This window comes from Streptomyces sp. CB02400 (assembly GCF_001905725.1).
Classification (GTDB): Bacteria; Actinomycetota; Actinomycetes; order Streptomycetales; family Streptomycetaceae; genus Streptomyces; species Streptomyces atrovirens.
The window spans coordinates 109,607-164,246 of sequence record NZ_LIWB01000002.1 but is presented as its reverse complement, the minus strand read 5'-3'; the positions used below and the strand labels follow the sequence as shown (position 1 = coordinate 164,246).

The 54,640-nt window shown below is 70.7% G+C and carries 58 protein-coding genes, 1 tRNA gene, 2 pseudogenes and 1 riboswitch (1 of these 62 only partly in view); of the genes and pseudogenes, 18 read left to right on the top strand and 43 right to left on the bottom strand.

The features are described from left to right. The 7 genes from AMK33_RS05840 to AMK33_RS05810 all read right to left on the bottom strand — a co-directional run. Positions 1-308 carry the 5' portion of a L,D-transpeptidase family protein gene (locus AMK33_RS05840; protein ID WP_073931656.1) on the bottom strand. 271 nt of this gene lie to the left of the window's left edge, so 308 of the gene's 579 nt are visible here — the first part of the coding sequence; the start codon lies at positions 306-308; the stop codon falls past the left edge of the window. A 143-nt stretch (positions 309-451) separates the two neighbouring features. Then, positions 452-802 carry a hypothetical protein gene (locus tag AMK33_RS05835; protein ID WP_073931655.1) on the bottom strand — a complete coding sequence of 117 codons (351 nt, stop codon included), beginning with the start codon at positions 800-802 and terminating at the stop codon, positions 452-454. A 332-nt stretch (positions 803-1,134) separates the two neighbouring features. Beyond that, the gene (locus AMK33_RS05830) at positions 1,135-2,148 is read right to left on the bottom strand and encodes a peptidoglycan-binding protein (RefSeq protein ID WP_073931654.1); all 1,014 of its coding nucleotides are present in this window, start codon (positions 2,146-2,148) and stop codon (positions 1,135-1,137) included. 486 nt (positions 2,149-2,634) lie between these two features. Then, positions 2,635-3,477, bottom strand: a complete 843-nt coding sequence (locus AMK33_RS05825) for a phosphotransferase (RefSeq protein WP_073931653.1) — start codon at positions 3,475-3,477, stop codon at positions 2,635-2,637. 188 nt (positions 3,478-3,665) lie between these two features. Then, on the bottom strand, positions 3,666-4,079 hold the full coding sequence (locus AMK33_RS05820; RefSeq protein WP_073931652.1) for a VOC family protein: 414 nt from the start codon (positions 4,077-4,079) through the stop codon (positions 3,666-3,668). After that, entirely contained in the window at positions 4,076-4,675 is a 600-nt protein-coding gene (locus AMK33_RS05815; protein ID WP_073931651.1) for a dihydrofolate reductase family protein, read from the bottom strand. The genes AMK33_RS05820 and AMK33_RS05815 overlap by 4 nt, the downstream gene beginning before the upstream one ends. 284 nt (positions 4,676-4,959) lie before the next feature. After that, a complete protein-coding gene (locus AMK33_RS05810; RefSeq protein WP_073931650.1) occupies positions 4,960-5,526 on the bottom strand; it encodes a CGNR zinc finger domain-containing protein in 567 nt (188 codons plus the stop codon). A gap of 85 nt (positions 5,527-5,611) precedes the next feature. On the opposite strand from AMK33_RS05810, the gene AMK33_RS05805 reads away from it, so the two are divergent. Next, the gene (locus AMK33_RS05805; protein ID WP_073931649.1) at positions 5,612-6,529 is read left to right on the top strand and encodes an alpha/beta fold hydrolase; all 918 of its coding nucleotides are present in this window, start codon (positions 5,612-5,614) and stop codon (positions 6,527-6,529) included. Between the two features lie 74 nt (positions 6,530-6,603). Continuing rightward, positions 6,604-6,980, top strand: a pseudogene (locus tag AMK33_RS05800) (VOC family protein). 338 nt (positions 6,981-7,318) lie between these two features. Here the strand turns inward: AMK33_RS05800 and AMK33_RS05790 are convergent. The 7 genes and pseudogenes from AMK33_RS05790 to AMK33_RS05760 all read right to left on the bottom strand — a co-directional run. Continuing rightward, a pseudogene (locus AMK33_RS05790) lies at positions 7,319-7,663 on the bottom strand (pyridoxamine 5'-phosphate oxidase family protein); the annotation flags it as partial. Positions 7,664-7,825: 162 nt separating this feature from the next. Then, complete coding sequence (locus AMK33_RS05785) at positions 7,826-8,443, bottom strand: GNAT family N-acetyltransferase (RefSeq protein ID WP_073931648.1); 618 nt, start codon at positions 8,441-8,443, stop codon at positions 7,826-7,828. Positions 8,444-8,549: 106 nt separating this feature from the next. Then, positions 8,550-9,095, bottom strand: a complete 546-nt coding sequence (locus AMK33_RS05780; protein ID WP_073931647.1) for a TetR/AcrR family transcriptional regulator — start codon at positions 9,093-9,095, stop codon at positions 8,550-8,552. A 14-nt stretch (positions 9,096-9,109) separates the two neighbouring features. Next, on the bottom strand, positions 9,110-9,694 hold the full coding sequence (locus AMK33_RS05775; protein WP_073931646.1) for a sugar O-acetyltransferase: 585 nt from the start codon (positions 9,692-9,694) through the stop codon (positions 9,110-9,112). A 53-nt stretch (positions 9,695-9,747) separates the two neighbouring features. Then, on the bottom strand, positions 9,748-10,122 hold the full coding sequence (locus tag AMK33_RS05770) for a VOC family protein (protein ID WP_073931645.1): 375 nt from the start codon (positions 10,120-10,122) through the stop codon (positions 9,748-9,750). A gap of 182 nt (positions 10,123-10,304) precedes the next feature. Continuing rightward, entirely contained in the window at positions 10,305-10,781 is a 477-nt protein-coding gene (locus AMK33_RS05765; RefSeq protein ID WP_073931644.1) for a DUF2267 domain-containing protein, read from the bottom strand. A gap of 169 nt (positions 10,782-10,950) precedes the next feature. Beyond that, positions 10,951-11,379: an Hsp20/alpha crystallin family protein gene (locus AMK33_RS05760; RefSeq protein ID WP_201262966.1), complete on the bottom strand. Its 429-nt coding sequence runs from the start codon at positions 11,377-11,379 to the stop codon at positions 10,951-10,953. Between the two features lie 217 nt (positions 11,380-11,596). Between AMK33_RS05760 and AMK33_RS05755 the strand changes: the two genes are divergently transcribed. Continuing rightward, positions 11,597-11,899 (top strand): hypothetical protein, encoded by a 303-nt coding sequence (locus tag AMK33_RS05755; protein WP_073931643.1) that lies wholly within the window; start codon positions 11,597-11,599, stop codon positions 11,897-11,899. Positions 11,900-12,006: 107 nt separating this feature from the next. Here the strand turns inward: AMK33_RS05755 and AMK33_RS44675 are convergent, their stop codons facing one another. The 3 genes from AMK33_RS44675 to AMK33_RS05740 form a co-directional block, all read right to left on the bottom strand. Next, on the bottom strand, positions 12,007-12,447 hold the full coding sequence (locus AMK33_RS44675; RefSeq protein ID WP_073931642.1) for a DUF5980 family protein: 441 nt from the start codon (positions 12,445-12,447) through the stop codon (positions 12,007-12,009). 208 nt (positions 12,448-12,655) lie between these two features. Next, positions 12,656-14,131 (bottom strand): MFS transporter, encoded by a 1,476-nt coding sequence (locus AMK33_RS05745; RefSeq protein ID WP_073931641.1) that lies wholly within the window; start codon positions 14,129-14,131, stop codon positions 12,656-12,658. A 325-nt stretch (positions 14,132-14,456) separates the two neighbouring features. After that, the gene (locus AMK33_RS05740; RefSeq protein WP_073932049.1) at positions 14,457-15,830 is read right to left on the bottom strand and encodes a DUF445 domain-containing protein; all 1,374 of its coding nucleotides are present in this window, start codon (positions 15,828-15,830) and stop codon (positions 14,457-14,459) included. Between the two features lie 220 nt (positions 15,831-16,050). Here AMK33_RS05740 and AMK33_RS05735 point away from each other — a divergent pair, with 220 nt between their 5' ends. Then, positions 16,051-17,424, top strand: a complete 1,374-nt coding sequence (locus tag AMK33_RS05735; protein ID WP_073931640.1) for an SGNH/GDSL hydrolase family protein — start codon at positions 16,051-16,053, stop codon at positions 17,422-17,424. A 96-nt stretch (positions 17,425-17,520) separates the two neighbouring features. On the opposite strand, the gene AMK33_RS05730 is transcribed toward AMK33_RS05735, so the two are convergent. Genes AMK33_RS05730 through AMK33_RS05715 form a run of 4 tightly spaced genes read right to left on the bottom strand, consistent with a single transcriptional unit; the run spans position 17,521 to position 20,935 of the window. Then, positions 17,521-18,303 carry a DUF1707 SHOCT-like domain-containing protein gene (locus AMK33_RS05730; RefSeq protein ID WP_073931639.1) on the bottom strand — a complete coding sequence of 261 codons (783 nt, stop codon included), beginning with the start codon at positions 18,301-18,303 and terminating at the stop codon, positions 17,521-17,523. A 33-nt stretch (positions 18,304-18,336) separates the two neighbouring features. Further along, positions 18,337-19,314, bottom strand: coding sequence for an ABC transporter ATP-binding protein (locus AMK33_RS05725; RefSeq protein WP_073931638.1), 978 nt, complete (start codon positions 19,312-19,314; stop codon positions 18,337-18,339). Positions 19,315-19,320: 6 nt separating this feature from the next. Beyond that, complete coding sequence (locus tag AMK33_RS05720) at positions 19,321-20,142, bottom strand: ABC transporter permease (RefSeq protein ID WP_073931637.1); 822 nt, start codon at positions 20,140-20,142, stop codon at positions 19,321-19,323. After that, on the bottom strand, positions 20,135-20,935 hold the full coding sequence (locus AMK33_RS05715) for an ABC transporter permease (RefSeq protein WP_073931636.1): 801 nt from the start codon (positions 20,933-20,935) through the stop codon (positions 20,135-20,137). The genes AMK33_RS05720 and AMK33_RS05715 overlap by 8 nt, the downstream gene beginning before the upstream one ends. 223 nt (positions 20,936-21,158) lie before the next feature. Here AMK33_RS05715 and AMK33_RS05710 point away from each other — a divergent pair, with 223 nt between their 5' ends. Next, the gene (locus AMK33_RS05710; protein ID WP_073932048.1) at positions 21,159-23,507 is read left to right on the top strand and encodes a transglycosylase domain-containing protein; all 2,349 of its coding nucleotides are present in this window, start codon (positions 21,159-21,161) and stop codon (positions 23,505-23,507) included. Positions 23,508-23,523: 16 nt separating this feature from the next. Here the strand turns inward: AMK33_RS05710 and AMK33_RS05705 are convergent, their stop codons facing one another. The 3 genes from AMK33_RS05705 to AMK33_RS05695 form a co-directional block, all read right to left on the bottom strand. Further along, entirely contained in the window at positions 23,524-23,844 is a 321-nt protein-coding gene (locus tag AMK33_RS05705) for a DMT family transporter (protein ID WP_030825380.1), read from the bottom strand. Positions 23,845-23,877: 33 nt separating this feature from the next. Next, a riboswitch (guanidine-III (ykkC-III) riboswitch) is annotated at positions 23,878-23,939 on the bottom strand. A 66-nt stretch (positions 23,940-24,005) separates the two neighbouring features. After that, positions 24,006-24,362: a GroES family chaperonin gene (locus tag AMK33_RS05700; protein ID WP_004930971.1), complete on the bottom strand. Its 357-nt coding sequence runs from the start codon at positions 24,360-24,362 to the stop codon at positions 24,006-24,008. A 52-nt stretch (positions 24,363-24,414) separates the two neighbouring features. Then, on the bottom strand, positions 24,415-24,744 hold the full coding sequence (locus AMK33_RS05695; protein WP_073932047.1) for a DUF3618 domain-containing protein: 330 nt from the start codon (positions 24,742-24,744) through the stop codon (positions 24,415-24,417). A gap of 147 nt (positions 24,745-24,891) precedes the next feature. Here AMK33_RS05695 and bcp point away from each other — a divergent pair, with 147 nt between their 5' ends. Together bcp and AMK33_RS05685 are read left to right on the top strand one after the other, a co-directional pair. Then, positions 24,892-25,359, top strand: coding sequence for a thioredoxin-dependent thiol peroxidase (gene bcp, locus AMK33_RS05690; RefSeq protein WP_073931635.1), 468 nt, complete (start codon positions 24,892-24,894; stop codon positions 25,357-25,359). Positions 25,360-25,398: 39 nt separating this feature from the next. After that, positions 25,399-25,485: transfer RNA gene (locus AMK33_RS05685), tRNA-Leu, on the top strand. A 4-nt stretch (positions 25,486-25,489) separates the two neighbouring features. Here the strand turns inward: AMK33_RS05685 and rdgB are convergent. The 4 genes from rdgB to AMK33_RS05665 form a co-directional block, all read right to left on the bottom strand. Further along, a complete protein-coding gene (gene rdgB, locus AMK33_RS05680) occupies positions 25,490-26,092 on the bottom strand; it encodes an RdgB/HAM1 family non-canonical purine NTP pyrophosphatase (RefSeq protein WP_073931634.1) in 603 nt (200 codons plus the stop codon). A 33-nt stretch (positions 26,093-26,125) separates the two neighbouring features. Next, positions 26,126-26,524, bottom strand: a complete 399-nt coding sequence (locus tag AMK33_RS05675) for a hypothetical protein (RefSeq protein ID WP_073931633.1) — start codon at positions 26,522-26,524, stop codon at positions 26,126-26,128. Positions 26,525-26,668: 144 nt separating this feature from the next. Then, complete coding sequence (rph, locus tag AMK33_RS05670; RefSeq protein ID WP_073931632.1) at positions 26,669-27,406, bottom strand: ribonuclease PH; 738 nt, start codon at positions 27,404-27,406, stop codon at positions 26,669-26,671. Between the two features lie 75 nt (positions 27,407-27,481). After that, positions 27,482-27,715 (bottom strand): glucose PTS transporter subunit EIIB, encoded by a 234-nt coding sequence (locus tag AMK33_RS05665; protein ID WP_030868674.1) that lies wholly within the window; start codon positions 27,713-27,715, stop codon positions 27,482-27,484. A 185-nt stretch (positions 27,716-27,900) separates the two neighbouring features. On the opposite strand from AMK33_RS05665, the gene AMK33_RS05660 reads away from it, so the two are divergent. Together AMK33_RS05660 and AMK33_RS05655 are read left to right on the top strand one after the other, a co-directional pair. Beyond that, positions 27,901-29,214, top strand: coding sequence for a PTS transporter subunit EIIC (locus tag AMK33_RS05660; protein ID WP_073931631.1), 1,314 nt, complete (start codon positions 27,901-27,903; stop codon positions 29,212-29,214). A 211-nt stretch (positions 29,215-29,425) separates the two neighbouring features. Then, positions 29,426-30,676 (top strand): PTS transporter subunit EIIC, encoded by a 1,251-nt coding sequence (locus tag AMK33_RS05655; RefSeq protein ID WP_073931630.1) that lies wholly within the window; start codon positions 29,426-29,428, stop codon positions 30,674-30,676. Between the two features lie 73 nt (positions 30,677-30,749). Here AMK33_RS05655 and AMK33_RS05650 read toward each other — a convergent pair whose 3' ends face one another. From AMK33_RS05650 to clpS, 8 genes are all read right to left on the bottom strand, one after another. Then, a complete protein-coding gene (locus tag AMK33_RS05650; protein ID WP_073931629.1) occupies positions 30,750-31,502 on the bottom strand; it encodes an MBL fold metallo-hydrolase in 753 nt (250 codons plus the stop codon). Positions 31,503-31,913: 411 nt separating this feature from the next. Beyond that, positions 31,914-32,864 (bottom strand): PLP-dependent cysteine synthase family protein, encoded by a 951-nt coding sequence (locus AMK33_RS05640; RefSeq protein ID WP_073931627.1) that lies wholly within the window; start codon positions 32,862-32,864, stop codon positions 31,914-31,916. A 6-nt stretch (positions 32,865-32,870) separates the two neighbouring features. Continuing rightward, entirely contained in the window at positions 32,871-33,149 is a 279-nt protein-coding gene (locus AMK33_RS05635) for a MoaD/ThiS family protein (protein ID WP_073931626.1), read from the bottom strand. Between the two features lie 102 nt (positions 33,150-33,251). Next, on the bottom strand, positions 33,252-33,347 hold the full coding sequence (locus AMK33_RS44870) for a putative leader peptide (RefSeq protein WP_327378561.1): 96 nt from the start codon (positions 33,345-33,347) through the stop codon (positions 33,252-33,254). A 113-nt stretch (positions 33,348-33,460) separates the two neighbouring features. After that, complete coding sequence (locus tag AMK33_RS05630; protein ID WP_073931625.1) at positions 33,461-33,883, bottom strand: Mov34/MPN/PAD-1 family protein; 423 nt, start codon at positions 33,881-33,883, stop codon at positions 33,461-33,463. A gap of 155 nt (positions 33,884-34,038) precedes the next feature. Next, positions 34,039-35,580, bottom strand: coding sequence for an alanine/glycine:cation symporter family protein (locus tag AMK33_RS05625; RefSeq protein ID WP_073931624.1), 1,542 nt, complete (start codon positions 35,578-35,580; stop codon positions 34,039-34,041). Positions 35,581-35,943: 363 nt separating this feature from the next. Beyond that, the gene (locus AMK33_RS05620; RefSeq protein ID WP_073932046.1) at positions 35,944-36,546 is read right to left on the bottom strand and encodes a DUF2017 domain-containing protein; all 603 of its coding nucleotides are present in this window, start codon (positions 36,544-36,546) and stop codon (positions 35,944-35,946) included. Positions 36,547-36,617: 71 nt separating this feature from the next. Further along, positions 36,618-36,935, bottom strand: a complete 318-nt coding sequence (gene clpS, locus AMK33_RS05615; RefSeq protein ID WP_073931623.1) for an ATP-dependent Clp protease adapter ClpS — start codon at positions 36,933-36,935, stop codon at positions 36,618-36,620. 109 nt (positions 36,936-37,044) lie between these two features. Here clpS and AMK33_RS05610 point away from each other — a divergent pair, with 109 nt between their 5' ends. Further along, positions 37,045-38,391 carry a nicotinate phosphoribosyltransferase gene (locus AMK33_RS05610; RefSeq protein ID WP_073931622.1) on the top strand — a complete coding sequence of 449 codons (1,347 nt, stop codon included), beginning with the start codon at positions 37,045-37,047 and terminating at the stop codon, positions 38,389-38,391. A 171-nt stretch (positions 38,392-38,562) separates the two neighbouring features. After that, positions 38,563-39,156 (top strand): nicotinamidase, encoded by a 594-nt coding sequence (locus tag AMK33_RS05605; RefSeq protein WP_073931621.1) that lies wholly within the window; start codon positions 38,563-38,565, stop codon positions 39,154-39,156. Between the two features lie 143 nt (positions 39,157-39,299). Here AMK33_RS05605 and AMK33_RS05595 read toward each other — a convergent pair whose 3' ends face one another. Both AMK33_RS05595 and AMK33_RS05590 read right to left on the bottom strand, forming a co-directional pair. After that, positions 39,300-39,629 (bottom strand): hypothetical protein, encoded by a 330-nt coding sequence (locus AMK33_RS05595; protein WP_073931619.1) that lies wholly within the window; start codon positions 39,627-39,629, stop codon positions 39,300-39,302. Positions 39,630-39,751: 122 nt separating this feature from the next. Further along, on the bottom strand, positions 39,752-42,109 hold the full coding sequence (locus tag AMK33_RS05590) for an immune inhibitor A domain-containing protein (protein WP_073931618.1): 2,358 nt from the start codon (positions 42,107-42,109) through the stop codon (positions 39,752-39,754). A gap of 389 nt (positions 42,110-42,498) precedes the next feature. Between AMK33_RS05590 and AMK33_RS05585 the strand changes: the two genes are divergently transcribed. Beyond that, positions 42,499-42,825 (top strand): hypothetical protein, encoded by a 327-nt coding sequence (locus AMK33_RS05585; RefSeq protein WP_073931617.1) that lies wholly within the window; start codon positions 42,499-42,501, stop codon positions 42,823-42,825. 3 nt (positions 42,826-42,828) lie between these two features. Here the strand turns inward: AMK33_RS05585 and AMK33_RS05580 are convergent, their stop codons facing one another. From AMK33_RS05580 to AMK33_RS05570, 3 genes are all read right to left on the bottom strand, one after another. Further along, entirely contained in the window at positions 42,829-43,512 is a 684-nt protein-coding gene (locus tag AMK33_RS05580) for an RDD family protein (protein ID WP_073931616.1), read from the bottom strand. Positions 43,513-43,612: 100 nt separating this feature from the next. Continuing rightward, positions 43,613-45,061 (bottom strand): RDD family protein, encoded by a 1,449-nt coding sequence (locus tag AMK33_RS05575; protein ID WP_073931615.1) that lies wholly within the window; start codon positions 45,059-45,061, stop codon positions 43,613-43,615. 115 nt (positions 45,062-45,176) lie between these two features. Continuing rightward, positions 45,177-46,592 (bottom strand): FAD-binding oxidoreductase, encoded by a 1,416-nt coding sequence (locus tag AMK33_RS05570; RefSeq protein ID WP_073931614.1) that lies wholly within the window; start codon positions 46,590-46,592, stop codon positions 45,177-45,179. 103 nt (positions 46,593-46,695) lie between these two features. Here AMK33_RS05570 and AMK33_RS05565 point away from each other — a divergent pair, with 103 nt between their 5' ends. Then, the gene (locus tag AMK33_RS05565; RefSeq protein ID WP_073931613.1) at positions 46,696-48,108 is read left to right on the top strand and encodes a tetratricopeptide repeat protein; all 1,413 of its coding nucleotides are present in this window, start codon (positions 46,696-46,698) and stop codon (positions 48,106-48,108) included. Positions 48,109-48,221: 113 nt separating this feature from the next. On the opposite strand, the gene hppD is transcribed toward AMK33_RS05565, so the two are convergent. Further along, positions 48,222-49,370, bottom strand: coding sequence for a 4-hydroxyphenylpyruvate dioxygenase (hppD, locus tag AMK33_RS05560; protein WP_073931612.1), 1,149 nt, complete (start codon positions 49,368-49,370; stop codon positions 48,222-48,224). A gap of 122 nt (positions 49,371-49,492) precedes the next feature. Between hppD and AMK33_RS05555 the strand changes: the two genes are divergently transcribed. From AMK33_RS05555 to AMK33_RS05535, 5 genes are read left to right on the top strand one after another with little or no spacing between them, the layout of a single operon-like run. Then, positions 49,493-49,963: an Lrp/AsnC family transcriptional regulator gene (locus AMK33_RS05555; RefSeq protein ID WP_073931611.1), complete on the top strand. Its 471-nt coding sequence runs from the start codon at positions 49,493-49,495 to the stop codon at positions 49,961-49,963. Between the two features lie 30 nt (positions 49,964-49,993). Further along, positions 49,994-50,641, top strand: coding sequence for an ABC transporter permease (locus AMK33_RS05550; RefSeq protein ID WP_073931610.1), 648 nt, complete (start codon positions 49,994-49,996; stop codon positions 50,639-50,641). 19 nt (positions 50,642-50,660) lie between these two features. Next, complete coding sequence (locus tag AMK33_RS05545; protein WP_073932045.1) at positions 50,661-51,920, top strand: ABC transporter ATP-binding protein; 1,260 nt, start codon at positions 50,661-50,663, stop codon at positions 51,918-51,920. Next, entirely contained in the window at positions 51,917-52,792 is an 876-nt protein-coding gene (locus tag AMK33_RS05540) for an ABC transporter permease (protein ID WP_073931609.1), read from the top strand. Before AMK33_RS05545 ends, AMK33_RS05540 begins: the two co-directional genes overlap by 4 nt. Further along, a complete protein-coding gene (locus AMK33_RS05535; protein WP_073931608.1) occupies positions 52,789-53,766 on the top strand; it encodes a glycine betaine ABC transporter substrate-binding protein in 978 nt (325 codons plus the stop codon). Before AMK33_RS05540 ends, AMK33_RS05535 begins: the two co-directional genes overlap by 4 nt. A gap of 8 nt (positions 53,767-53,774) precedes the next feature. Here the strand turns inward: AMK33_RS05535 and AMK33_RS05530 are convergent, their stop codons facing one another. Further along, a complete protein-coding gene (locus tag AMK33_RS05530) occupies positions 53,775-54,554 on the bottom strand; it encodes a YlbL family protein (protein WP_073931607.1) in 780 nt (259 codons plus the stop codon). Between the last annotated feature and the right edge of the window lie 86 nt (positions 54,555-54,640).

Here is a 54,640-nt window from a genome sequence, read left to right as displayed (position 1 = left end):
GTGCCGGCGCGGATCCGCCAGTCGCCGTCCGGGATCCAGCCCTTGGCGCGGGCGCAGTCGTCCTGGACACCGAGGCCCGATCCGGCCCGGTAGGCGGCCCGGAGTCTGCCGCCCCGGTGGACCGAGAGCGTCGAGTCGGTGGGGTCGTCGGGGTTCTTGTCGAAGACCAGGGTGGTCGCCGACGCCTCCGCTCCGGCCTCGGCTCCGGCGGGATCGGCGCCGGTGAGGGCGGCCGGGGTGAGGGCCAGGGCGGTCATCACCGCCCATGCCGTCAGGAGGTCGCGCGGGGAACTCCTCTTCGCGTTCACGTGCCTTCCTCGTTCCTCGTTCTCCTCGGGACCTCCGCCGCCGGTCGTAGCGGCACGGTGCGCACCCGCACGGGCTCCCCGTCGGGCGGGTGCGCACCCCGGATGTTCCGGGGCGGGCGTCACGGCCCGCCCCGGAACGGGGTTCAGGCGATGGCCAGGCGTACCTGGGCCTCGTTCGTCCCGGCGAAGGTGAAGTCGAACTGCTCGCGGACCCCGGAGCCGCAGGCCTGCTTCGTGCGGTACTCGCCGTTGCCGCCGACGATGCGGACCATGGCGCACTTGCCGTCCATACGGGTGTCCTCGAGCCAGCCGGACACCCGCACGGAGCCGCCCGAGCAGCTCAGGGACCAACTGGCGATCGCGCCGTCGATCTTCGGGGACGCCGTGGACGGGCAGGTGGCGGCGCTCGCCGTGCCGGCGGCGCCGAAGGCCAGCCCTCCGGCGAGAACGATCGTCGAGAGCGCGGACATGACGGACTTGCGGACAGCGGACATGGAGGTACCCCTTCGGATGGAGAGTTGTCAGGAAGCGCACCGGCGCCACGCCCCGGGCACGCCGTCCGCCGACGAGGGCGGGTCGGGGTGGCCGGGGAGCGCCGGGCACTGCATCCAGACTGACCGTGGGAGCGGGGTGCGGGAAGACATTCCGGGGGGTCTGCACAGGCGCATCCATGCAGGCTCCGTGCGGCCTGTGGGGAGGGGTCCTGGCCTGCGGTTATGCCTGCCGGAAGAGCAAGTCGCGCATCATGCGGCACGGGAGCGGGCGGTGTGCATGTGGGCCGCCCACCCCGTACGGACGTCTCACGCGGGCGGGCGGCCCGGCCCGCTCACGTCGATGTGGACGGCGGCGGGCTCGTGGGCCTCCGGTACGTGGGGGCGCCGACCGGCGGACGCTGGAACACCAGCAGGGCCAGCCAGGTGTCGACGTCCGCGTGGCCGTCGGGCCGCAGGCCGTGGCGGTCCTGGAAGAACCTCAGGTCCTCGGCGGTCGCCGCGGTGAACTCCCCCGACACCTCCGTGCCGCCCTGGCCCGTGTTGTGCAGAAGCTCCTGGAGGGCCAGGACCGCGTGCCCGTCGGCTCCGCGCCCGAGGGGCCTCACCAGTTCGGGCCAGGTGTCCTTGCCCACCTTGCCGTCGGACGGCAGGTGGTGCCTGCGCTGGAAGTCCATGACGGCGTCCTGGGTCTCGTCCCCGAAGAACCCGTCCGTCCTCACCTCGTAGCCGTGCGCCCTCAGCAGGTGCTGCAAGGCGCGGCCGGGGGTGAACTGGTCCTCCTTCCGCTTCTTCAGCAGCGGCCACTCCAGCGGCGCGCCGCTCGCCGGAACGGCGCCGGCCGCCACGTTGTCGGCCGTGGTCCGGGGGCGGGGGGCGTACTGGTCGCGTACGACCGCCCCGGCGACGAAGGCCAGCACCGTCACCGCGGCCACCAGTGCCGGCAGCGCCCACCGGGATCGCCCCGGCCGGCCCGAGGTGTCACGCCCGCCCGTGGCATCGGCCGTGTCGGTGGGCTCCGGGCCGTTGCCGACGGTCACTTGGCCGCTGTTCTCCTCCAGGACCGCCCTGCACAGCTCCCGTGCCCGTTCCAGCTCCGCCGCCGGAGCACGCAGGTGGGCGTGGAGCGCCTCCACCACCCTCGGTGGAGCGGTCGACGCGTGCTTGGGGTTGAGGTAGCGGGAGAGCGTCGTCTGGTCGATGCCCAGTTTCGAGGCCAGTGCCTGCTGTGTGGGCCGTGTGCCGCCGGACGCGGCGCTCCCGGCCTCCTCCCACCAGCGTCGCAGCAGCCGCGCCAGCCGCTCCCCCGGCCGTTGCCCCCGGTCCTGCGCCTCCGGCTCGTGCACCATGTGTTCCTCCCCGTCGTCTTGCGGAACGGCCGGGCGTCCACACCGCCTGCATCGCTGCATAACAGCAGGTCAATTGCGTGCATGACGGTAAGCGCGGACGCATCGGCCCACAGCAGCGCAGATCGTATCGATGCCGGGCGAAGGGTCCGGCACACCCGTCCCGGGCCGTCCGCGCCCCCGCGCGGCCGTCGGACGTTCCGCGGCCCCGCGACAGGGCTGCCCCGGGCCCCTTCGAGGAGCCGCGCCGAGCACCGGCGCGGAGAGCACGCGTTCACCCGGACGAGTGCCGGTGCGGCGCGTTCCCGGCACATGTCGCTCACCCACAGGGAGGACGGCCGGCCTCCGTCGCCCGGGCACCGTACAAGGGGGGCCGACCCGGGGACGGGCGGTTCGTACGCGGGGTGTGTCCGCGCGTCGTGTCGGGATGCCGTGCACGGCGCAGCTGATCGGGACCGGGTCCGGGTCCGGCAACCCCCTGCCTCGAGTTCAGACCGGTCCGCAGCGATCGAGTGCGGCACGAACGTGGGCGAGCCCCTCGGCTCTCCAGTGGTCGCGGTCGGGCATCTGGTCGTCCCGGCGCCAGCGCCAGGCCGAGAACATCGCCCAGTTCAGGGCGCGGCACCGGTGAATCAGTTCGTGGTCGGCCCCCGCGTAGTGCTTTCCCACCTCTTCGGGCGCATGGGCGAGGTCGAACTCGATCGGTCCACGGCAGCAGGTGGCGAGGTCCACGAAGAGCGGCCCTCTCTCCGTGTTCAGGAGGTTGCCCGGATGCGGCTCGCCGTGCAGCAGCTGGTCGTCGGCTTTGCCGACGCCGATCGCGGCGCTCAGACCGGTGAGCGTGTTGCTGAGGAATTCCCGGTCGGGGTCGGGCAACTCCGGGGAACGCTCCCGGTGGTTCACCTCTCTCAGTGCCGCGGCGACTCGATCGGTGAAATGCGGTGCGTCCAGATCGGTCCGGCGCAGGGCGGCGTGGTGCCGTATGAACGCGGCCGCGTAGTCGGCCGGCGCGATCTCTGATCCCACGGGTTCGTAGTAGGTCCAGAGGGAGATGGCGAAGGCGTCACGCACATGGACTCGGGGGTCGACCCGAGGGTCGAGCTCGGCCACCGGGGCGTCGACGTCGGCGAGACGGCGAGCGACCTCCACTTCGAACTCGGAATCGGCCAGATGTCCCGACGGTGCGACCCTAGCCAGGACATCGCAAGGGGCCAGGCGCAGTGCGACGCGGTCCGAGTTGTGGATGACGACGACTTCGTCGACCTGAAGGCCCAGCTCCGAAGCGGTGGCCCGTGCCGCCTCGACTGCCCGGTGGAGTTCCGATGGCTCCATCCCGTCCTCTCTCATCGCTGGGTACGCGTGCCTGTCTGGGGTAACGGGTGACCGGGTGTGGGTCCTCTGCGTCTCAGCAGGGATCCTTCTCCAACGCGGCCGACCCGGGCAACATCTTTTGGCTGACCGGGAGCACGGGGCATCGGATGCGGGCGTGCCCGTACCGGCAGGGTGGCCACCGCCACCACTCAGGAGAAGTCCGTGGCGGTGATGCCGTCGGGGTGTCCAGGTGGCCATTCCACCAGTTCGATCCGGTAGCCGTCCGGGTCCGTCAGCCACGACGTCTTCGGGCCGTGGGGGCCGCCCGGGTACTGGACAGGTCCCGGATCCAGGCCGGCGTCGGTCAGCCGGTCCAGGGTGGTGGCCAGTGTGTCCACTTGGATCGCGAGGTGGTCGAAGCCGCTGCCCACGTCCACGCGTCCGTCTGCGGGGCGGTGGACCAGTTCGAGCGAGGCCGCCGGTTCGCCGGGGAAACCGAGGATCGCGAGGTGACTCCGGTCGCCGGTGTCGACCCTGCCCAGTTCGACGTAGCCCAGGGCGGTGTAGAAGTCGAGCGAGCGGGTCAGGTCGGTGACGCGGTAGGAGACGAAGAGCGTCTTCACGGGGTTTTCTCCTCGCGTCGGCGTACCCGGTAGCGGAGGTGCGTCACGTCCCGGTCATCGAGCCGTCGGACGAGGTCCAGCTCGATGTGATCACCACCCAGGTGATCGAACAGGCGTCGGCCGTCCCCCAGGAGGACCTGAACCAGGTGGATCTCCATCTCGTCCATCTGTCCGGCTCGGAGGAGCGCTCGGGCCGCGCCCGCCCCGTGGACCATGACCGGCCGGTCCCCGGCGGCCTCGCGGGCCTGACGGGCGCAGTCGTCGACGTCGGTGACGAATCGCGCGTGGCCGGGTGGCGCGTCCCCGTCGTCCACGTGGTGGGTGAGGACGAGGATCGGCACACCGTCGTGGTGGTCGCCCTGCCAGCGCCCGGCGAGCTCGAAGGTCCGACGGCCGGAGATCACCGCGCCGGTCGCCAGCGCCTCGCGGTAGACCTGTCCGCTGGGACCGTCGGATTCCCGGTCGTCGAGCCAGTTGAGGAGGCGTCCCCCGGCGCGTCCGAGCTCCTGGCCGGGTCGATCGTCCGGACCGGCGATGTAGCCGTCGAGCGACATCGACATGTACAGCCGAATCGGATTGCTCTTCTTGGCCGCCATCTCTGCTCCATAGCGTGGGAATGCTCCGCTTCTCGTCCCGTATGGACGGGAATGTCAAGTGGAAGACTTCGAGCAGCGGGCAAACTCATCGCCCTGGCCGGGAGCAGATCAAGAGCAGCCGATCAGCGGGGGCCCGGGGCGTCTCGCAGCGCGTCGTCACCGACAGCGAGCGGCTGCGTCAGCCGGCCGTCGCTTTCCCCGCGCCAGACCGCTCCGGCGTCCACCCGGTAAACGATCTTTCCGTCGCACTCGGCGAACCGTTCCCCGATCTGGTCGACGGGGTGTCAGGTGGTGCGGTGGCGCTGGTAGTGGCGGGCGACGCGGGCGCGGTTGCCGCAGCGGGCGGCCGAGCACCAGCGGCGGCGTGGATGGGCGGGCAGGAACAGCAGGACACAGTCCTCGGCCGCGCATTGGCGGACCGTGGTGACCGCCGGGTCGGTGAGCAGGTCGGTGGCGGCTTCGGCCAGCCAGGCCGCCAGCCGCGCGGCGGTCGGACCGGTGCGGCGGGGGGTGGCGGTGACGGCCGTGCCGTTCCAGTCCAGTTCGCGGACGGCGGGCGCGGCGCCTTGGGCTCGGGTGAGCGCGTCCAGTGCTTCCGGTGGGGGCCGTTCGCCGTCACGGGCACGGTCGAGCGCGCGGGCCGTGTGCGCGCGGACCTCACGCGCGACCTCCAGGTCGGCGTCGGTGAGTTCGGCGGCGGCGAACTCCCGTGCTTCGGAGGACCGGTCGGCCTGCAGGAGCAGCCAGGCACGCAGGTCGTCCGGGCCGGTCAGCAGGTCGCCGACGGACGGACGGGTGTTGACCAGGTCCAGAGCCAGCGGCTCTCCGGTCAGGGGGACGGGACCACTCATGTCCCTAATGGTACTGCCGGCGCTTGACATGTTAGTCGGTCAGGCGATAGATCTAATGCATCATCATCAATAGAATGGGTTAGTTATGGTCCGCTTACCGGTGGCCCGCACCGTTCACCGCCATGTCGAGGTCGACGGCGTCCGCGTCTTCTACCGCGAGTCGGTTCCCGAGCGCCCGGACGCCCCCGTGCTTCTGCTGCTGCACGGCTTCCCCTCGGCCTCGCACCAGTTCCGCCGGCTGATCGACGTCCTCGGCTCCCGCTACCGCCTGGTCGCCCCCGACTACCCCGGCTTCGGCCACACCCAGGCCCCGGACGGCTTCGTCCACACCTTCGACCGTCTCGCCGACATCACCGAAGGCTTCGTACGGCGGCTCGGTCCGACCCGCTTCACCATGTACGCGTTCGACTTCGGTGCCCCGGTCGGCTTCCGCCTCGCCGAGCGGCATCCCGAGTGGATCGCCGGCCTGGTCGTGCAGAACGGCAACGCCTACCAGGAGGGCCTGTCGGAGGCGGCCCGCGACTTCATCGCGCTGCGCCCCGAGACCCCCGGTGCCGAGAAGACCGTCCGCGACCTGCTCACCCTGCCCGGCACCCGCGGCCAGTACGAGACCGGGGTCCCCGTCCCGGAGCTGCTGGCCCCCGACGGCTGGACCCTCGACCAGCACTTCCTGGACCTCCCCGGCCGCAAGGACGCCCAAGTGGCACTGGCCTTCGACTACCGGTCCAACCTCGCACGCTACGACCGGTGGCAGTCCTGGCTGCGCACGCACACCCCGCCCGCCCTCGTCACCTGGGGCGTCGGTGACCCGTTCTTCACCGAGGCCGGCGCCCGGGCCTATCTGCGCGACCTCCCCGACGCCGAGCTCCACCTGTTCGACACCGGCCACTTCGCCCTGGAAACACACCTGGCCGAGATCGCCCCGCTGATCGCCGACTTCCTCGACCGCACCTGGAGCACCGGCGATCCCACCGCCCTCCGCCAGGGTGAGGATCCGAAGTGACCTCCCCGCAGCGGACCGGGCCCGGGAACCGGCCGGGCCGCCCGTCCCCGGTCGGAGGGGCCACACGCGTCCGCATCGCCCGCCCCTCGCGCGATCTCGCCGCCGCGGAACGCTTCTACGTGGAAGGACTGGGTCTGCAGGTGCTCTGGCGCACCACCGCGCGGGTTCCGGGCGAACACGACCTGCTCATGGTCGGCCCGCCCGACGCCGCCTGACACTTCGAGCTCACCCGCGACCCCCGGCAACCCCTCGATCCCACCCCGACGCCCGACGACCTGTTCGTCGTCTACCTGGGCACTCCCGTAGAAGACGCCCTGCTGGACCGCCTGGTGGCCGCCGGCGGAACGCGCGTCGCCGCGCACAACACCCGTACTGGGACCAGTACGGCGTGACCGTCGCGAACCCCGACGCCTACCGACTGGTCCTGAGCTCGCGCACCTGGAACGCCTGATCTCCCCGGTGTCCCGGCCGGGTGCCACCACCCCCCGGAGCTCCGCACGCCGTGCGCCGGTCGGGCATCCCCGCAGTCCCCGATCCACAACCTCATCACTGGAGGGCGACCGTGTCCGTGACCACTCCTTCCGCCCTGCTGGTGCGCGCCACCGAGGCCGAGAGCCTCGCCGACGGCCCCACCAGTCTGATCACCCTGCTGGCCGACGCCGACGCCACCGGCGGCACACTGACCGCGAAATTGAGGTCAAGACGATCTCCGGCGAACACCCGTACGGCCCCCACGGAAGGCGCGCGCGGGGACCGTCCCGGTCCGTCACCCACTCGACCCGGCCGCACCCGGGCGCCGGCCGCCGCCAGTGCGCGGAGTTCGTCACCCGAGCGCCTGCCGCTGCTGCCGCCTGTGCCCACGCCCTCGCTGCCGTCGGTGGCCACGGAGGCCTCGCCCTCGGCGACGGCGAACGACCACACGTCACCGCCGGGCACGTGCAGCGCCGCACGCGGGTCGTGCCGCAGGTGCTTGGGCTCGACGCGGTCGGCCGTCGTCGAGAAGCGGGCGATGCGGGCCTCGGGATCCCAGCTGTACACCATGGTGGTCAGACGGGGGTGGCCGCTGCGCTCGACGGTGGCGGGCGTGCCGAACCGCTGCGTGCCGAGCAGGTCGGAGAGGGCTTCGCCGGACAGGGCGCGGGTCGATCGGTCATGACGTGGTCGACCGCCTTGGCGGCTCGGTGATTTCCCGAAGTCCGCGACAACGCCGTCCGGTTGTGGAGGAGCCATGTGTCACCGCGCCGGGCAGACGGACGAGGCGTTCCGCGAGTCCGGCAACGGCCCGCCGGACGGTTCTCAGCCGCCGGCCGGAGGGCTGGGCTCGCGCCGCATCGCCCAGAGCACCGGTCCGCCGCCCGGCAGCCGCAGTTCCTCGTGCACGGTGAAGCCGAAGTGCTCGTAGAAGGGGAGGTTGGACGGCTTGGAGGACTCCAGGCAGACCGGCAGGCCCGCGGCGTCCGCCTTGGCCAGCCCCGAACGCAGCAGGGCGGCGCCGTGTCCCTGGCCCCGGGTGGCCGGGTCGGCGCCGATCACCGCCAGGTACCAGTGAGATCCCTTCGGCGAGTGCTCGGCCGCTGCCTCCACGGCGTCGCGGAACAGCGGAGCCCGGTCGCCGAGGATGTCCTGGAGCTCCTGGACGGTCTCCGCGTCCGGCACGGCCTTCGCCTGCCCCTCCGGCGGCACCCAGAAGGCGGCCGCTCCCTCGGTGCGCTCGCACACGCCGTGCTCGACGTACTGCCGGGTGAAGAGTGTGGTGAAGTAACGGCCCAACGCGGCCTCGCGGGAGGAGTCGTCGGGGAAGAACCACCGCATCATCGGGTCGTCGTCGAAGGCCCTGGCGAGGGTGCGGCCGACCGCCTGCGCATCGTCGGTCTTCGCCGTCTTCGGGATGTTCGTCATCGGCATGCTGGTCATTCTGCATGCCGATGATCTTCGGCTTCGGCGGGGGCCCGCACGCCACGGCAAGGAGGAAGCGGGGCCGGGGACGCGCGTGACAGGGGCGGCGGGCAGACCCCACGGATCAGGGTGCGGCGGTGACGCGGGTGACGGCCTCGCGGGTCAGGGCGCGGTCGGGAGGGGTGTCGTCCAGGGCCCGGTGCAGGGTCAGGCCCTCGACGAGGGCGTCCAGTTGGCGGGCCGTGGCGGCGTCGAAGTGCTGTTCCAGGAGGGTGCGGCTGCGTCGCATCCAGCGGGCGCACAGTTCGCGGTACGGCTCGTGGCGGGCTGCCAGGGTGTAGAGCTCCTGGACGAGGATCAGGTCGCGGCGGGGGCCCTCGGAGAGGGTGTGGATCAGGTCGGTGACCGCTTCCCGGGCCTGGTCGGGGGTGGTGGCGCCGCTGAGGTGGTGCTCGAAGACGGTCACCACGTGGTCGGCGTAGCCGGCGAACGCCTCGTGCAGCAGGTCGTCGATGCCTGTGAAGTGGTACGTCATCGAGCCCAGGGGGACATGGGCCCGCGCGGCGATCTTGCGGTGGGAGACGCCCGCGACGCCCTCCTCGGCGATCAGGTCGAGCGCCGCCGCGAGGATGCGTTCGCGGCGGTGGGGGTCGGTGTGTCCGGTGGCCATGGCTCGTGGTCGGGTCAGATGGTGCGGACCGGGCGGGCCGGGTTGCCCACGGCCACGACGTCGGCCGGGATGTCCTTGGTGACCACCGCGCCGGCGCCGATGACGGAGTTGTCGCCGATCGTCACTCCGGGGCAGATGATCGCGCCGCCGCCGAGCCAGACGTTGTCGCCGATGGTGATGGGGAGGGCCGCCTCCAGTTTGTCGCGGCGGGGACCCGGTTCCACGGGGTGGGTGGGCGTGAGGAGTTGGACGTTCGGGCCGATCTGGCAGTCCTCGCCGATGGTGATCCGCGCGACGTCCAGGGCGGTCAGGTTGTAGTTGACGAAGGTGCGGGCGCCGATGCTGATGTTGCTGCCGTAGTCGACGTACAGCGGCGGGCGTACGTCGACGTCCTCGCCCACCGAGGCGAGGAGCTCGGTCAGGATCGGCCTCGCCTCGGTGGGGTTCTCGGGGTAGGCGGCCTGGTAGCGGGCCGCGAGCCGCATCGCGCGCTGCTGGCGGCGGGCGATCTCCGGGTCGTCGGCGATGTAGAGGTCGCCCGCGAGCATGCGCTCCAGGTTCGTGCGCGGGTCGTTCGCGAAGTGGTCGTCCGTCGGCATGCGTACGATCGTACGCTCCAGGGCGTACGATCGTACACTCCGAGCGGGGTCGTTCAGTCCAGTTCGCCCCGTTCTATACAGAATTCGTTGCCCTCCGGGTCGGTCAGGGTGACCCAGCCCTTGCCGTCGGGGCGGGTGTGGTCGGCGACCTGGCGGGCGCCCAGGGCTATGGCGCGGGCCACTTCCTCCGCGCGGGTGCGGCCGGTCGGCCGCAGGTCGAAGTGGAGGCGGTTCTTGGCGGTCTTGCCCTCCGCCACCCGTACGAAGAGCAGGCCGGGCCCGCCGGACGGGTCCGCGATCAGGGCCTCCGGGTCGCCGGGCTTGTCGTCGTCGGCGAGCGGGTTGCCCAGCATCGCGCTCCAGAACGTGGCGAGGTCGTAGGGGTCACCGGTGCAGTCGAAGGTGATGTGGCGGATGGCGGGGTTCAACGGTCCTCCGGGGACGGTCGGCCGGCGTGGTTTCCGGCTCGCAGGATGGCGCGCGGGGAGGGGTGTCGTCGAACCGTTTGTCGGGCGGTGACGAAATCCGGACGTGATCCGGCCCCGGACACGGGTCCGGGGCCGGATCACGCCGGGCGGTTCCCACGGGTGCGGGGGCCGCGGCCCGGCCGTCACGCCGGGGACAGTTCCGCCCGGCCGAAGAGCAGGGCGTAGCCCGGCGGCAGTTGGGCCAGGACGCGGGTGACCAGGGCGTCGCCGACCAGGTCGGGCAGGACGCCCAGGACCGAGCTGACGTCCCAGCGGGCCGTCGCCGGGGTCGCGCCCTCGATGCGGGCGGCCACCGAGTCGACGAACTCCGCGGCGGTCAGCTCGCGGGTCACCGGGATCTGGGAGGCGACCGCTCTCGCCGCCTCTTCCGGCAGGGCGCGGGCCAGGTCGACGCGTTCGTCGCCGACGACGTGACCACCGAGGGCGGAGAGGACGACGCGGGTGACGCTCTCCGCCTGCGCCCGTGTCGGGTACTGGCCCGACTCCCGTACGGCTTCGATCAGTTGGTGCCAGCTGTCGTTCCGGGGCGCGACCGCCGGGGCCGGGACCCCTCCGGCCTGCTTCGGGGTCGCGGGCTTCTGCGGTGTCAGCGTGGTCATCCGGTCCTTCTCTCCTTCTCCGGTTTCTCCAGTGCCCCGGTCTCCGGTTCTCCAGTGCCCCGGTTCCTCCCGGGCATGTGCCCCCTTCGGACCGGACGGCGTCCGGACGGCGCGGGGGCGCGTCCCGCGGACCGACGGGGTCCGCGGGACGTGTGGTGGGTGCGGGGAGTCAGCCGCCGATCTGCTTGCGGCTGTCGCCGCCGGTGATCTGGATGCGGCGCGGCTTGGCCTGTTCGGCGACGGGGATGCGCAGGGTCAGGACGCCGGCCTCGTACGAGGCGTCGATGCGTTCCGTGTCCAGGGTCTCGCCGAGGAACAGCTGGCGGGTGAAGGTGCCGGTGGGGCGCTCGGCGACCACGGTCTCGGCTCCCTCGGGCGCCGGGGAGCGGCGCTCGGCGCGCACGTTGAGGACGTTGCGTTCGACGTCGAGGTCGATCGTCTCCGGGTCGATGCCGGGGAGGTCGAAGTGGACGATGAAGTCGTCCCCCGACCGGTAGGCGTCCATCGGCATCGCCGTGGGACGGCCTGCGGGGGTGGCGCCGAAGACCTGCTGCGCGAGTCGGTCGAATTCGCGGAACGGGTCGGTACGCATGAGCATCACGGACATCTCCTTCCGTGGGTTCATCGGTGCGATGCCCTTACGGTCTTGCCCTTCTTATATAGCTCGGAGGAGGAAAGTTGACAAGCCAGGACTCAGGTTGTGTCACACGACCGGCTTCGGGCCTGGGCGCGGGGGGCGTCTCCCGGGAGCGCTAGCCTCGGAGTCCGGACGACGTCGGCCCGGTGGGCCGGCGCAGTGGCAGGAGGCAGCAGGCATGGCGAAGGTACCGAGTTCAGTGGTGGCCGCGGGCGGGCTCGTCGGGGGGTACGGCGTGGCCCGCTGGACCCGGAAGCGGCAGCTGGGCGGGGTCGTCCTCGCCGCCGCCGGGGCCGCCGCCGCGCAGCAGTGGCGGGAGCGGGCCGGGGGCGGGGCGGCGGGGGCGCTGTCGGTGGCGTACGTCGCCGCGTTCGCCGGGTCGCATCCGCTGGCGAAGAAGGTGGGCGCCTGGCCCGCCGTGTTCGGGGTGGCGGGAGCCGTGGCGCTCGCCTCGTGGGCGGTGGCCGACCGGCGGGGGTGAGGCGGAGGAAGGGCGGCCGCGCGACGGTGTTCCGGCGACCGCGCCACGGTGCCCGGGCCGACCGGCCGACGAGCCGGGCACCATGGCTCAGGATCGTTCCACGGGACCTACCGGCAGTACTCGTCCTGGTAGACGATCTTCAGTTGGTCGGTCTCGGTCCGCTCGCCGTCAGTGGCGTAGATCTCGGCGGTGTACTCACCGACCGGCGCCAGCCCCAAGGAGAAGAAGACGTAGCCGTTGACGGGCAGGCTGCCGTCAGCGGGGTCACGTTCGTTCGTGCCCGGGGGAATGATCTGGCGGCCCAGGTTGGCGGAGGACTTGCCCGGCAGGTTTCGGATGCCGGTCGTGATGGGTTTCGACCAGCTTCCGGACACCGGGGACAAGGCGTATGTCCATGAGAACCCACCGCGGACACACCGCACCTGCCCCTCGGCTTCCAGCGTCCATGTCGAGGTCGAGGCGGACGCCGGGGACGCGCCGAGGAGAGAGAACGTAAGGGCCGAGGACAGGCCGAGGAGTAATCCGGCCCCGCGACGGCTTGTTTTCATCGGTACCTCCTGATCGAGGGCGTGGGGACGCATGAGGCGGTACGACGTTCCGGCCGGCCCGGTTCGCTGAAAGGGCCGGCCGCCGTCAGCGAGTGTCACTCGCGCAACACCCCTCGAACAAGGGAGTAGTTGTACATTCAAGGACCTGTGGCCTGATGTCGCCGTCCGGTGTCCGACAAGGGTCACCGCCACGGCCCCGGCGACTCGGTCACTTCCCCGCCGTCTCCGCCTTCGTCACCGACAGCGGGGCCGCGATGTCCTCCAGGGAGCGGCGTTCCGCCTTCACCGCGAGGAACGCGGCGACCAGGCCCGCCGCGCACATCAGGCCGGCGCCGATCTGGAAGGCGAGGACCGTGTCGCCGACCACACCCGTTTCCGTGAGCTTCGCGAACAGCAGGGGGCCGCTGATGCCGCCCGCGGCGGTGCCGATGGCGTAGAAGAAGGCGATGGACATGGCCCGGGTCTCCATCGGGAAGACCTCGGAGACCGTGAGGTAGGCGCTGGACGCGCCGGCGGAAGCGAAGAACAGGACCGCGCACCAGCAGGCCGTCATCGTGGTGGCGTCGAGCGAGCCGCGGTCGAACAGCCAGGCCGTGCCGAAGAGGAGCAGGCCCGAGAGCAGGTACGTGCCGGAGATCATCACCCGGCGGCCGACCGTGTCGAAGAGCTTGCCGAGCAGCAGCGGGCCCAGGAAGTTGCCGGCCGCGATGACGGCGAAGTAGTAGCCGGTGTCGCCGGACGGGACGTCGAAGAACGTGGTCAGGATCGCGCCGAAGCCGAAGGTGATGGCGTTGTAGAGGAACGCCTGGCCGATGAAGAGGGAGAAGCCCAGGGCCGAGCGCCTGCGGTACCTGGCGAAGACGGTGCGGGCGATCTCGGCGAACGTGACGTTCCCGCGCTGGTGGATCGTCAGTTCGCCCTCCGCGCGGGGCAGCGGCTCGTTCCGCTCGGCCTCGACCCGTTGTTCGATGTCGCCGACGATGCGTTCCGCCTCCTCGTCACGGCCGTGGATCAGCAGCCAGCGGGGGCTCTCGGGGACGTGACGGCGTACGAGGAGGATGACCAGGGCGAGTACGGCGCCGAGGGCGAAGGTCAGGCGCCAGCCGATGTCGGCCGGGAAGACGTCGGTGTTCAGGGCCAGGATCGACAGCAGGGAGCCGCCTACCGCGCCCAGCCAGAAGCTGCCGTTGATCATCAGGTCGACGCGGCCCCGGTACCGCGCCGGGATCAGCTCGTCGATCGCGGAGTTGATGGCCGCGTACTCGCCGCCGATGCCGAAGCCGGTGAGGAAGCGGAAGAGGAAGAACCACCAGGTGTCGAAGGCGATCGCGGTGAGGGCGGTGGCGCCGAGGTAGACCGCGAGGGTGATCATGAAGAGTTTCTTGCGGCCCCAGATGTCGGTCAGGCGGCCCCAGAAGAGAGCGCCCGAGCAGGCGCCGGCGACGTAGAGGGCGGCGGCGACGCCGGTGACCTCGCCTGAGGTGATGGGCAGTCCGCTGCCCGGTTCGGACAGGCGGCTCGCGATGTTGCCGACGACCGTGACCTCCAGGCCGTCGAGGATCCACACGGTGCCGAGACCGATGACGACGGACCAGTGCCAGCGGGACCACGGGAGGCGGTCCAGGCGGGCGGGGATGGTGGTGGTGATGGTGCGTCGTCCGGTCCCGGGCTGCGCGGTTGTCATGGGCTCCCTCCCTGGCGAAGCGAACCCCCGTCGGATGCCCCCGGGCGGGCGTTTTCACGCCCGCCCGCTTTCTGACGCCGGGGAGTGCGGTGGGCCCCGCCGGCCTCTGGGCTTGCGGGGCGTGGTGCTCCGGCGGGTGCGTCGTGGCTGTTCGCGCCCGCGCGGCGGAGCCGCACGTCGATACAGCCCCGCACCCCTGGGGAGTTGTGGTCGCCGTCGGCCGGAAACACCAGGGGCCCCAGGGGGAGACCACGGCAGGGCCACCCCCTGAGGGGCGCGGGGAACTGCGCGAACAACCACGCCACACCCGCGGGAGCCCGGCGCGCTACGCCCCCAGGACCCGTGACACCGTGTAGATCAGCAGACCGGCGAGCGAGCCGACCACCGTGCCGTTGATGCGGATGAACTGGAGGTCACGGCCGATGTTGGCCTCGATCTTCTTCGTGGTGTGCTCGGCGTCCCAGCTCGCCACCGTGTCCGTGATCAGGGAGGTGATCTCCTTGCGGTAGGTGGTGACCACGTACACCGCCGCGCTCTCCAGCCAGCCGTCGACCTTGCCCTGCACCTTGGGGTCGAGCGACATGCGGGCGCCCAGCGAGAGCAGCGAGGCGCGCACGCGCAGGCGCAGTTCGCTGCGCTCGTCCTCCGCCGCCGAGACGATCATGGATCGTACGGCCGTCCACGCGGAGGCGATCAGGTCCTGCACCTCGCCCCGGCCGAGGATCTCGCTCTTGAGGCGTTCGACGCGGGCGCGGGTGTCGGTGTCGGACTGGAGGTCGGAGGCGAAGTCGGTGAGGAAGCGGTCCAGGGCGCCGCGCGCGGGGTGGGACGGCATGTCGCGCATCTCGGTGATGAAGCGCAGCAGTTCCTTGTAGACGCGCTCGCCGACCTTGCGGTCGACGAATCTGGGGGTCCAGCCGGGCGCGCCGCCGTGGACGGCGTCCATCACGGTGTCGCTGTGCAGCACCAGCCAGTCGTGCGCACGGGTGACGATGACGTCCACGGCCCGTTTGTGGCCGCCGTCGGCGACGATCCGCTCCAGCATCTTGCCCATGCCGGGCGCGATCTCCTGGGCGTCCGCGCGGCGGGTGATGGCCTCGCCGACCACCGCCTGGACGTCGGAGTCGCGCAGCACGGTCAGCGCTCCGCGCAGGGCGGCCGAGAGCTCGGCGGTGACCCGGTCGGCGTGCTCCGGGACGGCGAGCCAGGCGCCGAGCCGGCTGCCGATGCCGACGGCGCGCAGACGCTGCCGTACGACGTCCTCGGAGAGGAAGTTCTCGCCGACGAACTCGCCGAGGGAGACGCCGAGCTGGTCCTTCTTGGTGGGGATGATCGCGGTGTGCGGGATGCGCAGGCCGAGGGGGTGACGGAAGAGGGCGGTGACGGCGAACCAGTCGGCGAGCGCGCCGACCATGCCGGCCTCGGCCGCGGCGGCGACATAGCCCGCCCAGGCGCCGGCTCCCTGGTGGGAGGCCCATTCGGTGAGGACGTAGACGACGGTGACGAACAGCAGCAGTCCGGTGGCGGTGAGCTTCATCCGGCGCACCCCGCGCCGCTTCTCCTCGTCCGCGGGGCTGAACGTGTTCATCGCGCGGTTGGTGAAGGCTCCGGTGCGGGCATGCTGCCCTTCGGCGTCCCGGCCGCCGCTTTCCGCCGTTTCCGCCACTTTCGCTTCTTCTGTCGTTTCGGTCCGTTCCATCCGCTCCACCCGTTCGGTGATCCCTCACACATTGTCCCTTCCTGACCGACTCCTGGAACGTGACAGGAGTTCCCGGCGTCTGTCCGGAGGGGGTTTGTCCAGGGGGATCACCTAAGGGTTCCTCAGCGGCCCCTCGCGTCGGTCTTCCCTGCCCGTGGATCATCATGGGTTCATCAGATCGGAGCCTCCCGCTCCCGTCTTCCGAGGAGAACAGAGCAGCATGACCCGGGGTCGTGACGGGGGCGCGCAGGCGCCTCCCGCCAAGCAGCGTGCCCTGCTCGCCGCGGTCCTCGCCGCGATCCTGGCGGTTTCCGCCGCCATCTACGTCGGTGCCGGCGTCGGAGTCGGCGACGGTGCGCGGGAGCGGGGCACCGTGGCCGGTGGTCGTGACGCCCGGAACAACCCGGCCGCGCCCGCCTCCGCCGGCACCTGGGTCTCCTCCTGGGCCACCTCCCCGGTCGGGGGCGAGCCCGGCACCGAGACGACGGGGCTCGCGGGCCGCTCGGTGCGCAACGTCGTCCACACCAGCGCCGGCGGTACGAGCGCCCGCGTCACGCTGTCCAACCTGTACGGCCAGTCGGCGCTGACCGTCACGCACGCCTCGATCGCGGTGTCCGCGGACCCGGACACGGCGGCGGCGCTCGCGGAGACCATGCGGCCGCTGACCTTCGCCGGGAGCCCGGCGGTCGTCATCCCGGCGGGCGGGCAGGTGATGAGCGACGTCGTGCGCATCGCCGTCCCGCACGACGGGGACGTCCTGGTCACGACGTACTCCCCCACCGCGTCCGGGCCGGTCACCCATCACCCGCACGCGCGCCAGATCTCGTACGTCGCCGACGGCGAGCACACCCGGGACGCGACCGGGGCCGCGTACACCGGGCGGAGCACGTTCTGGCGGTACGTGACCGCTCTGGACGCGCTGAGCGACGAGGCGGACGGGACGGTCGTCGTTCTCGGTGACTCGCTGACGGACGGTGTCACCTCGACGACCGGGGCGAACAACCGGTGGCCGGATGTGCTGTCCGACCGGCTGTGGTCGGCTGTCGCCGACGGGCGGGACGTGCCGCGGTACAGCGTCGTCAACGAGGGGATCAGCGGGAACCAGGTGCTCGCCGACGGGCTGGGGCGGCCCGCGGAGAACGCCAGTGGGCTGAACCGGTTCGAGCGGGACGTGCTGGGGCGGACGAACGTCGAGGTCGTCGTCGTCGTGCTCGGGGTCAACGACATTCTGCGTCATCCGGGGACCGCCGATCCGGACGCGATCGTCGCAGGGCTGAACGCGCTGGTCGAGCGGGCTCATGCGCGGGGGGTGAAGGTCGTGGGGGCGACGCTCATGCCGTTCCGTGGGCACCGGGGGTACACCGACGCGCGGGAGGACGTGCGGCAGGTGATCAATGCGGAGATCCGGGCGGGGCGGGTGTTCGACGCGGTCGTCGACTTCGACGAGGCGCTTCGTGATCCGTATGATCCGCGTCGATTCCGCTCGGAGTACGACTCCGGGGATCATCTTCATCCGAGTGACAGGGGGTACACCCGGATGGCGGAGGCGTTCGATCTGGATGATCTGAAGGGTGGGGCTCCGGCGCGGTTGTAGGGGGTCCGCGGGGGTTTTCCGCCCCCGCCTCCCCTTCCCGTCCCGAACCTGGGGCTCCGCCCCGGACCCCGCTCCTCAAACGCCGGAGGGGCTGATTCAGCGGTCGTCGCGTCTGCGTGGCTCGTGTGCCCCCTGGCGGGCGTCGGGGTGCAGGTTCAGGTGGTCCTGGAGGGAGCCCTCCAGTTCTCGGCGGCGTTCCTGTTTGCGTTCCAGTTTTTCCCTGCGGCGCTCCTCGCGCAGGCGCTGCTTCTCCGCGCGGGGGAGTTTGCGGTCGACGCCCACGCCGCCCCAGAAGGCGAAGCCCGTGACGATCACGCGCGGGGCGCCCGGCTCGCCGGGGACGCCCTCCTCGCGGTGGTCGAAGCCGCCCATGACTCCGATGCCGCGCACGACGACCTCGACGCCGGGCGGGACGATGACCTCCACCCCGCCCATGATCGCGACCGCGTTGATGACGATCTCGCGGTCCGCGAAGTACGCCTCCCGAAGATCGATCTCCCCGCCGCCCCAGAAGGCGAAGCAGTTGAAGCGGCGCGGCGCCGTCCAGCGGCCCCTGCGCTGGAAGCCCGACATCACGGCCACGGCCCACGACGACGTGCCCGCGTCGTCGCCGCCGACGATCCGGTCCCCCCAAGTGCCGCTCCGCTCCGGCTGCTTGGTGAGGGACACGGCCGGGGCGGGCGTTCCCTGGTCCGGCAGGTCGCGGGTGATCGGCGTCAGGTCGCCGTACGTGCGCGCCTTGTACGTCGCGTCCAGCCGCTCCTCGAACTCCTCCATGTCGAGGCGGCCCTCCGCGAGGGCGTCCCGCAGGATCTCGGCGACCCGTTCACGGTCGGCGTCGGAGGCGCGGAGGTCCGGGGCGGCTGCGTCGTCGGTCATACCAGCAGCCTACGAGTTGTCTCCGCCACACGGCTACGAGAGGGCCCGTCCGGCCCGCTCCTCGTACATTCTGGCGATCACCGCCTCGATGTCCGGTTCCCGTACCGACAGGTCCACCAGCGGGTACCGCGCCGCGATCCGCGCCACCAGCTCGGCCGCCGACGCCGACGCCGGGAACGCCAGCCACTGCCGGGGCCCCTCCACCCGTACCACCCGCGCGGGCGGCGGCGCCTCGATCGGCGGAAGCTCCCGCTCCAGGTCCACCACCAGCGTCCGCTCGCTCTCCCCCGCCTCGTGCAGCCCGGTGAGCGGACCGTCGTACACCAACCGGCCGTGGTCGATGACCATCACCCGTGAGCACAACTGCTCGATGTCCTGGAGGTCGTGGGTGGTCAGCAGCACCGTCGTGGACCGTTCGGTGTTCAACTGCCGCAGGAAGTCCCGCACCTTGGTCTTGGAGACGACGTCCAGGCCGATCGTCGGCTCGTCGAGGTAGAGCACCTCCGGGTCGTGCAGCAGCGCCGCCGCGATGTCCCCGCGCATCCGCTGGCCGAGCGAGAGCTGACGCACCGGCACGTCCAACAGCTCGCCCAGGTCGAGGAGTTCGGTCAGCCGGTCGAGGTTCTCCCGGTACCGGGCGTCCGGGATGCGGTACATGCGGTGCATCAGCTTGTACGAGTCGATCAGCGGGAGGTCCCACCACAGCGTCGTACGCTGCCCGAACACCACCCCGATGCGGTGCGCCAGCCGCGTCCGCTCACGGGAGGGGTCGATCCCGGCGACCCGCAGCCGGCCGCCGCTCGGTGTGAGGATCCCCGTCAGCATCTTGATCGTCGTCGACTTCCCGGCGCCGTTGGGGCCGATGTAGCCGACCATCTCGCCCCGCGCCACCGTGAAGGAGATCGAGTCGACCGCCCGCACCTGATGCCGCTCCCGCTTCAGGAAGCCGGTCTTCTTGCGGACGTCGAAGACCTTCTCCACGCCGTCGAGTTCGATGAAAGCGTCATCCATCGTCTGCTAACTCCCCGTGCTCCGGTACGACCTGAGACCCGTCCGCCACGCCAGACCCGCCAGCGCGCAGCAGCCCACCGCCACCAGCGGCGACGCGAAGGCCGCCCAGCCGGGCAGACCGATGGGGTACGGACGGTCCAACACGTAGGCGGCCGGGACCCAGTTGACGAAGGCGAGCGGCAGCATGAACGTCACCCCGCGCACCAGGTCCTTCCCGAACACGCTCGGCGGATACTGCAGCAGCGTGGTCCCGCCGTACGTGAACGCGTTCTGCACCTCGGCGGCGTCCTGCGCGAAGATCTGGAACGCCGCGCCCGCCACGAACACCGCCGAGAAGATCGCCGCGCCGCTGACCACCATCACCGGCACCAGCAGCACCTTCACCGCACTCCAGTCGACGTCGACCGCGACCAGCGCCCAGCCCAGCACCACCGCGCCCTGCGTGATCCGGCCCAGCCGGCGCACCGCGAAACGGTCCGCGCCGACCTGCGCCAGCACCGGCACCGGACGCACCAGCAGGATGTCGAACGAGCCGTCCCGCATCCGCGCGCCCAGCACGTCCATCGAGCCGAGCAGCAGGTCGGCGATCCCGAACGACGTCACCGACAGCGCGTACAGCAGGGCGATCTCGGGCAGCGTCCAGCCGCCCAGCGAGTCGACCTGCGAGAACATCAGCAGGATCCCCACGAAGTCCAGGCCCGTCACCAGCAGGTTCCCGAACACCGTGAAGACGAAGGACGCGCGGTAGGTCATCCCGGACCGCACCCACATCCCGGCGATCAACCCGTAGGCCCGCAGCCCCTCCACGACCGCGCTCCGCTCACCCACCCTGCACCACCACCCGCCGCGTCGCCACCGACTGCAGCAGCCGCCCCGCCGCCAGCAGCGCCACCGCCCACGCCGCCTGGAACGCGAACGCCCCCAGCGGGTCCCGCTCCCCCATCAGCACATCCGCCGGAACCTGGATCTGCGCCGCCCACGGCAACACCTGTACGGCGTCACCGAGCCCGTCCGGGAAGGCGTTCAGCGGCAGCACCATGCCCGAGAAGAACACCCCCGTGATCATCAACACCTGGCTGACACCCGTACCGTCCATCAGCCAGAACACGCTCAGCGCCGCCAGATAGCGGATCGCGAAACTCACCACCGCCGCCAGCAGCAGCGTCACCGCGAAGGCCAGCCACGGCGTGATCTCCGTGGGCAGCGCCATCGTGAAGAAAAGCGAACCGAACACGAACGGCACCACGCCCCGTCCCAGCATCTGGAACGCCGCCCGGCCCACGTCACCCGCCAGCCACCACAGCTGCAGATCCACCGGCCGGTACAGGTCGACGGCGATCTCACCGGTACGGATGCGTTCCATCAGGTCCTTCTCGGCGCCCCCGCCCTGGATCGCCAGCGTCGCGTACAGACACTGCCCCAGCCACACGTACGTGACCGCCTGCGCCTGGTCGTACCCGCCGAGACCCGGCCGCTCCTCCCACAGCGCCAGATACGTGTAGACGAGGATCAGCCCGAACACCGTATTGGTGAACACCCCGGCCGCCGTCGCCGCCCGGTACGACGCGTACCGCCGGAAACCCCCCACCGCGACGGCCAGATACAACCGCGCCGAGCCCACGCCCCGCCCTCCTCCCGCATCCGGCACCGAAGCGCAGGAGCCTAGTGCGCCCGCCACATCCCCGGCCACGCATTTTCGTTGGGGCCATGTGTGTGACAAGCCGCGTACGCGCGCCACGCGCGGCGTCGGCGGAGACGCGCCGCCGGATGGGACAGTCTTGAATAAGAGGCACACACCACGGCGTAGTGGAACAAGCCAGGCGAAACAGGAGTCCGTGCACGACATGAGCGACGAGCCGCAGCCGCAGCCGCCCGGGAAGCAGTCCGGGGAGCAGTCCGGGAAGGGCTGGGCACCGAGGAAGTCCCAGGCGGCCGCCGCCACGAAGAGGCCCGAACGCACCGGATGGCGCCGGCTGCTCCCCACCTGGCGGATGGTCCTAGGCGGCTTCCTCATCGCCGCCGCGGTCGTCATCGGCGGCTTCTTCCTCGGCTACCACCTCGTACAGATCCCCGCCGCCAACGCCCTCGCCACCCAGCAGGCCAACGTCTACCTCTACGCCGACGGCTCCGTCATCGCCCGCGACGGCGACGTCAACCGGGAGAACGTCACCCTCTCCCAGATCTCCGAGGACGCCCGGCACGCCGTCCTCGCCGCCGAGGACCGCGACTTCTACACCGAGTCCGCCATCGACCCCCAGGCCATGGTCCGCGCCGCCTGGAACACCGCCACCGGCAAGGGCAGACAGTCCGGCTCCACCATCACCCAGCAGTACGTGAAGAACTACTACCTCCGCCAGGAACAGACCGTCACCCGCAAGGTGAAGGAGTTCTTCATCGCCATCAAACTCGACCGCGAACAGACCAAGGACCAGATCCTCGAGGGCTACCTCAACACCAGTTTCTTCGGCCGCGGCGCCTACGGCATCCAGTCCGCCGCCCACGCCTACTACGGCATCGACGCCTCCGAACTCGACGCCGCACGCGCCGCCTACCTCGCCGCCCTCGTCAACGCCCCCAGCCAGTACGACGTCATCACCCACCCCGAGAACCGCGACACCGTCGAGGACCGCTGGAACTACGTCCTCGACGGCATGGTCGACGAGGGCTGGCTCAGCGCCTCCGAACGCGCCGGCCTGAAGTTCCCCATGCCCCAGCGGACCACCGTCTCCACCAGCCTGTCCGGGCAGCGCGGCTACATCGTGAACATCGTCAAGAACCAGCTCGTCCAGAACGACATCGTCGACGAGGACACCCTCGACACCGGCGGCTACCGCATCACCACCACCCTGCACAAGGACAAGCAGGACGCCTTCGTCGACGCCGTCAACGACAAACTCATGGACCGGCTCGACAAGGAGAACCGCGAGGTCGACACCTACGTCCGCGCCGGCGGCGCCTCCATCGACGTGAAGACCGGCAAGGTCGTCGCCATGTACAACGGCATCGACTACGTCAAGCAGTACACCCCCAACGCCACCCGCCGGGACTTCCAGGTCGGCTCCAGCTTCAAACCGTTCGTGTTCACCGCCGCCGTCGAGAACGGCTCCCGCACCCGCGACGGCCGCCCCATCACCCCCAACACCATCTACGACGGCACCAGCGAACGCCCCGTCCAGGGCTGGCCCGGCGACCGCTACGCCCCCGAGAACGAGGACCACCGCGACTACGGCGACATCACCGTCCGCGAGGCCACCGACAAGTCCGTCAACGCCGTGTACGCGCAGATGGCCGTCGACGTCGGCCCCGACAAGGTCCGGCAGACCGCGATCGACCTCGGCCTGTCCGAGAACACCCCCAGCCTCTCCGACGCCGGGCCCTCCATCGCCCTCGGCGTCGCCACCGCCAGCGTCCTCGACATGGCCGAGGCGTACGCCACCCTCGCCAACCACGGCAAACACGGCGACTACACGATGATCGAGAAGGTCACCCAGAACGGGCAGGACGTCGACCTGCCCGACCGCCGCACCCGCCAGGCCGTCAGCCGCCAGGCCGCCGACACCACCACCTCCGTCCTGCGCGGCGTCGTCGAGAACGGCACCGCCACCGCCGCCCAGACCGCGGGCCGCCCCGCCGCCGGCAAGACCGGCACCGCCGAGGAGGACACCGCCGCCTGGTTCGCCGGCTACACCCCCGACCTCGCCACCGTCGTCGCCGTCATGGGCCAGGACCCCGTCACCGCCGGCCACAAATCCCTCTACGGCGCCATGGGCCTGCCCCGTGTCAACGGCGGCGGCGCCCCCGCCGAGATCTGGGGCCAGTACACCCGCGAAGCCCTCGAGGACGTACCGGTCACGGCCTTCAACCTCCGCCTCCAGCCCGGCGCCTGGAAGACCCAGCCGCCCCCCGGCGACTCCAGCACCGGACCGTCCTCCTCCGGCGACCCGGACGACGACGGCGGCAGCGGCAGCAGCAGCGAGGCACCGGGCGGGACGGAGACGGGAGACGAATCCACCGGCCAGGACGAGGCGGAACCGCCCCAGGGGCAGACCGAGGGCGGCACCACCGGCGGCGAGACGGAGGACGACAGCGGAACGACCACGGACGGCACCGGGGACGGCGACGCCAACGGGGACGACGGCCCCGGCCCGGGCGGCCTGACCGGCGCGCTCATCCAGAACAGCCGATGGGACTGACCGGCCGGCCCGCCGCTCAGTGCCCGGACGTCGCCTTCAGCCCCACCACGGCCACCAACAGCAGACAGATGAAGAAGATCCGCGCGGCCGTCACCGGCTCGCCCAGCACCAGCATGCCCAGCACCGCCGCCCCGGCCGCGCCGATCCCCACCCACACGCCGTACGCCGTACCGATCGGCAGCGTACGAGCGGCGTACGACAGCAGCAACATGCTCGTCACGATCCCGGCGCCGGTGAGCAGACTCGGAACCAGCCGGGTGAAACCGTCGGTGTACTTCATCCCCACCGACCAGCCGACCTCCAGCAGACCGGCGACGACAAGCAGAACCCAGGCCATGACAGGCACCTCCGGGACACGAACGGAAACGGGGGTGCGTCGTCTTTGCCTTCACCCCGGTACGGCGCGTCTCGTCGGGGCCCTCTCGGGTCCCTCCACCCTAGCCCGAAAACGGAAAAAGAGCTGGTGACAACGGTCACCAGCCCCTTCCCACCATCGATCTACAGGTACAGACCGGTCGAATCCTCGGAACCCTCGAAACGGTCCGCGGCCACGGCGTGCAGATCGCGCTCCCGCATCAGCACGTACGCCGTCCCCCGCACCTCGACCTCCGCCCGGTCCTCCGGGTCGTACAGCACCCGGTCGCCCGGCTCCACGGTCCGGACGTTCTGCCCCACCGCGACCACCTCGGCCCAGGCCAGCCGACGGCCCACGGCCGCCGTCGCGGGGATCAGGATGCCGCCCCCGGAACGCCGCTCGCCCTCGCTCGTGTCCTGCCGCACGAGTACGCGGTCGTGCAACATCCGGATGGGCAGCTTGTCGTCCTGGGAACCGTGCTCGTGTCTCTTGGCGCTCACGTCCTGAAACCTACCTGCAATCGCCGCTCGCACCGTCGGGCGGGGTACACGGTCAGCGCCTGCGCCGACGGGATCCGAACGCCATCAGCCCCACGACCCCCACCACCAGCACCGCCACCGGAACGACCCGCTCCAGCCGGGGCGAACCCTCCTCGTCCACGAACTGCGCCTTGACGTCACTCACCACGCCGTTGACCCGGACGTACGCCCGCCCCAGCGTGTGATCGACGTTCGAGACGACCCGGGCCCTGGCGTCCCCCACGATCGTCTTCGGGTGCACCCGCACACCGATCTCGTCCAGGGTCTCGGCCAGCACCGCGCGGCGGCGCCTGATGTCCGCCTCGATCTGCGCCGGGGTTCTGGTGTCCGCCGTGTCCGCCACCGTGCCGCCTCCGAAATCCACTGATACCCGTGTACCTGTGCCGGACAGTCTGTCAGCTCCACGCCGCCACGCACTGTCAGGACCCCCGGTTACCCTCGATCCCGGCACCCGATCCACGCAGCGCGTACGTACGAGGAGACCAGACCGATGAGCGAACGCCTCCAGCCCGGGGACGAGGCCCCCGCCTTCACCCTGCCCGACGCCGACGGCAACGAGGTGTCCCTGGCCGACCACAAGGGCCGCAAGGTCATCGTCTACTTCTACCCGGCGGCCCTCACCCCCGGCTGCACGAAGCAGGCCTGCGACTTCACGGACAACCTGGAGCTGCTGGCCGGCGCGGGCTACGACGTCATCGGCATCAGCCCCGACAAGCCGGAGAAGCTCGCCAAGTTCCGCGAGGCGGAGTCGCTGAAGGTCACCCTCCTCGCCGACCCGGAGAAGCAGGTCCTCGACGCGTACGGCGCCTTCGGCGAGAAGAAGAACTACGGCAGGACCTACATGGGCGTCATCCGCTCCACGATCGTCGTGGACGAGGAGGGCAAGGTCGAACACGCCCTCTACAACGTCCGGGCGACGGGCCACGTGGCCAAGATCATCAAGGATCTGGGCATCTGACCCCGCTGCCCGGCCGCTAGCATGGCCGGGCAGCATCAGGCGGCCGTGGTGGAATTGGCAGTCACGCTGGGTTTAGGTCCCAGTGGGGTAACTCCCGTGAGGGTTCGAGTCCCTCCGGCCGCACCAGTGTTCAGCCGAGCAGTTCCCGCACCACCGGAACCAGTGCCCGGAACGCCTTGCCGCGGTGGCTGATGGCGTTCTTCTCGGCCGCCGTCAGTTCCGCGCAGGTCCTCGTCTCGCCCTCCGGCTGGAGGATCGGGTCGTAGCCGAAGCCGTTCGTGCCTGCCGGGGTGTGGCGGAGGGTGCCCGTCAGGTGGCCCTCGACCACTCGCTCCGTGCCGTCGGGGAGTGCGAGGGCCGCCGCGCAGGCGAAGTGGGCGCCCCGGTGTTCGTCCGCGATGTCGCCCAACTGGGCCAGCAGCAGGTCCAGGTTGGCCTTGTCGTCGCCGTGGCGTCCCGCCCAGCGGGCGGAGAAGATGCCGGGGGCGCCGTTCAGGACGTCCACGCAGAGGCCGGAGTCGTCGGCCACCGCGGGGAGGCCGGTGGCCCGGGCCAGGGCGTGGGCCTTGAGCAGGGCGTTCTCGGCGAAGGTGACGCCGGTTTCCTTGACGTCGGGGATGTCGGGGTAGGCGTCGGCGCCGACGAGGTCGTGGGGCAGGCCCTCGTCGGCGAGGATCGCGCGCAGTTCGGTGATCTTCCCGGCGTTGCGGGTGGCGAGGATCAGGCGGGTCATGGGCCCAGTATCCCTGGGCCCATGCACGGGTTCTTACGGCGTGCAGACCTTGGTGAGTTCGCCGGCCGCGTCGGTGACCGGGCTGATGTCGGGGGTCTCGTCACCGTTCTCGATGGAGGTGCGGACGTTCTGCACGGCCTTCTCGAGGTCCTCGACGGCCTTGCCGACGTCGGCGTTGTCGGTCTTGTCGCCGATCTCGCCGAGGTTCTTGTCTATGGACTCGAGGGATTCCTCGAGCTGGGTGACGTCGTTGCCGGCGTTCTCGACGGCCTGCTGCATGTCGGTGACGCTGTCGGCGATGGCGTCGGCGGTCTGGACGCAGTCCAGTGCCTTGTCGACGGCGTCGCAGCCGGTGGTGAGTCCGGCGGTCAGCGCGACGGCCGCCAGGGTGGCGGCGACGGCTGCGGTGCGGCGTCGGCGGCTCGCGGCCATGGAACGGTCCCTCCCCTTGTCGGGCCGCCCGGCGGCCCTGGTCGTTGGCCGGGCGCCCGGGGTCGATCCGTGCGCCCGTACTCCTTCAGACGCGGCGGCGGCCGGCGCGGTTGCCCGCGTCGGCCGGCTGCCTTGGTGTGTCTTTTACCTTTCGAGGACGGTGTCGAGCGCGGCGCGCTGGGCGGCGGCGAGTTCGGTGCAGCCGGTGACGGCGAGGTCGAGGAGGGCGTTGAGTTCGTCGCGGGCGAAGGGCTCGGCCTCCGCGGTGCCCTGGACCTCGACGAAGCGGCCGTCGCCGGTGCAGACGACGTTCATGTCGGTGTCGGCCTTGACGTCTTCCTCGTAGCGGAGGTCGAGGAGGGGGACTCCGGCGACGATGCCGACGGACACGGCGCTGACGGTGCCGGTGAGGGGCTTGCGTCCGGCCTTGATGAGTTTCCTGCCCTGGGCCCAGGCGACGGCGTCGGCGAGGGCGACGTAGGAGCCGGTGATGGCGGCGGTGCGGGTGCCGCCGTCGGCCTGGAGGACGTCGCAGTCGAGGACGATGGTGTTCTCGCCGAGGGCCTTGTAGTCGATGACGGCGCGCAGGGAGCGGCCGATGAGGCGGCTGATCTCGTGGGTGCGGCCGCCGATGCGGCCGCGGACGGATTCGCGGTCGCCGCGGGTGTTGGTGGCGCGGGGCAGCATCGCGTATTCGGCGGTGACCCAGCCCTCGCCGCTGCCCTTGCGCCAGCGGGGGACGCCCTCGGTGACGGAGGCGGTGCAGAGGACCTTGGTGTCGCCGAAGGAGACGAGGACGGAGCCTTCGGCGTGCTTGCTCCAGCCGCGTTCGATGGTGACCGGGCGGAGTTGTTCGGGGGTGCGGCCGTCGATTCGAGACATGGCGCTGAGCCTAGCCGTACAAGGGAAGGGGCCCCTTCCGCAGGTGCGGTAGGGGCCCGAAGGTGTGGCCGCGGCTCACATCATGTCTTCGATCTCCGCCGCGATGGGGTCGGCGTCGGTGCCGATGACGACCTGGATGGCGCTGCCCATCTTGACGACGCCGTGGGCGCCGGCGGCCTTGAGGGCGGCTTCGTCGACCTTGGCGGGGTCCACGACCTCGGTGCGGAGGCGGGTGATGCAGCCTTCGACCTCTTCGATGTTGTCGATGCCGCCGAGCCCGGCAACGATCTTCTCAGCCTTGGTGGCCATGTTCGTTCTCCCTGATCCGAACCGCTTTGTCGCAGTAACCCACAGTTGGCCCATCTTTGCGAGCGGTCCTGTCGCGGGTGCCGAATGATGGCGTCACGACAGCGGAACCGTCCCTCCGACTGGTCTACACCACCGGGTGGACTGCCGCCAAACCCGCCGTCACCGCTTTCGTCGAGGGGGACCGGATGAGTGCCGAGAGTGCCGCCGGCGCCGGGAGTACGGTCTCTCCCGCGCGTGAACGCTGGAACCGTCTGTTCCAGGGCCTGCAGAAGATGGGGCGGAGTCTGCAGCTGCCGATCGCGGTGCTGCCGGCGGCGGGCATCCTGAACCGGCTGGGGCAGCCGGACGTGTTCGGGGACGAGGGTCTGGGCTGGACGAACGTCTCCAAGGTGATGGTGGGCGCGGGGGGCGCGCTGCTGGACGGTTCGCTGGGGTTGCCGCTGCTGTTCTGTGTGGGTGTGGCCATCGGGATGGCGAAGAAGGCGGACGGGTCGACGGCGCTGGCGGCGGTGGCGGGCTTCCTGGTCTACTTCAACGTGCTGCGGCAGTTCCCGGAGGACTGTCCGGAGGGGTCGGAGGCGGTGCCGCAGGTCGGGTGCCAGTTGACCGACGGGGCGAGGACGGTGACCGCGTTCACGTTCCAGAATCCGGGGGTCTTCGGCGGCATCGTCATGGGGCTGCTGGCGGCCTACTTCTGGCAGCGGTTCCACCGCACCAGGCTGGTGGACTGGCTGGGCTTCTTCAACGGCCGCCGGCTGGTGCCGATCATCATGGCGTTCGTGGCGATCCTGTTCGCGGCGCTGTGCCTGTGGATCTGGCCGCCGATCGGCGGCGCGCTGGAGAGCTTCAGCGACTGGCTCAGCGATCTGGGCGCGTGGGGCGCGGGCGTGTTCGGCATCGCCAACCGGGCGCTGCTGGTGATCGGGCTGCACCAGTTCCTGAACGTGCCGATGTGGTTCCAGTTCGGCAGTTACACCAAGCCGGACGGCACGGTGGTGCACGGCGACATCAACATGTTCCTGGCGGGCGACCCGACCGCGGGCCAGTTCACCACCGGTTTCTTCCCGATCATGATGTTCGCCCTGCCGGCCGCCGCGCTGGCGATCACGCACTGCGCGAAGCCGCACCGCCGCAAGGAGGTGGGCGGTCTGATGCTGTCGGTGGGGCTGACGTCGTTCGTGACCGGCATCACCGAGCCGCTGGAGTACTCCTTCCTCTTCATCGCGCCGGTGCTGTACGCGATCCACGCGGTGCTGACGGGTGTGTCGATGGCGGTGACGTGGGGGCTGGGGGTGAAGGACGGGTTCAGCTTCTCGGCCGGGCTCATCGACTACGTCATCAACTGGAACCTGGCGACCCGGCCGTGGGCGATCATTCCGATCGGGCTGTGCTTCGCGGCGGTGTACTACGTGATCTTCCGGTTCGCGATCACGAAGTTCGACCTGAAGACTCCGGGGCGGGAGCCGGAGGAGGAGGTGGAGGACGCCACCAAGGCGTGATTGCTTAGGCTGGAGGCGGCTGTTCGAGCCCTCGGACCTCGTGGTCCGGGGGCTCTTCGGCGTGCCTGGAGGCGGTTCCGCTTGCCGCTCCGGACGGGCACGGTGGGTAGCCCGGCGGTAGCAGGATTCGCGGGTTCCTTACGCGGCCTTCATCGTGCTACAACAGGTCTACACCACTGAGTGGTGTAGACCATCACCCGATGGAGGACTTATGAGCACCGCCACCGCAACGGCGGCCCCCGCAAAGAAGCGGGGATCAGGCCTGTTCCAGGGCTTGCAGAAGGTCGGACGCAGCCTTCAGCTCCCGATCGCCGTACTGCCGGCGGCCGGTCTCATGGTTCGGCTCGGACAGCCGGACGTCTTCGGGGCCGACGGCCTCGGCTGGGACAAGGTCGCCGCCGTCTTCGCGAACGCGGGCGGCGCCATCACCGGCAACCTGCCGATGCTCTTCTGCATCGGCGTCGCCATCGGCTTCGCCAAGAAGGCGGACGGTTCCACGGCGCTGGCCGCGCTCGTGGGCTTCCTGGTCTACAGCAAGGTCCTCGAGGCCTTCCCGGTCACCGAGGCCAAGATCCAGGACGGCGCGGACATAGCCGCGACCTACAACAACCCCGGTGTCCTCGGCGGCATCATCATGGGTCTGCTGTCGGCGGTCCTCTGGCAGCGGTACCACCGCAAGAAGCTGGTGGACTGGCTCGGCTTCTTCAACGGCCGCCGTCTCGTGCCGATCATCATGGCCTTCGTCGGCGTCTTCGTCGGCGTCTTCTTCGGCCTGGTCTGGGAGCCCATCGGTGAGGGCATCAGCTCCTTCGGCGAGTGGATGACCGGCCTGGGTGCGTTCGGTGCCGGCCTCTTCGGTGCCATCAACCGCGCGCTCATCCCGATCGGCATGCACCAGTTCGTGAACACCGTGGCGTGGTTCCAGCTCGGTGACTTCACCAACGCCGCCGGCGAGGTCGTCCACGGCGACTACGGCCGTTTCCTGGCCGGTGACCCGTCCGCCGGTATGTTCATGTCCGGCTTCTTCCCGATCATGATGTTCGGTCTGCCCGCCGCCGCGCTCGCCATAGCGCACACCGCTCGTCCCGAGCGCCGCAAGGCCGTGCTGGGCATGATGACGTCGCTGGCCCTCACCTCCTTCGTCACCGGTGTGACCGAGCCGATCGAGTTCTCGTTCATGTTCATCGCGCCGCTCCTGTACGTGATCCACGCGGTGCTCACCGCGGTGTCCCTCGCAGTGACGTGGGCTCTGGGCGTGCATGCGGGCTTCAACTTCTCCGCCGGTCTGATCGACTACGCGCTCTACTGGAAGCTGGACACCAAGCCATGGCTGATCATCCCGATCGGTCTGGTGTTCGCGGCGATCTACTACGTGCTCTTCCGCTTCGCCATCGTCAAGTTCAACCTTCCGACCCCGGGCCGTGAGCCCGAGGAGGAGCTCGAGGACGCCACGAAGGCGTGAGCCGTTCTCGTACGACATGACACCGGGGCCCCCGGAAGCCGTCACGGCTTCCGGGGGCCCCGGTCGTTGCGCGTCAGATCTCGTACGTCGCCCCGGGTGCCGCCAGCCCCACCGGGCCGTCGTACGCCTCGCGGGCGTCGGTGAGGTTGGCCTGCGGGTCGGTCCACGGGGGGATGTGGGTGAGGATCAGGCGGCGGGCGCCCGCGCGGGCCGCCGTCTCACCCGCCTCGCGGCCGTTGAGGTGCAGGTCGGGGATGTTCTCCTTGCCGTGCGTGAAGGCGGCCTCGCACAGGAAGAGGTCGGCGTCGCGGGCGAGGTCGTCGAGCGCGGGGCTGACGCCCGTGTCGCCGGAGTACGTCAGTGTCCTGCCGCCGTGCTCGATGCGGATGCCGTACGCCTCGACCGGGTGCGCGACGCGCTCGGTGTGGACGAGGAACGGGCCGATCTCGAAGGTGGACGGCTTGACCGTGTGGAAGTCGAAGACCTCGCTCATGGAGGAGGCCGAGGGGGTGTCGGCGTAGGCGGTGGTGAGCCGGTGCTCGGTGCCCTCGGGGCCGTAGACCGGCAGGGGGGCGCAGCGGCCGCCGTCGTGCCGGTAGTAGCGCGCCACGAAGTAGGCGCACATGTCGATGCAGTGGTCGGCGTGCAGGTGGCTGAGGAAGATCGCGTCGAGGTCGTAGAGACCGCAGTGGCGCTGCAGCTCGCCCAGGGCGCCGTTGCCCATGTCGAGGAGCAGCCGGAAGCCGTCGGCCTCGACGAGGTAGCTCGAGCAGGCCGATTCCGCGGACGGGAACGACCCCGAGCAGCCGACGACGGTGAGCTTCATGAAGCAGAAACCTCCGCTGGCGGGTGTGGAGAGACGGGGGTCGTGCGGTTTGTCGAGCGTAAGGCGCAAAACCTGTGGTCGCTCCTCCGCCAGGGGCCGTTGTGGGCGAACTCACCTGTGCTGTCACCGGTTCGGCTGGATGCGGCGCACGGCGGGGTGGGAGGGGCGCGGGACGGGGACTCGCGCCGGTACGGTCGGGGCATGCACACGGCCTGGTGGCTCGCGCTCGCCGCGGTGGTACTGCTCGCGCTCGTCTCCGCGCTCGTCGACGGGTGGGGTCGGGGGCACCGGCCACGGAGACGGCGGGGGTCCGGGTGGGAGTCCGGGCGGGGCGGTGGTCGGGGTGACTCCGAGAACACGTGAAGGGCCGGAGACGATGCTGCTCTCCGGCCCCCTGTCACACGTGTGGTGTCACGCCCAGAGCTGGCCCTGGAGGGTGTCGATGGCCTCTTCGGTCGTCGTGGCGGTGTAGACGCCGGTCGACAGGTACTTCCAGCCGCCGTCGGCGACGACGAAGACGACGTCGGCGCTCTCGCCGGCCTTGAGCGCCTTGTTCGCGACGCCGATCGCCGCGTGCAGGGCGGCGCCGGTGGAGACGCCGGCGAAGATGCCCTCCTGCTGGAGGAGTTCGCGGGTGCGGGTGACGGCGTCGGCGGAGCCGACGGAGAAGCGGGTGGTCAGCACGGAGGCGTCGTACAGCTCGGGGACGAAGCCCTCGTCGAGGTTGCGCAGGCCGTAGACGAGGTCGTCGTAGCGCGGTTCGGCGGCGACGATCCTGACGTCGGGCTTGTGCTCGCGCAGGTAGCGGCCGACGCCCATGAGGGTGCCGGTGGTGCCGAGGCCGGCCACGAAGTGGGTGACGGAGGGCAGGTCGGCGAGGATCTCGGGGCCGGTGGTCGCGTAGTGGGCGCCGGCGTTGTCCGGGTTGCCGTACTGGTAGAGCATCACCCAGTCGGGGTGTTCGGCGGAGAGTTCCTTGGCGACGCGCACGGCGGTGTTGGAGCCGCCGGCGGCCGGGGAGGAGATGATCTCCGCGCCCCACATGCCGAGCAGGTCACGGCGTTCCTGCGAGGTGTTCTCGGGCATCACGCAGACCATGCGGTAGCCCTTGAGCTTGGCGGCCATGGCCAGCGAGATGCCGGTGTTGCCGCTGGTCGGCTCGAGGATGGTGCAGCCGGGGGTGAGGCGGCCGTCCTTCTCCGCCTGCTCGATCATGAACAGGGCGGGGCGGTCCTTCACCGAGCCGGTGGGGTTGCGGTCCTCCAGCTTCGCCCAGATCCGGACGTCGGCGGACGGCGAGAGCCGCGGCAGGCGCACCAGGGGGGTGTTGCCCACCGCGGCCAGCGGGGAGTCGTAACGCATCGCCGATCAGGCCATACCGCCGGCCACGGCCGGCAGGATCGTGACGTTGTCGCCGTCGGACAGCTTGGTGTTGATGCCGTCCAGGAAGCGGACGTCCTCGTCGTTGAGGTAGACGTTGACGAAGCGGCGGAGCTGCTCACCGTCCACGATGCGGGCGTGGATGCCGGTGTGCCGGGTCTCGAGGTCGGTGAAGAGCTCGGCGAGGGTGTCCCCGGTGCCCTCCACCGCCTTCTGACCGTCGGTGTACTGGCGGAGGATGGTGGGGATGCGGACCTCGATGGCCATGGCTGAGGGCTCCTGTCGGAAGTGTCTGTCGTGGGTTCGTAAGGGCGCGCGGGGGCGCGCGGCAGTTCGCCGCGGCTCACGGCCCACGGCGGCAGCGGAAGATCAACAGATGGCGCTGTTCAGCCTGCACAGGTCGACGTGCAGCCGCGCCACGAGCAGGGCGCCCGGCGCTTTTTCGCTCACGTCTGGAAGAACCATGGGGTCATCGTATCGATTCCCGGACCGGCCTCCAGAGTGTGATCTCACGCTTCGGACACCTTTCTTCCGGTATACGAGATCGGGGCCGTGTTCGCCGGTTCGGCGGGCCCGGTTCAGTAGGCCTCCACGACCTTGACCTCCTCCTCCGTGACCTCACCTTCCAGAATGCGGAAGGAGCGGAACTGGAACTCGCCGGCGCCGTCGGCGTCGGCGGTGGAGACCAGGACGTAGTGGGCGCCGGGCTCGTTGGCGTAGGAGATGTCCGTGCGGGAGGGGTAGGCCTCGGTCGCGGTGTGGGAGTGGTAGATGACCACCGGCTCCTCGTCGTTGTCGTCCATCTCGCGGTACAGCTTCAGCAGGTCCTGGGAGTCGAACTCGTAGAAGGTGGGCGAGCGGGCCGCGTTCAGCATGGGGATGAAGCGCTCGGGGCGGCCGGCGCCCACCGGGCCCGCCACCACGCCGCACGCCTCGTCGGGGTGGTCCGCACGGGCGTGGGCGACGATCTGGTCGTACAGGGCCTGGGTGATGGTCAGCATGGGGCTCAGGATAAGCAGACGGGCCGTTCCGTACCGAGGGGTGGTACGGAACGGCCCGCATGCCGGACGCCTTGAGCGGGTGGCCGCAGGGGGTGCCACGAGCACTTCCTGCGGCCGGCGTCCCGGTGGGGACGGACAGAGGTCCTGTCCGGGAGTCAGGGCGACTTGGTCGCCGGGGAGTCGGCCGTCTCGGACGGGATGTCCACCGCTTCGCCGCCGTTGCGGCGGCGGACGAACTCCAGGAAGGAGTTGAGCTCGCGCTTGACCACGGGGGCCAGCAGGTAGAGGCCGATGATGTTGAACACGGAGAGCAGGAAGAGCGCCGAGTCCGCGAGGCTGATCAGCGAGTCGAGGGAGAGCAGGGAGCCCGCGACCACGAACACGCTCCAGGTCACCTTGAACGTCATCTCGCTGGCCTTGCTCCGGCCGAAGAGGTACGTCCAGGACTTGAGGCCGTAGTAGCCCCAGGTCAGGATCGTGGAGAAGGCGAAGAGCAGCACCGCGACGGTCAGCAGGTGCGGGAACCAGGGCAGGACGGTCTCGAAGGCGTCGGAGGTGATGGTGACGCCGCCGATGCTCTCGCCCTGGCGGGCCTCGTCCCAGCTGGCGGGGGCCGCGATGACGATGGTCAGCGCGGTCATGGTGCAGACGATGACGGTGTCGATGAACGGCTCGAGCAGGGCGACCAGGCCCTCGCTGGCGGGGTGCTTGGTCTTGACCGCGGAGTGGGCGATGGGCGCGGAGCCGATACCGGCCTCGTTGGAGAAGGCGGCGCGCTGGAAGCCGACGATCAGGGCGCCGATGACGCCGCCCGCGACGCCGTCCGCCTCGAAGGCGCCCTGGAAGATGCTGCCGATCGCGTCGGGCACGGCGGTGATGTTCGTCAGGATGACGATCAGACAGGCCACGACGTACATGATCGCCATGGCGGGGACCAGCCGGCTGGTGACGGAGGCGATGGAGCGGATGCCGCCGAGCAGCACGAGGCCGACCAGGGCGGCCACCACGAGACCGAACAGCACGGCGCCCGCGGAGGAGGCCATGAAGCCGTCCTCGCCGCCGAAGGTGGAGGAGATCTGCGCGTAGCTCTGGTTGGTCTGGAACAGGTTGCCGCCGAACAGACCGAAGAAGAGGATCATGGCGGACGCCAGGACGGCGAGCACCTTGCCGAGCTTGGCGCCACCGCGGCCGAAGCGTTCGGCGAGGCCCTTGGGCAGGTAGTGCATGGGGCCGCCGGAGACGGTGCCGTCGGCGTGCTCCTCGCGGTACTTCACACCGAGGGTGACCTCGACGAACTTGGTGGCCATGCCGAGCAGGCCGCAGAGGATCATCCAGAAGGTGGCGCCGGGACCGCCGATGGAGACGGCGACGGCCACACCGGCGATGTTGCCGAGGCCGACGGTGCCGGAGACGGCGGCGGTCAGGGCCTGGAAGTGGTTGACCTCGCCGGGTGCGTCCTTCTCGTCGTACTTGCCCCGTACGACGTCGAGGGCGAGTTTGATCTTGCGTGCCTGGATCAGGCCGAACCAGCCGGTGAAGACCAGACCTGCGATCACGAGCCAGGCGACGATGAGCGGGAGGTCGGTGCCTCCGAGCGGGACCGTGTAGAAGACGATGTCGCCGACTGTGGTCGCGACAGGGTCGAAGAAATCACTGACGGCGTCGTCAATGGTCGTGGTGATGGAGTCGAGTGACATCGAACTTCCTCGGTGGCGCGGGGACGTGCTGGCGTGCGCAGCGGAGCGGGTGTCGATGTGGGCGGGGCCCACGTCCCGTTCGGCGACGGCGTTGGGACGGCGGCCGTGGACCGGGCCGTCGTCCTCTTGTCGTGCTGGTCGTACACACCGGCGGTGACCGGCTTTCCCGATCACGGCGAGGGGTGGGCCGCAAGCGAGTTGCCGATTCTTACCACGCCGTTCACCTGACATCGAGTGATGCAGACCACAAGAAACCACCCCTACGGGGCAAACACGCAGGGGCGGTGACGGGATCGTTATCCGGACTTGAGGTTTCTCTGAGCGAACGGATCGAGGGATCTTTCCGGACAGACCCTGATCAATTCACGGCATCAGCGTCGAGACGAGGGTCTCCTGGAGTCCGCCGAGCCACAGGTACGCCATCACCATCGGCTTGCGCGGGTCCTCGTCGGGGAGGCGGAAGAGGAGGTCGCTGTCGTCCTCGTCGCTGATCTCCAGGCGGGAGCCGATCGCGAGGCGCAGGTCGTTGAGGGCGCCGAGCCACTGGCGGGACGCGTCCGGCGACAGCTCCAGCACCGCGCCGCCCTCGCCGGCCGGGGTGAGCGCGTCCAGGGAGCGGATCACCGCGAGGGCGTTGTCGCGCTTGCCGGCCCGCAGGTCGTTCTCGGTGTAGCGGCGGAACTCCGCGGAGTGGGCCCGCTGCTCCTCGGCCTCCTTGGCGCCCGGGGTGCCCTCGGGGTCGCCGTAGGCGTCCGGGAAGAGGCGGCGCAGCACCGGGTCGGAGGGAGGTTCGCTCGGGCCCTCGCTGAAGAGTTCGGCGAGCGGGTCGGCGGAGGCGTCCTCGGACGGGCCGGGGCCGATGAGCTCCATGAGCTGCACGGCCAGGGACCGGATGATGGAGATCTCGACGTCGTCGAGGGCGACGGCCGCGCCGCCGCCGGGGAGCGGTTCGAAGGTTCCTGGCATGGCGGCGATTCGCTGCTTCCGGTCCTGCGGGCGGGGGCGGGTCATGTCCGGTTCGGTCATGTCCGGATCGGTCACTTGCGGTCGTGCTGGAGGGTGGCCCACAGGCCGTAGCCGTGCATGGCCTGGACGTCGCGCTCCATCTCCTCACGGGTACCGCTGGAGACGACCGCCCGGCCCTTGTGGTGGACGTCGAGCATGAGCTTGGTGGCCTTGTCCTTGCTGTAGCCGAAGTACGACTGGAAGACGTACGTCACGTAGCTCATGAGGTTGACCGGGTCGTTGTGGACGATGGTGACCCACGGGACGTCGGGCTCGGGTACGGCGAAGGCCTCCTCCGCCGATTCGGTGCGTTCGATCTCCAGGGGTGCGGGTGACGTCACACAGCCCATGCTGCCACCGCAGGGGGGTGGTCGCACAAACCGGCCCGCTGTTCCGGTGCGCGGATCGGTGCGCGGACTGAAATCGTCAAACTGACGAAATGGGGGTAGCATCCCTGCCATGAACACAGCGGACCTTGGGCTGCCGGTGGATGTTCCGTCGACCGCGCTCTTCACTGACCAGTACGAGCTGACGATGCTGCGGGCCGCGCTGAAGGGCGGCACGGCCGGGCGGCGCAGCGTGTTCGAGGTCTTCACCCGGCGGCTGCCGGACGGCCGCCGCTACGGCGTGGTGGCCGGCACCGGGCGGGTGCTGGACGCGGTGGAGAACTTCCGCTTCGACCCGGGCGTCCTGCGGTTCCTGCGTGAGAAGGACATCGTCGACGAGGAGACCCTGGACTGGCTGTCCGGCTACCGCTTCTCCGGTGACATCTGGGGCTACCCCGAGGGCGAGGTGTACTTCCCGGGCTCGCCGGTCATGCGGGTCGAGGGCAGCTTCGCGGAGTGCGTGCTCCTGGAGACGGTGATCCTGTCGATCCTCAACCACGACTCGGCGATCGCCGCCGCGGCCTCCCGGATGTCGTCCGCCGCCGGGAACCGGCCGCTGATCGAGATGGGCGCCCGGCGCACCCACGAGCTGGCCGCGGTGGCCGCCTCCCGGGCCGCCTACGTCGGCGGCTTCGCCTCCACCTCCGACCTCGCGGCCGGCTTCCGCTACAACATCCCCACCGTGGGCACCTCCGCGCACGCCTTCACCCTGCTCCACGACAGCGAGCGGGACGCCTTCCGGGCCCAGGTGGACTCCCTCGGCGGCGGTACGACGCTGCTGGTGGACACCTATGACGTGGCCGAGGCGGTCCGTACGGCCGTGGAGATCGCCGGCCCGGAGCTGGGCGCCGTACGGATCGACTCCGGGGACCTGCTGCTGGTGGCGCACCGGGTGCGGCAGCAGCTGGACGAGCTGGGCGCCACCGGTACGAAGATCATCGTGACCTCGGACCTGGACGAGTACGCCATCGCCTCGCTGGCGGCGGCGCCCGTGGACGCGTACGGGGTGGGGACCCAGCTCGTGACCGGCTCGGGACACCCGACGGCCTCCATGGTGTACAAGCTGGTCGCCCGCGCGGAGTCCGCCGACCCGAAGGCGCCGCTGGTGCCGGTGGCGAAGAAGTCCAGCGGCGGGAAGACCTCCGTCGGCGGCCGCAAGTGGGCCGCGCGGCGGCTGGACGAGTACGGCGTCGCCGAGGCCGAGGTGGTCGGCACCGGCCCGGTGCCCGACGAGCTGGCCGGGCGGCAGCTCCTGGTGCCGCTGGTCGAGGGCGGCGAGGTGATCGCCCGTGAGCCGCTGGACGTGGTCCGCGACCGGCACGCGGCGGCCCGCGCGGGCCTGCCGCTGTCCGCGACCCAGCTCTCCCGAGGGGAACCCGTCCTTCCGACGGAGTACGCACACGGGCTGTCGGGTAGTTGAAAGCGTGCCCCCTTTGCGCGGGGCGGGGCTCCCGTCGCGCGGGCTGGGGCTTCCGCCCGCCCTGCCGTGCCCCTGTCCGCGCCGTCCTCAATTCAATAGGCTCGGAGGTTCACCCGGCCGGGCCCGCCCCCACCCGACCCCACCCGATCCCACAGTCGAAGGACACCGACCATGCGCCGCGCACTGATCGTCGTTGACGTGCAGAACGACTTCTGCGAGGGGGGCAGCCTCGCCGTGGCCGGCGGGGCGGATGTGGCCGCCGCCATCACCGAGCTGATCGGGCAGGCCGCCTCGGCCGGCGGCTACCAGCACGTGGTGGCCACTCGCGATCACCACATCGCGCCCGGCGGGCACTTCGCCGACAACCCCGACTTCGTACGGTCCTGGCCCGCGCACTGTGTCGCCGGGACGGAGGGGGTCGGGTTCCATCCGAACTTCGCCCCTGCGGTGACTTCGGGGGCGATCGACGCCGTGTTCGACAAGGGGGCGTACTCGGCCGCTTACAGCGGGTTCGAGGGGGCTGACGAGAACGGGGCGTCGTTGGCGGAGTGGTTGCGGGAGCGGGGGGTCGACGAGGTGGATGTGGTGGGGATCGCCACGGATCACTGTGTGCGGGCGACTGCGCTGGACGCCGCGCGGGAGGGTTTCCGCACCCAGGTGCTGCTCGACCTCACGGCCGGGGTGGCGTCGGAGAGCACTGAGCGTGCGCTGGAGGAGCTGCGCTCGGCGGGGGTGGAGTTGTCGGGGAAGCCTGTCGTGCAGTGAGGTCTGTGGGAGTGGGCCGGAGGGTGTCGCGCAGCCCGGCGTTCGCGGGGTGCCGCCGCGCCCACCCGTGCCGCCCCAGCGGCACGATTGCCCGCGGTTGGGCGGCGGAGGTGCCCGCAGTCACGCGGCGGAGGCGCCCGCGGCTACGCGGGGGTCGCCGGGCGTCTGAGCAGGGCTCTTATGGGGTGCCAGAGTTCCACCGTCAGGGCGGCGGTGTCGGGGGTCGTGCGCCATATGAGGCCGTCGGGGTGGTGGAGGACCGCGGTGATCTCGTCGGGGGTGGGCGGGGCGGCGTTGCCTCGTAGGTAGATGGAGCGCAGGCCCAGGTTGCGGAGCCTGGTCAGGGCTCGGGCGCGGTTCTGGGCGTGGACGAGGACGCGGACCCCGGCGGGTGCGTCGGCGGCGGGGCTGGGCAGGTTCAGTGCCACCACCACCGTGCCGTTCGGCAGCTTGCAGAAACCTCCTGCGGCCATGCGGTCATACCCCCGTGTCCACTGGTGTCAATAAGAGAGCCACAGGAGGCACCTAAACACGGATCGGCGGTGACCCGCCAGGGGGTCACCGCCGATCATGCTCTGACCTGCGAAGATGCTATTTACCTACCGGCAGGGCCGACCTCGAGCTCGATCGTCGAGCCGTTCCTGGCCTCCTTGAGGATCTTGATCTTCGTGTTGGTGTCAGTGACCTTGACACCGCCGCCCGGGTTCTCCGGGTCGTAGTAGGTGTTCGTGCGGTCGTTGAAGACCGACACGCCCTTCGACGAGGGGATCCACTTCGCCACGTCCGCCTTGTGCAGCGTCATGCCCTGGGTGCGGAACTTGCTGAACGTCGCGTCGTAGGTCTGGATGCGGTTGCGCATCAGCGTGCCGTCGGACCACTTCAGCGCGGTCGGGTGCGAGTCGATCGGGAGGACCAGACCGGTGCCCGGGTGCTGGCTGGTGTTGTTGTCCGCCTGGGAGGTGTCCCACTTCCAGATCAGCAGGCCGTTCTGGTACGCGTAGTGCTCGACCCAGTCCGGGCGGGACGTGAAGCCGAAGTTGTACGGGCCGACCTCGAGGGTCTTGTCGTACGACACGTACTGGCGGTTCTCGGCGATGTAGTACTGCGCGTAGTCCTTGGTGAAGGACGCGCCCTGGCGGGTGAAGCCGTTCGCCGTCCAGGCGGCGTCCGCGCTCTCGGCGTTGTCGGAGAAGACCGGCGTGCCGTCCGCCGTCACCGTGATCTGGTCGGCCGTGAAGCCCTTGAGGGCCACGCCGCCGTCGGACTGGTAGCGGAAGCGCAGGTCGACCTTCTGGCCGGCGTAGGCGTCGAGGGAGTACGCGAACTTCTTGTAGCCGTCGAGCGCGCCGTGCAGGGCCGGCTTGTCGCTGCCGTCGCGCGGGATCGGCTGACCGTCGACCGTGCCGTCGACGGCGGTCCAGTTCTCGCCGCCGTCGGTGGACACCTCGGTGTAGAGGTAGTCGTAGTTGGCCTCGATCTCGTACCAGCCGTCGAAGGTGAGCTCGGCGGAGGACTTGCCGGTCAGGTCGACCGAACGCGTCAGCGTGTTCTTGAGGTTGTCACCGCTGCCGCTCCACCACTGGGTCCGGCCCTCGGCCGGCTCGATGATCTCGGTGGTCACGGCCTTCTTCGGCAGCGTGACGACCAGCGCCTGCTTGTGCTTGGTGTTGTACTCGGCGACGCCCAGCTTGTGCCAGGAGTTGACGCCCGCCTTGGCGGTGTCGTAGTTCAGCCAGCCGAGCTGGAGCTTGTCCCAGGCGGTCATGTCGCCGGGCAGGTTGCCGATCTCCTTCTTCCCGGTGCCGAGCCAGGAACCGGAGGACATCAGCGTCCAGAAGCCGGTGGAGTTCTCGCCGCCGGCGGTGTCGTAGAGGTCCGGCAGACCGAGGTCGTGGCCGTACTCGTGGGCGAAGACGCCGAGTCCGCCGTTCTCCGGCTGGACGGTGTAGTCGCCGACCCAGATGCCGGTGGAGCCGATCTGCGCGCCGCCGAGCCGGTTCTGCTCGGGGCCGGTGGCGCCGGCGTCGGTGCCGAAGGCGTACCAGCGGTGGGCCCAGATCGCGTCGGTGCCCTGGGCGCCGCCGCCCGCGGACTCGTCCTCGCCGGCGTGCACGATCTGGAAGTGGTCGATGTAGCCGTCGGGCTCGTTGAAGTCGCCGTCGCCGTCGAAGTCGTAGCGGTCCCACTCGTCGAAGCGGGTGACGTCCGCCTTGATCTGGGCGTCGGTGCGGCCGGCCGCCTTCTGCTGGGCGACCCAGGCGTTCAGGCCGTCGCTGACGACGTTCCACACGCTCGGGCAGTTGGTGTCGCCGCAGGCGTTGTTGCCGTAACGGGCCTCGTTGTACGGGACCTTGACCCAGTCGGAGACCTCGCCCTCGACCGAGTAACGGCCGGAGGACTGCTTCTCGTAGTAGGTCTTGACCGAGTCGACGCCCTTGCCGGACCCGAAGTACAGGTCCTCGAAGTGCTGCTGGTCGTAGTCCTCCTGCCAGGCCGTGGAGTTGTCCACCTTGCGGTCCGGCTTGGCTATCTGGTTGTGCAGCGGGCCGGCGTCGCCGCCGTAGCGGCTGTCGACCTGGTCGCCGAACTCGACCAGGATCGTGAAGATCTTGTCGGTCTTCTCGCGGCCGAGCTCTACGTACTTGCTGTCGCCCTTCTTGCTCTTGAGCTGGACGACCTTCGAACCGTCACGGTTCTTGACCGAGGCCTTACCGGATATGACCTGGTTGAGCGCCTCTTCCCGCTGGGCCTCCTGCGTCTTGGAGAGCGGCCCCTCGAGGTCGTGCTCGACGTGGTTGTGCTCCGCCGGGTCGTGCCGGTCCACGGCGCTGGGACGATCGGCCTTGTCAGCCGAGTCGGCCTGGGCCACGGTGAACGCAGAGCAGGTGGCGGTGACCGCCGCGAGGGCCACGCCCGTCGCGGCCGCTCTGAACGTCCAGGGTCTACTGATCACTTGAGATCCCCTCCCGCGTGCGTACGCGCGGCCGAAGGAGGTTCCGTCTGTGGAAGGTCCCGCGCGCACGTGATCAACGCGTGTAGTCAAGTGACGACATTTGACTAGAGGTTCGCCAGAAAAAACAGACCTTGACTTGAACAGTTCAAGTGCACTATGCGGAGCCGTGGTTCGCTTTCCGGACACACCGCCGCGAACCCGAGCGGGCGCGCACAACCGTCCACTTGATGGACGCCATGAATCCGTGCGCCCCCTGTGCACCGGCCCTGTCGGTCAGGTCACGCTTACTGTCCGTTCCCCTCGGGCACGCTCGCGGTTAGAGTCGTTTGGCGAAACCGCCCTGAACCGGTGGAAAGCCAGGCGGACAGCCCCCGACTCCCGAGGACACGATGGCCATGCCCCGTCCGACTGTCGCTCAGCTCGTTTACGGTTCGTGCACCGTGATCTTCTCGACGCTCGCCATGCTGCTGTTGTCCGGAGCGAGTTCGGGCGTGGGCGTCGCGATCGTCGCCGTCTCGGCGCTCGCCCTCGGACTGCTGGTGGCCATGACGGTCCCGCTCCCCGGGCCCCGGCGGCCCGTCGCGGTGGTACGGCCCGCCGTGGCGGACCGGCCCGTGACCCCGGAGCCGGGCCGGCCCGTCCAGCCGGTCCAGCCGGTACGGGCCACCGTCGCCCCTCCGGCCCGCGAGCCGGTGCGGGAGCGCGCGGTGTCCTGACCCTCATCCGGTGCTGACCACCACGGTCTTGGCCGCCTTGTCGTGCAGGCCCTGTTTGTAGGGCCGGTCGAAGAAGCTCCAGCCGCCCGCGATCACGGTCCACACGCAGGCGCAGCAGAACGCGAACGGCAGCCACAGCACGAGGGCGCGGATCAGCGCGGTCTGCACGGAGGGGTTGGAGCCGTCGGCGAGGTCGGCCACCCGCATGCGCAGCCATCTCTTGCCCAGGGTCTGGCCGTTGCGGACGGTCATGAAGGTGTCGTAGGCGATGTAGAGGGCCGCGGCGATGAGGGACTGCGCGAAGGAGTTGCCGACGTTGATCTCGTCGCCGTCGACGTCGTACTCGCTGACCCCGAACGGCCAGGTGAGCAGCCAGACGACGATGCCGACGAGGATCATGTCGATGATGCGGGCGAGCGTGCGCCTGCCGCTGTCGGCGAGCGGGGGCATGCCGGCGAGGGGGTCGGGGGGACCGGGGGTTCCGCCGTAAGGCCCGCCACCGCCACCGCCGTAGGGGTCACCACCGCCGTAGGGCCCGCCGCCCCCGGTCGGCGGTGGTGGGCCGCCGGGGGTGTCGTACGGGGAGCCCGGTCCCGGGGTGTCGGGGCCGCCCGGCGGGGGGTGCTTCTTGAACGGGTCGTCGTCCGGCGGCTGTCGGCCGGAGCCGGGGGGCGGTTCGGTGGTCATGCCCCCGAGTCGACCGTGAACCCTCCGGCCCCGCATCCGGCGAGCGGCCGTCCGGAGTAGCGGCGGTGACGGCAGCAGCGGCGGTACGGGTGACGCGGGTTCAGTCGGCGGCGACGAACGTGTGCGCGGCCTTGTCGTGCCAGCACTGGCGCCAGGGCTTGTCGAACAGGCACCACAGGACGCCGACGATCCCGACGACGAGCAGTCCGGGCACGCTGTAGACGATCCAGCGGCGCAGGGCCGCGCCGAAGGACGGCGCCTCGTGCCCCTCGATGTCCCGCACCTCGATGCCCAGCAGCCTCTTGCCCAGCGTGCGGCCCCACTTGACGGTCGGCAGCACCTCCAGGAGGAGACCGGCGAGGAGGAGGACGGCGATGACGATGCCGAGGTGGACGGAGGTGGTGCCGTCGAGCAGCCAGACGGTGACGGTCTCGCCGGACAGCTTGGCCGCCTCGATCTTCGCGTCGATGTGGTCCATGGCCTGGATGCCGAGCGGCACGGCGGCCACGGCGGTGACGGCGCCGAGGACGACGGTGTCCAGCAGCCGGGCGGCCAGCCGCCTGCCGAGCGCGGCGGGGCGGGCCGCGGCCTGGCGCCGGGCGGCGGCCTGGAACACGTCCTCGACGGGCGGCTTCCAGGGCGCGACGGGCGGCTCCTCGCCGCCGGCCAGCCGGTGCACCTGCTGCGCCCAGGAGGACTGGCCTCCGCCGGCACCGCTCGTCAGGGGTGCGCTCGCGGCCTGTGGGGACACGGCCTGTGGGGACACGGCCTGCGGGGACGCTGTCCGTGAAGGCGCTGCCTGCGGAGGTACGGCCGGGGCGGTGGTCTGCTGGGGTCCGGACGGCGCCGTGGCGGCGGCGGCCCGTGCGGCTGCCGCCTTCCCGGCCCCGAACCCGGGCCGCCCGGAGGCGGCGGAGCCCGTCTGCGGCTCCGTGGGGCCCTGTCCCGTACGCGGGGTGACGGCGCGGAAGGTCATCGTGCCCTCGTCCGCGCGTCCTCCGCCGGAGGACCCGGCCCCCTGCCGCGGCTTCGGCTTCGACGCCGACGCCGGTCTGCGGAACACGAAGGTGTTGCCCGAATCGGCCGCGGCCTGCTCGTCCGGGGTGTCCGCGCCCGCGGGCCCGGCCTCCGGCGCGGAGGGCGCGGAAGGCGCGGAGGCCGCGGAAGGCGGGGCCGCGTGCGGCACCCTCGGGTCGGCGCCCCAGGACACCTTGCGGTCCTGGTCGCCGCCGAAGCCGGTCTGGTGGGAGCGGTCGGCGCCCCACGCCGAGGCGGGCTCGGGCCGGCTGCCGTGCTGGGACTCGGCCGGGGACGGTTCCTCGACGGGGTCCTCGTCGAAGAAGTGCGGACCGGTCTCCTCGACGGAGGGCCGCGCCGGGCCCGCGCCGGGCGGCGGTGCCGGCGACTCGCCGTCCTTGGGCGCCGGACGGCTCGTACCCGGTACCCAGGAGGCACCGTTCCAGTACCGGACATATCCAGGAATGGAGGGGTCCGGGTAATACCCTTCGCGGGGCCTGTCGTCGCCGGGGGCCGGGGTTGGGGCGCTCATGTCCGTCGTCCCGTATCTGCTCGATGGGTGGGTCGGGGGGAACCACATCTATCAGACGAGCGGGGACCTGACCGCCCGTCCGGCCGGACCCCACCCCTTTCGGGCATCTTCCCGTTCAGAAGAGCTTGCCCGGGTTGAGAATGCCCAGCGGGTCGAAGACCTGCTTGACGGCCCGCTGCATCTCCAGTCCCACGGGGCCGATCTCGCGCGCCAGCCACTCCTTCTTCAGCACGCCGACTCCGTGTTCGCCGGTGATGGTGCCGCCGAGTTCCAGGCCGAGCGCCATGATCTCGTCGAAGGATTCGCGGGCCCGCCGCGACTCCTCGGGGTCGGAGGCGTCGAAGCAGACCGTCGGGTGGGTGTTGCCGTCGCCGGCGTGGGCGACGACGCCGATGGTGAGCCGGTGCTTCCCGGCGATCCGCTCGACGCCGTCGATGAGCTCGCCGAGCTTGGAGCGGGGCACGCACACGTCGTCGATCATCGTCGTGCCCTTGACCGCTTCGAGGGCGACCAGGGACAGCCGCCGCGCCTGGAGCAGCAGTCCGGACTCGGCGGCGTCCTCGGCCGGCACGACCTGGGTGGCGCCCGCGGCCTCGCACAGCGCGCCGACGGCGGCGAGGTCGGCGGCAGGGTCGGTGGTGTCGAAGGCGGCGAGCAGCAGGGCCTCGGTGGACTCCGGGAGGCCCATGCGGGCCATGTCGTTGACGGCCTTGACGGTCGTACGGTCCATGAGTTCGAGGAGGGAGGGGACGTGACCGCCGGCCATGATGCGGCACACGGCGTCGCAGGCGGCGGCGCCGGAGGAGAACTCGGCGGCCAGCACGAGCTGCTCGGGCGGTTTGGGCCGCAGGGCGAGGACCGCGCGGACGACGATGCCGAGGGAGCCCTCGGAGCCGACGAACAGGCGGGTCAGGTCGTATCCGGCGACGCCCTTGGCGGTGCGGCGGCCGGTGGACATCAGGCGGCCGTCGGCCAGGACGACGTCGAGGCCGAGGACGTACTCGGCCGTCACCCCGTACTTCACGCAGCACAGCCCGCCCGACGCGGTGCCGATGTTGCCGCCGATGGTGCACATCTCCCAGCTCGAGGGGTCCGGCGGGTAGTAGAGGCCGTGTTCGCCGACCGCGCGGGAGAGCGTGGCGTTGATGACGCCGGGTTCGACGACGGCGATCCGGTCGACCGGGTTGACCTCCAGGATGCGGTCCATCCTGGTCAGGGAGAGCACGACGCAGCCGTCGGTGGCGTTGGCGGCTCCGGACAGGCCGGTGCGGGCGCCCTGCGGGACGACGGGGACGCGCAGTTCGGTGGCGGTGCGCATGACGTGCTGGACCTGCTCGACCGTGCGCGGCAGGACCACCACCGCGGGGCTGCCGGCCGGGCAGAAGCTCGCCATGTCGTTGGCGTAGGAGGCCGTGACGTCGGGGTCGGTGAGGACGGCCTCGTGGGGCAGGCCGCCGAGCAGCCGGTCGACGAGGGGGCCGGCCGCCACCGTGTCTTCATCGCGTCGCGCTTCGATACGGCTCATGATCACAGCGTCGCACCGGGGGCCATCGGTGTGAACCCCACGTAGGCACGCGCGTCACATCGGAGTGTGATCATCGTACGTACGCGGGGTGTGACGCACAGTGTGCGCCATGACTGTGTGCGCCACGGACGACAAGCCACGTGAGCCCCGTCGGCGGGTGCGCCGCCGGGCGCTGCTCGCCTCGGTCGCCGGGTGCGCGGTGCTGGGCGGTGTGCTGGCGCTGCTGCCCCGGGGGCAGGCGGCGCCGCCCGCGCCGGATCCGGGGGCGCGGGCGCTGGCGGCGGTCACCAGCGGGGTGCCGGCCGCGCTGCCGGACCTGGAGGCGCTGGTCGAGGAGCGCGAGCGGCGGGTGCGGAAGCATCCGGGGGACGCGGAGGCCTGGGCGGTGCTCGGGGCGGCCCGGGTGGAACAGGGACTGCGGCTGGCGGACCCGGCGTACTGGCCGCGGGCCGAGAAGGCGCTGCGCACCTCGCTGAAGGTACGGGCGAAGGGGAACGCCCCGGCGCTGCGGGGGCTGGCCGCGCTGGCGAACGCCCGCCGGGACTTCGCCGAGGCCCGGAAGTGGGGCGAGGCGGCGCGGAAGCTGGAGCCGAAGCAGTGGACGACGTATCCGCTGCTGATCGAGGCGTCCGCCGGGCTCGGTGACGACGAGGAGACGGGGAAGCTGCTGGAGAGGCTGAAGGAGCTGCGCTCCGGTCCCGCCGTGATGGCGCGGGCGGCGGCCGTGTACCGGGACCGGGGCTGGCGGGAGGACGCGGCGGCCAAGCTGGCGGACGCGGCGTCGGCCGCCGGGGAGCCGGCCGAGCGGGCGGCGTACCTGGAGCGGGCCGGGCAGCTCGCCTGGGAGCGCGGCGACCGTCAGGACGCGCTGCGGCACTTCCAGGAGGCGGTGCGGGTCGACCCCGACCAGCGGGCGGCACAGGCAGGGCAGGGCAGGGCGCTGGCGGCGCTGGGGCGGACGACGGAGGCGCTGAGCGCGTACCGGGCGGCGCTGGCGAAGCGGCCACGGCCGGAGTACGCGCTGGAGCTGGGTGAGCTGTACGAGTCGCTGGGGCTGAAGCAGGCGGCGGGGGTGCAGTACGGGGTGCTGCGGGAGCGGGTGCGGGTGGCCGCCGCGCACGGGGGCGACGAGTCGTTGGTGCTGGGGCGGTTCGAGGCGGATCACGGGGATGCGTCGGATGCCGTGCGGCGGCTTCGGGAGGTGTGGGAGCGGCAGCCGTCGACGGAGGTGGCGGACGCGTTGGGGTGGGCGCTGCACCGGGCGGGGGAGCACGAGGAGGCGTTGCCCTTCGCCGTGCGGGCGACCGAGGGGACGAAGGGCGGGGGTGTGCGGAGTGCGTTGTACGTGTTCCACCGGGGGATGATCGAGCGGTCGCTGGAGCGGTACGGATCCGCGCGGCGGCACCTGAAGGAAGCCCTTCGGATCAACCCGTGGTTCTCGCCGCTGCGGGTGCGTCAGGCCCAGGGTGCCCTGGCCCGCCTGGGGGAACCGTCCGTCCAGGCGGGGCCTGCGTTGTCCTGAGCAGGGGTGGGTGACGCAGCCCGGCGTTGGCGGGGTGCCGCTGCGCCCACCCGTGCCGCCCTGCGGCACGACTGCCCGCAGCTACGCGGTTACGCGGTTACGCGGTTACGCGGTCACAGGTTGCCGCGCTTCTCCTGCTCTCGCTCGATGGCCTCGAAGAGGGCCTTGAAGTTGCCCTTGCCGAAGCCCATCGAGCCGTGGCGTTCGATGAGTTCGAAGAAGACCGTCGGGCGGTCCTGGACCGGCTTGGTGAAGATCTGGAGCAGGTAGCCGTCCTCGTCGCGGTCGACGAGGATCTTCAGCTCGCGCAGCGTCTCCACCGGCACCCGCGTCTCGCCCGCCCACTCGCCGAGCGTGTCGTAGTAAGAGTCGGGGGTGTCCAGGAACCGGACGCCGGACGCGCGCATCTGGCGGACCGTCTGCACGATGTCGTTGGTGTTCAGCGCGATGTGCTGGACGCCGGCACCGCCGTAGAACTCCAGGTACTCGTCGATCTGGGACTTCTTCTTGGCGATGGCGGGCTCGTTGATCGGGAACTTGACCTTGAGCGTGCCGTCGGCGACCACCTTCGACATCAGCGCGCTGTACTCGGTGGCGATGTCGTCGCCCACGAACTCCTTCATGTTCGTGAAGCCCATGACCTTGTTGTAGAACTCCACCCACTCGTTCATCCGGCCGAGTTCGACGTTGCCGACGCAGTGGTCGATCGCCTGGAAGGAGCGCTGGGCCGGCGGCTCGACGATCGGGTCGGCGGCGACGTACCCGGGCAGGTAGGGGCCGTCGTAGCCGCTCCGCTCGACCAGCGTGTGGCGGGTCTTGCCGTACGTGGCGATCGCGGCGAGTACGACGGTGCCGTGCTCGTCCTTCAGCTCGTACGGCTCGGCGACGGAGCGGGCGCCGTGCTCGACGGCGTAGGCGTACGCGGCGCGGGCGTCCGGGACCTCGATGGCGAGGTCGACGACGCCGTCACCGTGCGCGCTCACGTGGTCGGTGAGGAAGGCGCCCCACTCGGTGGACTGCTTGATCACCGAGGTGAACACGAAGCGGGCCGAGCCGCTCTCCAGGACGTAGGCGGCGGTCTCGCGGCTGCCGTTCTCCGGTCCGGAGTAGGCGACCAGCTTCATGCCGAAGGCGGTGGAGTAGTAGTGCGCCGCCTGCTTGGCGTTGCCCACGGCGAAGACGACCGCGTCCATTCCCTTGACCGGGAAGGGGTCGGCCTGCCGGGCGGTCGCGTCGGGAGTGTGGTGTGTGGTCTGCGTCATAGGGGCAGCGTGGGCCAGCTCCGCAAGGTGCGCAATAGTTCGCCTTTCCACTGGACAATGTGTTCAGCCGTACGCGCCCGTGTACGGGCTTTCTGTACAGGATGACCACTGGGGAGGACCATATGGCGATCGATCATCTGGACGGGCGGATCATCCTGCTGCTGGCGCGGGAGCCGCGCATCGGGGTGCTGGAGATGTCCCGGCGGCTGGGGGTGGCGCGCGGGACCGTGCAGGCCCGCCTGGACCGGCTTCAGTCGAACGGAGTCATCCGCGGATTCGGCCCCCAGGTGGATCCGGCGGCCCTCGGCTACCCGGTCACGGCGTTCGCCACGCTGCAGATCCGGCAGGGCCAAGGAGCCGACGTACGGGCCCACTTGACGACCGTCCCGGAGGTGCTGGAGCTGCACACCACGACCGGCACCGGGGACATGATGTGCCGCCTCGTCGCGCGCTCCAACGCCGATCTCCAGCGGGTGATCGACCTCGTCGTCGGTTTTGATGGCATCGTCCGGGCCTCCACGGCGATCGTCATGGAGAATCCCGTTCCGCTGCGGATCATCCCGCTGGTGGAGCAGGCCGCGCTCGGCGAGTGAACCGACCTGGCCGAGCTGGGGTGAGCAGAGGTGAACTTCTGGGAGTACCTGGGGAGCCGGCATCAGCAGCTGCTCATCGACGCCTACCAGCACGCCAGTGTCGTCTTCCAGTGCATGGTGGTGGCGACCCTGCTCGGCGTGCTGATCGGGGTGGTCACCTACCGCAGCGAGTGGGCGGGGAACCTGGCCACGACCGCCACCGCCACCCTGCTGACCATCCCGGCACTGGCCATGATCGGTCTGCTGATCCCGGTGGTGGGGCTCGGGGTGCCGCCGACGGTGATCGCGCTGACGCTGTACGGGCTGCTGCCGATCGTGCGGAACGCGATCGTGGGGCTGCGCGGGGTCGACCCGTCGCTGGTGGACGCGGCCAAGGGCATCGGCATGTCGCGCGCGGCCCGGCTGGCGCGGGTGGAGCTGCCGCTGGCCTGGCCGCCGATCCTGACCGGCATCCGGGTCTCCACGCAGATGCTGATGGGCATCGCCGCCATCGCCGCGTACGCCTCCGGGCCCGGCCTCGGCAACCTGATCTTCCGCGGGATCGCCTCGCTGGGCAGCAAGAACGCGCTGAACCAGGTGCTCGCGGGCACCCTCGGGATCATCGTCCTCGCCCTGCTGTTCGACGCCGCGTACGTGCTGATCGGGCGGCTGACCATTCCCAGGGGGATCCGTGCCTGATCTGTCCGATCCATCCGACCTGCCTGATCCTGAGACATCCGGGACGGAGTCCCGGTCGGTCGGGGCGACCATCGAGCTGGAGGGGCTGACCAAGCGGTACCCGGGCAGTGCGCTGCCGGCCGTCGACAACGTCAACCTGGACTTCAGGTCCGGCGAGACGGTGATCCTCGTCGGCCCGTCGGGGTGCGGGAAGTCGACCCTCCTGAAGATGATCAACCGGCTGATCGAGCCGACGGGCGGCCGGATCCGTATCGGCGGCGAGGACGTCACCGACATGGACCCGGTGCGGCTGCGCCGCAAGATCGGGTACGCGATCCAGGCGAGCGGGCTGTTCCCGCACATGACGGTGGCGCAGAACATCGCGCTGGTGCCGAGGATGCTGCGCTGGCCCACGTCCCGGGTGCGGGCGCGGGTGGAGGAGATGCTGGACCTGGTCGGTCTGGACCCCGGTGAGTTCCACGGCCGCTATCCGCGCCAGCTCTCCGGCGGCCAGCAGCAGCGGGTGGGCGTGGCGCGGGCGCTGGCGGCGGACCCGCCGGTGCTGCTGATGGACGAGCCGTTCGGCGCGGTCGACCCGATCACCCGGGACCACCTCCAGGACGAGCTGATCCGGCTCCAGCGGGAGCTGCACAAGACGATCGTCTTCGTCACCCACGACTTCGACGAGGCGATCAAGATCGGCGACCGGATCGCCGTACTGCGCGAACGCTCCCACATCGCCCAGTTCGACACCCCGGAGGCGATCCTCACCAACCCCGCCGACGACTTCGTGTCGGGCTTCGTGGGTGCCGGGGCGGCGCTGAAGCGGCTCAACCTCACCCGGGTGCGGGACGTGGAGATCACCGACTATCCGACGGTGACCGTCGACGACCCGCTCCAGCACATCTTCGACCGGCTCCGCTCCAGCGGCTTCAACGAGATCCTGCTGCTCGACAAGCGGGGCCGCCCCTACAAGTGGCTCAGGCGCGGCGACATGACGCTCGCCAAGGGTTCGCTGGCCCGCGCGGGCACGCTGGTGCACGACACGGTGACCCGGGACGCGACGCTGCGGGACGCGCTGGAGGCGGTGCTCACCGACAACACGGGGCGGGTCGCGGTCACCGGGCGGCGCGGCGCGTACGAGGGTGTCGTGGACGTGGAGACGCTGATGAACTCCGTGCACGAACTGCTGGAGGCGGACCGCCTGGAGGCGATGGACGCCCAGCACGACCTCGAGGAGCAGCGGTCCGCGCAGACGCACGCCGAGCAGGAGGGCTTCGGCGGGGAGGAGAAGGCGTGAGAGCCCCCACTCCCGGCTCTTCCGGGCGGCGGCCCGAGGGCGAGCACGAGGTGCGGGGGCATGCCTTCCGGGACGAGGGCGGCGGATCGTCCGACGAGCCGGAGGCCCCTCCCCCGCCCCCGGCCGTGAAGCCGCCCCGGGTGACCTGGCGGAAGCTGACGTTCCTGCCGGTGGTGCTGATCGCCGTGCTGCTCGCGACCTGGCTGTGGTTCGAGCAGGCCGACCTCGACGCGCTCACCCGGAACGCGCTGTCGAACGGGCAGGTGACCAAGGCGCTGTGGCAGCACATCCAGCTCACCGTGATCTCGACGTTCTTCGTGCTGATCATCGCGATCCCGCTGGGCGTCCTGCTGACCCGCCGCATGTTCCGCAGGGCCACCCCGGCGGCGATGGCGCTGGCCAACATGGGCCAGGCGACCCCGGCGATCGGTCTGCTGGCGCTGCTGGTGATCTGGCTGGGCATCGGCCGCAAGGCGGCCCTGATCGGCATCATCGCCTACGCCGTGCTGCCGGTGCTGTCCAACACCATCGCCGGGCTGAAGGCCAACGACCCGACGCTGCTGGAGGCGGCGCGCGGCATCGGCATGTCCCCCCTGGGCGTGCTCACGCGGGTGGAGCTGCCGCTGGCCGTCCCGCTCATCCTGGCGGGTGTGCGGACGGCGCTCGTGCTGAACGTCGGCACGGCGACGCTGGCGACCTTCGGCGGCGGCGGAGGGCTCGGCGTACTGATCACCACAGGGATCACCAGCCAGCGGATGCCGGTGCTGGTGGTGGGCTCGGTCCTCACCGTCGTCCTCGCACTGCTGGTGGACTGGCTGGCCTCCCTGGCGGAGCTGCTGCTGCGGCCACGAGGGCTGGAGGCGGGCCCATGAGGCGTGTACGGGTACGTGTCCGCCTGTTCCTGGCCGGGGCGCTGCTGGCGGCGGCCTCGGGCTGCGGGCTGACCAGCGGCTCCCCCATGGTCGACGACGTGGAGCCCGGCTCGATCGGCAAGGGGAAGCCCCTGGAGGGCGCGGAACTCACCGTCACGTCGAAGGAGTTCACCGAACAGCTCATCCTCGGCGCGATCATGGGCATCGCCTTCCAGGCGGCGGGCGCGGAGGTCGTCGACCGGACCGGCATCCAGGGCTCGGTCGGCTCACGGGAGGCGGTCGTCAACGGTGAGGCGGACGCCGGGTTCGAGTACACGGGCACGGCGTGGATCACGTACCAGGGCAACAGCAGACCGATCCCCGATCCGCGCGAACAGTGGGAGGCGGTGCGGGACGCGGACGTGAGGAACGGGGTGACCTGGCTGGAGCCGTCGGAGCTGAACAACACCTACGCCCTCGCCATGAGCCAGGCGAACTACGAGAAGTACCGCACGCGGACCCTCTCCGAGGTGGCGGAGCTGGCGAGGTCCGATCCGGGGGCGGTGACGCTGTGCGTGGAGGGCGAGTTCGCCAACCGCGCGGACGGACTGCCGGGCATGGAGAAGGCGTACGGCATGGACATCCCGGCGCGCAACGTCACGCAGATGGACACCGGGATCATCTACACCCAGACGGCCAAGGGCGCCTGCACGTACGGCGAGGTCTTCACCACCGACGGGCGGATCAAGTCCATGAACCTGGTGGTGATGGAGGACGACAGGAAGTTCTTCCCGAACTACAACGCGGCACCGACGGTCAACACCGACACCTTCGAGAAGTGGCCGGCCATCGCCGACGTCCTCGCGCCGGTGACGGCGAAGCTGAACAACACCGTGGCGCAGGACCTCAACGCGAAGGTGGACGTCGACGGGGAGGACCCGCACCAGGTGGCGCTGGACTGGATGGTGGAGGAAGGGTTCGTCAAGGAGGGCTAGGACCAGGGCTAGCAGGCGGGGACCTTGCCGGTGCCCTTCTCCAGGGCGGTCAGGGCGTCGACGGCGCTCTTGAGGGTGGTGACCGGGATCAGGCGCAGGCCCTCGGGGAGTTCCGCCTGCGCGTCGGAGCACTCGTCCTTCGGGACCAGGAAGACGGTGGCGCCGTCCCGCTCGGCCGCCTGCGTCTTCAGGGGTACGCCGCCGACCGCGCCGACGGTGCCGTCCGCGTCGATCGTGCCCGTACCGGCGATGATCCGGCCGCCGGTGAGGTCGCCGCTGTTCAGCTTGTCGACGATGCCGAGGGAGAACAGCAGGCCGGCGCTGGGGCCGCCGACGTCGGCGAGCTTGAGAGTGACCTCGATGTCCTCGTCCTCGCGGTTCAGGTAGTTCAGGGCTGCCTGGGTGGCCTCGTCCTGGGACTCCTTCATCTGCTCGCGGTTGTACTGCTGGATCTCCTCGACGCTGTCCCCGCTGGGGTAGACGGAGTCGCGGGGCATGACCGCCTGGTCGGTGCTGAACCAGCTGTCGATGACGTCCGGGAGGTCGACGCGGGTGTCCGGGGAGGTCGCCTCGATGGTCGTCATCCGCAACTGCCCGCTGGTCTCCCGTACGGGGGCGCCGGTGATCGTGATGACCTGGGTGCCCTTGTTCTCACCGAGCACGTCGGCGGTCATGCCGGGCTGTGCGACGGAGAAGGGGAGCGGTGCGAACGCGGCTGTGGCCAGCAGCGCGACGACGGGGGCGGCCAGGACGGCGAGGGCTTGGGGACGCGTGAGGCGGGAGAACACGAAGTCAATCTAACGTGCCGCCACTGCGGGCAGTCGTGCCGCCTGACGTGCCGCCGCTGCGGGCAGTCGTGCCGCTGGGGCGGCAC

Coding starts and splice junctions, on each gene's coding strand:
- AMK33_RS05585 (WP_073931617.1), top strand. CDS start 42,499: ATGGCCATGCCCCGTCCGACTGTCGCTCAGCTCGTTTACGGTTCGTGC.
- rph (WP_073931632.1), bottom strand. CDS start 27,406: ATGTCTCGAATCGACGGCCGCACCCCCGAACAACTCCGCCCGGTCACC.
- AMK33_RS05725 (WP_073931638.1), bottom strand. CDS start 19,314: ATGGATGACGCTTTCATCGAACTCGACGGCGTGGAGAAGGTCTTCGAC.
- AMK33_RS05655 (WP_073931630.1), top strand. CDS start 29,426: ATGAGCACCGCCACCGCAACGGCGGCCCCCGCAAAGAAGCGGGGATCA.
- AMK33_RS05835 (WP_073931655.1), bottom strand. CDS start 802: ATGTCCGCTGTCCGCAAGTCCGTCATGTCCGCGCTCTCGACGATCGTT.
- AMK33_RS05580 (WP_073931616.1), bottom strand. CDS start 43,512: ATGACCACCGAACCGCCCCCCGGCTCCGGCCGACAGCCGCCGGACGAC.
- AMK33_RS05815 (WP_073931651.1), bottom strand. CDS start 4,675: ATGGCGGCCAAGAAGAGCAATCCGATTCGGCTGTACATGTCGATGTCG.
- AMK33_RS05805 (WP_073931649.1), top strand. CDS start 5,612: ATGGTCCGCTTACCGGTGGCCCGCACCGTTCACCGCCATGTCGAGGTC.
- AMK33_RS05665 (WP_030868674.1), bottom strand. CDS start 27,715: ATGGCCACCAAGGCTGAGAAGATCGTTGCCGGGCTCGGCGGCATCGAC.
- AMK33_RS44675 (WP_073931642.1), bottom strand. CDS start 12,447: ATGAAAACAAGCCGTCGCGGGGCCGGATTACTCCTCGGCCTGTCCTCG.
- AMK33_RS05605 (WP_073931621.1), top strand. CDS start 38,563: ATGCGCCGCGCACTGATCGTCGTTGACGTGCAGAACGACTTCTGCGAG.
- AMK33_RS05565 (WP_073931613.1), top strand. CDS start 46,696: ATGACTGTGTGCGCCACGGACGACAAGCCACGTGAGCCCCGTCGGCGG.
- AMK33_RS05710 (WP_073932048.1), top strand. CDS start 21,159: ATGAGCGACGAGCCGCAGCCGCAGCCGCCCGGGAAGCAGTCCGGGGAG.
- AMK33_RS05765 (WP_073931644.1), bottom strand. CDS start 10,781: ATGACCACGCTGACACCGCAGAAGCCCGCGACCCCGAAGCAGGCCGGA.
- AMK33_RS05780 (WP_073931647.1), bottom strand. CDS start 9,095: ATGGCCACCGGACACACCGACCCCCACCGCCGCGAACGCATCCTCGCG.
- clpS (WP_073931623.1), bottom strand. CDS start 36,935: ATGGGCTGTGTGACGTCACCCGCACCCCTGGAGATCGAACGCACCGAA.
- AMK33_RS05620 (WP_073932046.1), bottom strand. CDS start 36,546: ATGCCAGGAACCTTCGAACCGCTCCCCGGCGGCGGCGCGGCCGTCGCC.
- AMK33_RS05705 (WP_030825380.1), bottom strand. CDS start 23,844: ATGGCCTGGGTTCTGCTTGTCGTCGCCGGTCTGCTGGAGGTCGGCTGG.
- AMK33_RS05740 (WP_073932049.1), bottom strand. CDS start 15,830: ATGGAACGGACCGAAACGACAGAAGAAGCGAAAGTGGCGGAAACGGCG.
- AMK33_RS05555 (WP_073931611.1), top strand. CDS start 49,493: ATGGCGATCGATCATCTGGACGGGCGGATCATCCTGCTGCTGGCGCGG.
- hppD (WP_073931612.1), bottom strand. CDS start 49,370: ATGACGCAGACCACACACCACACTCCCGACGCGACCGCCCGGCAGGCC.
- AMK33_RS05825 (WP_073931653.1), bottom strand. CDS start 3,477: ATGGAGCCATCGGAACTCCACCGGGCAGTCGAGGCGGCACGGGCCACC.
- AMK33_RS05630 (WP_073931625.1), bottom strand. CDS start 33,883: ATGCTGACCATCACCCAGGCCCTGTACGACCAGATCGTCGCCCACGCC.
- AMK33_RS05755 (WP_073931643.1), top strand. CDS start 11,597: ATGGCGAAGGTACCGAGTTCAGTGGTGGCCGCGGGCGGGCTCGTCGGG.
- AMK33_RS05595 (WP_073931619.1), bottom strand. CDS start 39,629: ATGGCCGCAGGAGGTTTCTGCAAGCTGCCGAACGGCACGGTGGTGGTG.
- AMK33_RS05735 (WP_073931640.1), top strand. CDS start 16,051: ATGACCCGGGGTCGTGACGGGGGCGCGCAGGCGCCTCCCGCCAAGCAG.
- AMK33_RS05625 (WP_073931624.1), bottom strand. CDS start 35,580: ATGTCACTCGACTCCATCACCACGACCATTGACGACGCCGTCAGTGAT.
- AMK33_RS05650 (WP_073931629.1), bottom strand. CDS start 31,502: ATGAAGCTCACCGTCGTCGGCTGCTCGGGGTCGTTCCCGTCCGCGGAA.
- AMK33_RS05775 (WP_073931646.1), bottom strand. CDS start 9,694: ATGCCGACGGACGACCACTTCGCGAACGACCCGCGCACGAACCTGGAG.
- AMK33_RS05640 (WP_073931627.1), bottom strand. CDS start 32,864: ATGCGTTACGACTCCCCGCTGGCCGCGGTGGGCAACACCCCCCTGGTG.
- AMK33_RS05730 (WP_073931639.1), bottom strand. CDS start 18,303: ATGACCGACGACGCAGCCGCCCCGGACCTCCGCGCCTCCGACGCCGAC.
- AMK33_RS05830 (WP_073931654.1), bottom strand. CDS start 2,148: ATGGTGCACGAGCCGGAGGCGCAGGACCGGGGGCAACGGCCGGGGGAG.
- AMK33_RS05785 (WP_073931648.1), bottom strand. CDS start 8,443: ATGACCAGCATGCCGATGACGAACATCCCGAAGACGGCGAAGACCGAC.
- AMK33_RS05760 (WP_201262966.1), bottom strand. CDS start 11,379: ATGCTCATGCGTACCGACCCGTTCCGCGAATTCGACCGACTCGCGCAG.
- AMK33_RS05575 (WP_073931615.1), bottom strand. CDS start 45,061: ATGAGCGCCCCAACCCCGGCCCCCGGCGACGACAGGCCCCGCGAAGGG.
- AMK33_RS05660 (WP_073931631.1), top strand. CDS start 27,901: ATGAGTGCCGAGAGTGCCGCCGGCGCCGGGAGTACGGTCTCTCCCGCG.
- AMK33_RS44870 (WP_327378561.1), bottom strand. CDS start 33,347: ATGGTTCTTCCAGACGTGAGCGAAAAAGCGCCGGGCGCCCTGCTCGTG.
- AMK33_RS05610 (WP_073931622.1), top strand. CDS start 37,045: ATGAACACAGCGGACCTTGGGCTGCCGGTGGATGTTCCGTCGACCGCG.
- rdgB (WP_073931634.1), bottom strand. CDS start 26,092: ATGACCCGCCTGATCCTCGCCACCCGCAACGCCGGGAAGATCACCGAA.
- bcp (WP_073931635.1), top strand. CDS start 24,892: ATGAGCGAACGCCTCCAGCCCGGGGACGAGGCCCCCGCCTTCACCCTG.
- AMK33_RS05535 (WP_073931608.1), top strand. CDS start 52,789: ATGAGGCGTGTACGGGTACGTGTCCGCCTGTTCCTGGCCGGGGCGCTG.
- AMK33_RS05810 (WP_073931650.1), bottom strand. CDS start 5,526: ATGAGTGGTCCCGTCCCCCTGACCGGAGAGCCGCTGGCTCTGGACCTG.
- AMK33_RS05745 (WP_073931641.1), bottom strand. CDS start 14,131: ATGACAACCGCGCAGCCCGGGACCGGACGACGCACCATCACCACCACC.
- AMK33_RS05635 (WP_073931626.1), bottom strand. CDS start 33,149: ATGGCCATCGAGGTCCGCATCCCCACCATCCTCCGCCAGTACACCGAC.
- AMK33_RS05675 (WP_073931633.1), bottom strand. CDS start 26,524: ATGGCCGCGAGCCGCCGACGCCGCACCGCAGCCGTCGCCGCCACCCTG.